This window comes from Ottowia beijingensis (assembly GCF_042680925.1).
Taxonomy (GTDB): domain Bacteria; phylum Pseudomonadota; class Gammaproteobacteria; order Burkholderiales; family Burkholderiaceae_C; genus Ottowia; species Ottowia beijingensis.
In genome coordinates, this window is the sequence record NZ_JBHUEP010000006.1 from 221,054 (window position 1) to 274,261 (window position 53,208).

The window sequence follows — 53,208 nt, forward strand, 5'->3', positions numbered from 1 at the left end:
CAAATCACCTTGGAGAACCTGCAATGAAAAAATCCCTCATCGCCCTGGCCGCTCTGGCCGCTTCCGGCGTCGCTTTCGCCCAATCCTCCGTCACGCTGTACGGCGTGGCCGACGCCGGTATCGGCAAGATCGAATACAAGTCGCCCGGTGGCAACGACGCTTCCGACAAGACCGAGTTCATCAGCGGCAGCACCATGAACAACGGCACCAGCCGTCTGGGCGTGCGTGGCGTTGAAGACCTGGGTGGTGGCCTGAAGGCTGGCTTCCAGTTCGAGTCGCAGCTGGATCTGGACAATGGCGCCGCCGCTTCCAACTTCTGGGCTCGCCAAGCCAACGTGTGGCTGGGTGGCAACTGGGGTACCGTCAAGCTGGGCCGCCAGTTCACGCCGAGCTACCTGGCTGGTTCGACCTATGAACTGACTGGCGCCGCCAACTACTCGGTGCTGTCCAACACCTACAACTGGGCCGGCATCGGCTCGCGCGCCAACAGCGCCTTCGCCTACGTGACCCCGAACTTCGGCGGTTTCAGCGCCGCTCTGGCCTATGTGACCAAGACCGATCTGGGTGCTGACAAGGCTGCCTGGGACCTGGGCCTGATGTACAAGAACGGCCCGATCGGCGTCGGCGTGTCGGCCAACAAGTTCAGCACCAGCAAGACCAACTACCAAGTCGGTGCCAAGTACAACCTGGGCAACTTCGCCCTGGCTGCTTCCTACACGCAGGCTTCTGACGTTGCCAAGAACGTCCGCCGCGGCTTCGGTCTGGGCGGCTCGGCCAACTTCGGCGCTTTTACCGCCACGCTGGATCTGACCCGCGACACCAAGAACGAGTGGACCGGCAAGAAGTACACCAACGGCGTGGCCGAGTTGAAGTACGCCCTGTCGAAGCGCACCTTCGTTTACGGCGCCTTCCTGCGCTTGGACGACACCAACAACTACGGTATCGGCGTCCGTCACAACTTCTGATGACGACGGACTCAGGAATCGCGCACGCTGGCGCGCGATTCCTGAGCAGTCAGATATCGGACCTCAGGGTCCGATATCTGTTTCAGGCACAAAAAAACCTGATCAGCCCAGCAGCCTCCACCGCCGGCAGGCGGATTCCGGGGCAGAAGATGGTGTCTCAGCGTGGCTGGCGTCGCTGTCTCTTATTTCCAACAACGAAGAGTGTCCTGTTGCCCTGTTGCAACGGATTGGCTGTGGGGTGTCGGTTCGTGCACTGAATTCTTTGCAAGTTGATGACGGGTCTGGTGCAATAACAACAACTTCCCGGTAGGGGAGGTTGGCCCGGGGAACCGGCGGGAATCGCAGACGGACCCTTCGCACCGGAGCCCTATGTTTAACCTTGGAGAACTTGCAATGAAAAAATCTCTGATCGCCCTGGCCGTGCTGGGTGCCTCCGGCTTCGCGATGGCTCAATCTTCCGTGACCCTGTACGGCGTGGCCGACGCTGGCGTGGGCAAGATCGAAGCTGGCTCGCCCGCCGGCAACGACGCTTCCGACAAGACCGAATTCATCAGCGGCAGCCTGATGAACAACGGCAACAGCCGTATCGGCGTGCGCGGTGTCGAAGACCTGGGTGGTGGCCTGAAGGCTGGCTTCAACTTCGAGTCGGGCCTGGACCTGGACAACGGTAACAACCTGGGTTCCGGTGGTGGCTTCTGGGGCCGTGCCGCCAACCTGTGGCTGGGTGGCAACTGGGGTACCTTCAAGATGGGCCGTACCCTGAACCCGTCGTTCTACGGCACCACTGCCTGGGAACTGACCGGCGCGGCCAACTACTCGGTGGTCGGCAATACCTACAACTTCGCTGGCAGCGGCCCGCGTAACAACAGCCAGTTCAGCTACAAGACGCCCGACTTCGGCGGCCTGAGCGCTGAGATCGGCTACATCCTGAAGCCCGACAATGGCGACCGCGCCAAGTGGGACATGAACGTGATTTACGCCAACGGCCCGATCGGTGCCGGCCTGGCCGTGAACAAGGTCAAGGATGGCAAGACCAACTACGGTCTGGGCGGCAAGTACAACTTCGGCAACTTCGTGGTCGCCGCGTCGTACAGCCAGGCTTCCGTCGGCGATCTGCGCCGCCGCGGCTTCAGCCTGGGTGGCACCGCCACCTTCGGCGCCTTCGCTCTGACGCTGGACCTGACCCGCGACACCAAGAACGAGCTGACCGGCGACAAGTACACCAACGGCCTGGTCGAAGCCAAGTACGCCCTGTCCAAGCGCACCTTCGTCTACGGCGCGTTCCTGCGCTTCGACGACACCAACAACTACGGTATCGGTGTTCGCCACAACTTCTGATCATGACGCTGCCTGAATGGGCAGCCGATGATCGAAGCCAAAAAAGCCGCCTTCGGGCGGCTTTTTTCATGGCTGAATGATCAAAGCGCCGCCGCGGTTGATCCGTGGCGCTGCGACGACTCTTTTCCGCGCCGGATGTAATCGTATTACCTATGCCGCACCGCCCCATGCCTCTGATAGCATCGCCCGATCGCTACATTTTTTGACGCATGGGTGCCTTCATTCTCCGCCGCCTGATCCAGGCCATCATCGTGATGGTGTCGGTGGCCTTCATTGCCTTCCTGCTGTTCCAGTACGTGGGTGACCCGGTGGTGTTCCTGCTGGGGCAGGACGCGACGCCGGAGCAGATTCGCCAGTTGCGCGCCGACCTCGGGCTCGACCAGCCCTTCTTCGTGCAGTTCTGGCATTTCCTGGTGAACGCGGCGCAGGGCGAGTTCGGCCTCAGCCTGCGCCAGGGTGCCAAGGTGTCGCGCCTGCTGGGCGAGCGTTTTCCCGCCACGTTCGAGCTGGCCATGATCGCCGCCCTGCTGGCCTTGTTGATCGGCATTCCGATGGGTGTCTACGCCGCGCTGAAGCGCGGCACCTTCCTGAGCCAGGTGTTCATGACGGCATCGCTGCTCGGCGTGTCGCTGCCCACCTTCCTGATCGGCATCCTGCTGATCCTGATCTTCTCCGTCTGGCTTGGCTGGCTGCCCAGCTTCGGGCGCGGCGAGACGGTGCAGTTCGGCTGGTGGAGTTCCGGCCTGTTCACCATGAATGGCTGGCTGCACCTGATCCTGCCGGCCATCACACTGGCCATCTTCCAGCTCACGCTGATCATGCGCCTGGTGCGCGCCGAGATGCTGGAAGTGCTGCGCACCGACTACATCAAGTTCGCGCGTGCCCGTGGTTTGACCGATCGCGCCATCTATTTCGGCCATGCCCTGAAGAACACGCTGGTGCCGGTGATGACGATCACCGGCCTGCAACTCGGCGGCCTGATCGCCTTCGCCATCATCACCGAGACGGTGTTCCAGTGGCCCGGCATGGGCCTGCTGTTCATCCAGGCGGTCACCTTTGCCGATGTGCCGGTGATGGCGGCCTACCTGTGCCTGATCGCGCTGATCTTCGTCGTCATCAACCTGGTCGTCGACATGCTGTACGCCGTGGTCGATCCGCGCCTGCGCGTGGCCAAGGCCGGTGGCCACTGATTTCTTGCCTGCCAACCCTGTCGGAGGAGACATTCATGAGTTTCAAGAAAAAAATGCCTTTTGCCCTTGCCGCCACTGCGCTGCTAGCTATTTCTTCAATAGCATCGGCGCAGACGGTGCGCATTGCCAACCAGGGTGATGCGCTGTCGCTCGATCCGCACTCGCTCAACGAATCGCTGCAGCTGTCGATCGACGGCAACGCCTACGAGCCGCTGGTCGATCTGGACAAGAAGCTGAACGTGGTACCCGGCCTGGCCACAGCCTGGAAGCAGACCTCGCCCACGGTGTGGCGCTTCGATCTGCGCAAGAACGTCAAGTTCTACGACGGCACGCCGTTCACGGCCGATGACGTGGTGTTCACCATGGGCCGCGTGGCCGGCGACGGCTCGGACATGAAGGCCTACGTCAACGACTTCAAGGAAGTGCGCAAGATCGACAGCCACACCATCGAGATCGAGACCAAGACCCCGCTGGCCATCCTGCCGCAGATCCTCACGCAGGTGATGATCATGAGCAAGAAATGGTGCGAGGACAACAACGCCACGCGCCCGGTCGACCGCCGCAAGGGCGTGGAGAACACGGCCTCGTTCAAGACCAACGGCACCGGCCCCTTCCACGTGCGCGAGCGCCAGCCCAACGTGCGCACCGTGTTCGTGCGCAACCCCAATTACTGGGGCAAGGTCGAAGGCAACGTGCAGGAAGTCATCTTCACGCCCATCGCCAGCCCGGCCACACGCGTCGCGGCCCTGCTGTCGGGCCAGGTCGACGTGATGGAACCGGTGCCGGTGCAGGACATCGCACGCGTCAACAACAACGCTGCCACGCGCGTGCTGACCGGCCCCGAGCTGCGCACCATCTTCCTGGGCATGGACCAGAAGCGCGACGAGCTGCAGTTCTCCAACGTGAAGGGCAAGAACCCGTTCAAGGACAAGCGCGTGCGCCAGGCCTTCTTCCAGGCCATCGACATCGAGGGCATCAAGAAGACGGTGATGCGCGATGCCGCGCGCCCGACGGCGCTGATGATCGGCCCCGGCATCAACGGCTGGAGCGAGGCGCAGGACAAGCGCCTGCCCTACGACGTGGAAACCGCCAAGAAGCTGATGGCCGAGGCCGGCTACCCCAACGGCTTCGAAGTGGCCATGAACTGCCCGAACGACCGCTACGTCAACGACGCGCAGATCTGCCAGGCCGTGGCCGCCAATCTGGCGCGCATCAACGTCAAGATCAACCTGCAGGCCGAGACCAAAGGCACCTATTTCCCCAAGATCCTGCGCCGCGACACCAGCTTCTACATGCTGGGCTGGACGCCCTCGACCTACGACGCGCACAACCCGCTGAATGCGCTGATGCGCTGCCCCGATGACAAGACCGGTGCAGGCCAGTTCAACCTGGGCAGCTACTGCAACGCCAGGCTGGACGAGCTGACGGTGAAGATCGGCGCCGAGGCCGACAAGACCGCGCGCGACGCCATGATCCGCGAGGCGTTCAAGATCCACACCGACGACGTGGGCCACCTGCCGTTGCACCAGCAGGCGCTGGCCTGGGGCGTGAACAAGAAGGTGGAGCTGACGCAGCGCGCCGACAACTACATGCCGTTCAAGTGGATCACCGTCCGGAAGTGACGGCTTTCATCATTCAGGGATGGGCGTCGAATGCATGCCTGGCGCCCATCCAGCCTGCGCTAACAGCTATCAATACATGAGCACCGTACTCGCCCGTTGGTGGGACAGCGATGTCGGCCACAGTTTTCGCACCTCGCCCACGGCCATCGTGGCGGCGGCCATTGCCTTCGTCTGCGTCTTCTGCGCCCTGTTCGCCCACTGGGTGGCGCCGCACAACCCGCTGGACCTGACCACGCTGGAGTTGTCCGACGCGCGCCTGCCGCCCGCCTGGATGGAAAACGGCAGCGCCAGGTACCTGCTGGGCACCGACGACCAGGGGCGAGACATCCTGTCGGCGCTGATGTACGGCGCGCGCATCTCGCTGGTGGTCGGCATCGTGTCGGTGCTGATCTCGGTGGTGGTGGGCGTGCTGCTGGGCCTCATCGCGGGCTTCAAGGGCGGCTGGATCGATGCCTTCCTGATGAGGCTGTGCGACGTGATGCTGTCGTTCCCGGCCATCCTGGTGGCGCTGCTCATTGCCGGCGTGGGGCGCGCGATGTTCCCCAACGCCAACGAGTCGCTGGCCTTCGGCGTGCTGATCGTCGCCATCTCGCTCACCGGCTGGGTTCAGTACGCCCGCACGGTGCGCGGCTCCACCATGGTCGAGCGCGGCAAGGAATACGTGCAGGCCGCCCGCGTGACCGGCGTGGCGCCGTGGCGCATCATGCTCAAGCACGTGCTGCCCAACGTGACCGGGCCGGTGCTGGTGCTGGCCACCATCCACGTGGCCACGGCCATCATCACCGAGGCGACGCTGTCCTTCCTCGGTGTGGGCGTGCCGCCCACCTCGCCGTCGCTCGGCACGCTGATCCGCGTCGGCAACGACTACCTGTTTTCGGGCGAGTGGTGGATCACCATTTTCCCCGGTGTCATGCTGGTGCTGATTGCGCTGTCGGTGAACCTGCTGGGCGACTGGCTGCGCGATGCTCTCAACCCCAGGCTGCGGTGACCGCCTCATGAAGACCAACAACCGAACGCAGAGGACGCAAAGATTTCGCAGAGAACGCAGAAAAAGCCATCAAAGTTTCTTTGAATCTTTTGCGTCCTCTGCGTAGTTTCTGCGTGCTCTGCGCCCGGTATTCATGTGTTCTTGCACCTGATGCCCGATCCATCCAGCGCAGGCAGCTATCAACCTTGTAGCCTCAACCGCCTCATGTCGCTTCTGCAAGTCAAGAACCTCATTGTCGAATTCCCACACCGCCGCGGCACGCTGCGGGCGCTGGACGACATCTCCTTCGACATCGCGCCCGGTGAAATCCTCGGCGTGGTGGGCGAATCGGGCGCGGGCAAGTCGCTCACCGGCGCGTCCATCATCGGCCTGCTGGAGCCACCGGGCCGCGTGGCGGGTGGCGAGATCATTCTGGAAGGCCGCCGCATCGACAACCTGCCGCACGAGCAGATGCGCCACGTGCGCGGCCGGCACATCGGTGCCATCTTCCAGGATCCGCTCACCTCTCTCAACCCGCTCTACAGCGTGGGCCGGCAACTGGTTGAAACGATCCAGACGCATCTGCCGATGAACGCCGCCGAAGCGCGCCAGCGCGCCATCGACCTGCTGAAGGACACCGGCATCCCCGCCGCCGAGCAGCGCATCGACCACTACCCGCACCAGTTCAGCGGCGGCATGCGCCAGCGCGTGGTGATTGCGCTGGCCCTGGCGGCCGAGCCCAAGCTGATCGTGGCCGACGAGCCGACCACCGCGCTCGACGTGTCGATCCAGGCTCAGATCATCCAGCTCCTGAAGAAGGTGTGCCAGGAGCGCGGCGCGGCGGTGATGCTGATCACGCACGACATGGGCGTGATCGCCGAGACCTGCGACCGCGTGGCCGTGATGTACGCCGGCCGCATTGCCGAGATCGGCCCGGTGCACGAGGTCATCAACCACCCGGCGCACCCGTACACGGCGGGCCTGATGGCCGCCATTCCCGACATGGAAGTCGACCGCGAGCAGCTCAACCAGATCGACGGCGCCATGCCGCGCCTGAACGCCATCCCGCGCGGCTGCGCTTTCAATCCGCGCTGCCCGAAGGTGTTCGACCGTTGCCGCGTCGAGCGGCCCGAGTTGATGGACGCCGGCCCGACGCGTGCTGCCTGTTGGTTGCATGTACAGCAGGAGGTGATGGCATGAACAGCGAGCGTCGTGGCATTTTCTCCTTCCCCCGCTGGGGGAAGGCCGGGATGGGGGCTTCGCTGATCGAGCAGGGCGCGGCCGGCCCCCACCCCAGCCCTCCCCCAGCGGGGGAGAGGGCCAATGCCGGGCGCCCTGCGGCGGGTGAGCCGCTGGTGCGCGCCGCCGGCCTGGCCAAGACCTTCGACGTATCGCCGCCGCTGCTCAACCGCATTCTGGAGCGCAAGCCGCGCCAGCTGCTGCACGCGGTGGACGATGCCACCTTCACCATCCAGAAGGGCCAGACGCTGGCGCTGGTGGGCGAGTCGGGCTGTGGCAAGAGCACCGCCGCGCGCCTGCTGGTGGGCCTGTACGAGCCCACGCGCGGCAGCTTCCACTTCGACGGGCAGGACGCGCACGCCGTCTTCAAGGCCGGCGGCCAGCGCGCGCTGAAGCTGCGCGAGCGCATCCAGATGATCTTTCAGGACCCGTACGCCAGCCTCAACCCGCGCTGGAAGGTGGGCGACATCATTGCCGAGCCGATGCGCGAGCACCGCACGGTGCAGGGCCGCGCGGCGCAGGAGCAGCGCGTGGGCGAACTGCTGCAGTCGGTGGGCCTGTCGGCGGCAGACATGGTGAAGTACCCGCACCAGTTCTCGGGCGGGCAGCGCCAGCGCATCTCGATTGCGCGCGCACTGGCCACCAGCCCCGAGTTTCTGGTGTGCGACGAACCGACCAGCGCGCTTGACGTCTCGGTGCAGGCGCAAGTGCTCAACATCATGAAGAACCTGCAGCGCGAGCAGGGCCTGACCTACCTGTTCATCAGCCACAACCTGGCCGTGGTGCGCCACGTGAGCGACCACGTGGGCGTGATGTACCTGGGTCGCATCGTCGAGCTGGCGCCCAAGTCGCTGCTCTTCAGCACGCCGCGCCACCCGTATACGCGCATGCTGCTCGATGCGATCCCCAAGATGCACGACACCGGCCGTGCCCGCACGCCTGTGCAGGGGGAGGTGCCCAACCCGCTGAACCCGCCCGCGGGCTGCACCTTCCACCCGCGCTGCCCGCATGCCAACGCACGCTGCAAGACCGAGCGTCCGGCCATGCTGCGCCTGCACGGCATCGAAGTGGCCTGCCATGCGGTGGAAGAAGGCCGTATCTGAATTACTATTGTTTCAATAGCTGCTTGCGCCTTCCAGACGGGCGCTGCAGGCCATTTTGACCATGAACGATCGTCGCTTTCTTTTCCTGGTGGCTTCCACGCGCGAGCCCGGCCACACCGGCAACACCGAATGGCTGGCCCGGCAGGCCGCCGCCACGCTGGCGCCCGAGGTGCAGCAGCAATGGCTGCACCTGGCCGGCATGGCGCTGCCGTCCTTTGTGGACCGCCGTCACACCACCGGTACCTATGCGCCGCCCGAGGGCGATCTGAAAGCCCTGCTGGACGCCACACTGGCCTGCACCGACCTGGTGTTCGTCTCGCCGGTGTACTGGTACAGCATCCCCAGCCAGTTGAAGACCTACATCGACCACTGGAGCGGCTGGATGCGCACGCCCGGCGTGCCGTTCAAGGAGCAGATGGCGGCCAAGCGCCTGCACCTCATCACCACCAGCGGCGACCGCGCCAAGGCGCAGCCCATGATCGACTCGGTGCGCCTGTGCGCCGAGTTCCTGTCGATGGGCTGGGGCGGCGTGCTGTGGGGCAAGGGCGGCCCGCCCGGCGCCGTGCAGGCCGACGACGAGGCGGTGGCCGTGGCCAGCGGCTTTCTCATGCGCCGCTGAAGGCGCTGCGGGGGCGGGGATAATCGCCCCTCATGAACCAGCTCGAAGCGCTCAAGGCATTCACCACCGTCGTCGCCGACACCGGCGACTTCAAGCAGTTGGCGGCGTTCCAGCCACAGGACGCCACCACCAACCCCTCGCTCATCCTCAAGGCGGTGCAGAAGCCCGAGTACGCGCCGCTGCTGAAGGAGACCGTGGCGGCGCACCGCGGCAAGCCGCTGGACGAGGTGGTCGACCGCCTGCTGGTGCGCTTCGGCACCGAGATCCTGTCGATCATTCCCGGCCGCGTGTCGACCGAGGTGGACGCGCGCCTGTCCTTCGACGAAGACGCCACCTACACCCGCGCCGAACGCCTGATCGAGCTGTACCAGGCCGCTGGCGTGCCCACCGACCGCGTGCTGATCAAGATTGCCAGCACCTGGGAAGGCATCCGCGCCGCCGAGCGCCTGCAGCAGCGCGGCATCAACTGCAACCTCACGCTGCTGTTCAGCTTCTGCCAGGCGGTGGCCTGCGGGCAGGCCAGGGTGCAGCTCATCTCGCCGTTCGTGGGCCGCATCTACGACTGGTACAAGAAGCAGGCCGGCGCGGGCTGGGACGAGGCCGCCATGGCCGGTGCCAACGACCCTGGCGTGCAGTCCGTCACCCGCATCTTCAACCACTACAAGCGCCACGGCATCGCCACCGAGGTGATGGGCGCGAGCTTCCGCAACGCGGGCCAGATCACCGCGCTGGCCGGCTGCGACCTGCTCACCATCAGCCCCGAACTGCTGGCGCAACTGGCCGCCACCGAGGCCCCGCTGCCGCGCGCGCTGGATGCGGCCGCGGCCAGGGCGCTCGACCTGCCCGCCGTGCAGTACGACGAGCCGGCCTTCCGCCTGGCCCTGAACCAGGACGCCATGGCCACCGAGAAGCTGGCCGAGGGCATCCGCGCCTTCATCGCCGACGCCGAAAAGCTCGAAGCCCTGATGCAGGCGGCCTGAGCCGCGCCAGCCGATGGATTGGCGCCACCGACCGCGCTGCGACGAAACGCCCGCCTGGGCGGCGTTGCAGCAGCACTTCACGCAGCAATTCAGCGGCACCGCTGCGTTCGACCTGCGCCAGGCTTTCGCGCAGGACGCAGACCGCGCCGCGCGCTTCAGTTTCGATGCCGCCGAGGTGCACTCCGACCTGTCGAAGAACCTGATCGACGACGAAGCGCAACGCTTGCTGACCCAACTGGCGCGCGAGTGCGGCGTGGAATCGCTGCGCGACGCCATGCTGGCCGGCGAGCGCATCAACACCAGCGAACAGCGCGCCGTCACGCACGTGCACTGGCGTTCTGAATCAAAAGACGCTACAGAGCCCGACAGGCAAGCGCCAGCAGCTCCTGAAAACATAGTCAATCTGCGGCGCGAAATCACCGCCACGCAGTCGGCCATGCTGGCCTACGCCGACGCCGTGCGCGCTGACAGCGCCTTCACCGACGTCGTCAACCTGGGCGTCGGCGGCTCCGACCTGGGGCCGCGCCTGGTGGTGCAGGCGCTGCGCGCCAGCGGCGTGGCCAATGGCCCGCGCGTGCACTTCGTGGCCAACATGGACGGCCACGAACTGGCCGAACTGCTGCCGGAACTGCGGGTCGACAGCACGCTGTTCATCGTCGCCTCCAAGAGCTTCGGCACGGCCGAGACGATGCAAAACGCTGCCTCAGCGCGCGCCTGGTTCGCCGCGCAGGGCGGCACCGACGTGGCGCGACACTTCGTCGCTGTCAGCTCGAACACCGCCGCCGCCGAAGCCTTTGGCGCCGGGCGCTGCTTCGCCTTCGACGGAGGCGTGGGCGGGCGCTATTCGCTGTGGTCGCCCATCGGCCTGCCCATCGCCATCGCCATCGGGTCAGCGGCGTTCCGTGATCTGCTGGCGGGTGCGCGTGCCATGGATGCGCACTTTGCCCAGACGCCGTTGGCGCGCAACCTGCCGGTGCAGCTGGCGCTGCTCGACCTTTGGTGCCGCCACTTCCACGGCTTCGGCAGCCGCTGCGTGGCGCCCTACCACCATGGCCTGCGCCGGCTGCCGGCCTATCTGCAGCAACTGGAGATGGAAAGCAACGGCAAGCGCGTCGACACGCGCGGCCGTGCCTTGTCGCTGCACACCGCGCCCGTCACCTGGGGCGAGGTCGGCAGCAACGGCCAGCACGCCTTCTTCCAGATGCTGCACCAGGGCACGCAGCCGGTGCCGGTCGAATTCGTGCTGGTGCGCAACCCCGCGCACGCCTTGCCCGGCCACCACACCAAGCTGCTCGCCAACGCTCTGGCCCAGGCCCGCGCGCTGATGATGGGGCAGGCGGGCGATGCGCCCGAGCGCCACTTCCCCGGCAACCGCCCCTCCACCGTGCTGCTGCTGCCCGATTTGTCGCCGCACAGCCTGGGGGCGCTGCTATCGCTCTATGAGCATCGCACGATTGTCCTGGGTGCGTTGTGGGGCATCAACCCCTTCGACCAGTGGGGGGTGGAGCTGGGCAAACAGCATGCGGGCGAGATCGAGGCCGCCTTGCACTCGGGTGACGTGACGGCCCTGGATGTCTCCACAGCCGGTCTGCTCAAGCAGTTGCGATGAGCGTCGCGCGCTTTGTCGGCGCGGACAAAAAAAGAGCCGCTGTCTCCAGCGGCTCTTTTGCTTCAGCGGTCGGCTGACCAGCAGCGCGGGATTACATCATCCCGTCCATGCCACCCATGCCGCCCATGCCCGCGGGCATGCCGGCCGGGGCGTCGTCCTTCGGTGCCTCGGCGACCATCACTTCGGTCGTCAGCATCAGGCTGGCGACGGAAGCGGCGTTCTGCAGCGCGGTGCGCGTGACCTTGGTCGGGTCCAGAATGCCCATCTCGATCATGTCGCCGTACTCGCCGTTGGCGGCGTTGAAGCCGAAGTTGCCCTTGCCTTCCAGCACCTTGTTCACCACCACGCTGGCTTCGTCGCCGGCGTTGATGACGATCTCGCGCAGGGGCTGCTCGACGGCACGCAGCACGATCTTGATGCCGGCGTCCTGGTCGTGGTTGTCGCCCTTGATGTCGCCCACGGCCTGGCGCGCGCGCAGCAGCGCCACGCCACCGCCGGCCACGATGCCTTCTTCCACCGCAGCGCGCGTGGCGTGCAGGGCGTCTTCCACGCGGGCCTTCTTCTCCTTCATTTCCACTTCAGTCGCGGCACCGACCTTGATGACGGCCACGCCGCCGGCCAGCTTGGCCACGCGCTCCTGCAGCTTCTCGCGGTCGTAGTCGCTGGTGGCTTCCTCGATCTGTACGCGGATCTGCTTGACGCGCGCCTCGATGTCCTCGGCCTTGCCGGCGCCGTCGATGATGGTGGTGTTTTCCTTGCCCACTTCGATGGTCTTGGCCTGGCCCAGGTCGGCCAGGGTGACTTTCTCCAGGCTCAGGCCCACTTCTTCAGCGATCACCTTGCCGCCGGTCAGGATGGCGATGTCTTCCAGCATGGCCTTGCGGCGGTCGCCGAAGCCCGGCGCCTTGACGGCCACCACTTTCAGGATGCCGCGGATGGTGTTGACCACCAGCGTGGCCAGGGCTTCGCCCTCGACCTCTTCGGCAATGATCAGCAGCGGACGGCCAGCCTTGGCCACGGCTTCCAGCGTGGGCAGCAGTTCGCGGATGTTGCTGATCTTCTTGTCGAACAGCAGCACGTAGGGGTTGTCCAGCAGCGCGGCCTGCTTCTCGGGGTTGTTGATGAAGTAGGGCGACAGGTAGCCGCGGTCGAACTGCATGCCTTCGACCACGTCCAGCTCGTTGTCCAGGCTCTTGCCGTCTTCGACGGTGATCACGCCTTCCTTGCCCACCTTGTCCATGGCGTCGGCAATGATCTTGCCGATCGACTCATCGGAGTTGGCGGAGATGGAGCCGACCTGGGCGATTTCCTTGCTGGTGGTGGTGGCCTTGCTGGCCTTCTTCAGCTGCTCGACCAGCTGCGCCACGGCCTTGTCGATGCCGCGCTTCAGATCCATCGGGTTCATGCCGGCGGCCACGTACTTCATGCCTTCGCGCACGATGGCCTGGGCCAGCACGGTGGCGGTGGTGGTGCCGTCACCGGCGTTGTCGCTGGTCTTGGAAGCGACTTCCTTGACCATCTGCGCGCCCATGTTCTGCAGCTTGTCCTTCAGCTCGATTTCCTTGGCGACCGACACGCCGTCCTTGGTCACCGTGGGGGCGCCGAAGCTGCGCTCCAGCACCACGTTGCGGCCCTTGGGGCCCAGGGTGGTCTTGACCGCGTTGGCCAGGATGTTCACGCCCTCGACCATGCGGTGACGGGCGTCAGAACCGAAAACAACGTCTTTTGCTGCCATTTGGGTGGCTCCTGAAAATATGAATGAAAAATGGCTCTAGCGCAGGTGTAGCAAGCGCGAGAAGCTATAAAAATAAGAGTATGCGGGAAACTGGCGAGAACTTACTGCTCGACCACGGCGAACAGGTCGTCTTCCTTCATCACCAGCAGTTCGTCGCCATCGACCTTGACGGTCTGGCCGCTGTACTTGCCGAACAGCACGCGGTCGCCCACCTTCACGTTCATGGCGGAGACTTCGCCCTTGTCGTTCTTCTTGCCGGGGCCGACGGCCAGCACTTCACCCTGGTCGGGCTTTTCGGCGGCGTTGTCGGGAATCACGATGCCGGAGGCGGTCTTGGTTTCGTTCTCCAGGCGCTTGACGATCACGCGATCGGCGAGAGGGCGCAGTTTCATGGGTTCTCCTAAGTTCAAGGTATGCAACGGTTTTTTGGCTGCTCACCAGACATCCGCAGGGATCGTCGAGCAACCGGAAGGCGATGGAGCAGGTGCTGTTAGCACTCAACCCCAGCGAGTGCTAATGATAAAGGCGTTTTGAGCGATTTCAAGCGGTCAGCACCCGCCCCCGCAGCGAATGCGGCAGCGCCTCGGTGATGGTCACGTCGATCATCTGGCCCACCAAGCGCGCGCGGTGCGGGCCGCCGTCGAAGTTGACGATGCGGTTGCAGAAGGTGCGGCCCATCAGCTCGGCCGGGTTCTTGCGCGACGGCCCTTCGACCAGGATGCGCTGCACCGTGCCCACGCGGCTGGCGCCGATGGCGCGCACGTTCTGCTCGATGGTGGCCTGCAGGTGCTGCAGGCGCTTCAGCTTCACCGCGTGCGGCGTGTCGTCGTGCAGGTTGGCGGCCGGCGTGCCGGGGCGGGGGCTGAAGATGAAGCTGAAGCTGGCGTCGTAACCCACGTCGTCGATCAGCTTCATCATCTTGCCGAAGTCGTCCTCGGTCTCGCCCGGAAAGCCGACGATGAAGTCGCTCGACAGGCTCAAATCGGGCCGCACCGCGCGCAGCTTGCGGATGATGCTCTTGTATTCCATGGCGGTGTAGCCGCGCTTCATCGCCATCAGGATGCGGTCTGAGCCGTGCTGCACCGGCAGGTGCAGGTGGCTGACCAGCTGCGGCACCCTGGCGTAGACGTCGATCAGCCGCTGCGTGAATTCGTTCGGGTGGCTGGTGGTGTAGCGGATGCGCTCGATGCCGGGGATCTCGGCCACGTACTCGATCAGCAGGGCGAAGTCAGCAATCTCGTCCGTGTCGCCCATCTTGCCGCGGTAGGCGTTCACGTTCTGGCCCAGCAGCGTCACCTCCTTCACGCCCTGGTCGGCCAGGCCGGCGACTTCGGTCAGCACGTCGTCGAACGGGCGGCTGAACTCTTCGCCGCGCGTGTACGGCACCACGCAGTAGCTACAGTATTTGGAGCAACCTTCCATGATCGAGACGAAGGCGCTGGCGCCCTCCACGCGCGCCGGGGGCAGGTGGTCGAACTTCTCGATCTCGGGAAAGCGGATGTCCACCTGCGGTTGCTGCTGCTGCGCGCGTTGCGACAGCAGCTCGGGCAGGCGGTGCAGGGTCTGCGGGCCGAACACCACGTCGACGTAGGGCGCGCGGGCGATGATGGCTTCACCCTCCTGGCTGGCCACGCAGCCGCCGACGCCGATCAGCACGCCTTTCTGCTTGAGGTGCTTCACGCGGCCCAGGTCGCTGAACACCTTCTCCTGCGCCTTCTCGCGCACCGAACAGGTGTTGAACAGGATCAGGTCGGCCTCGTCGACGTTGTCGGTGGGCTCGTAGCCCTGGGCAGCGCCCAGCACGTCGGCCATCTTGTCCGAGTCGTACTCGTTCATCTGGCAGCCGAAGGTTTTGATGAAGACTTTGCGAGACATGGACGTCTCCTGGAAATACGGAAAAGGGATGCCGGCCGGCGCCGGCAGGGCGTGGCCGTGGCGGCGAGTGACCGCCGCGCGGCGCGGGCCGTCAGTTGGCGTAGACGGTCGGGTCCGCTTCGGCGGGCACAGCCGGCTGACCGCGGTAGGCGGGGCGCACCGGGCGCTCGGCCTCGGCGGGCGACAGGATCCAGACCTCGCGCACCAGGCCCATCGGGTCGCGCAGGTAATTGACGGTGTACGAGTTGCCGCGCAGGCTGCCGGTGAGGGCGATGGTGTTGCGCTCGTTGCGCACCACCACGCCGGGCGCCAGGCGCTCGGGGCGGTCGTTCAGCATCACCTCGCGTGTATTGACGAAAGTGATCTTGCCGCGCTGCACCTTCTGCGGGAACAGGCGCTGGGCTTGCGCTTCTGAAGGAAAGACGGCCAAAGCGACCGTCATCAGGGCGCTGACAGCTATGAATAAAGAAGCAATGAGGGGTTTTGTGCAGCGGTTCATGGTGTCTGTCCAGAGGCTGGTGAAAACGGTGGGCGAAGGGGCGATTCTACGAGGCCTGACGCCGCGGCGAAGTCAAGGCCCCAGCGTGCGGACGGTGGGCAGCGGAGCGCGTACATGTCGTTTCATGGGGGTTCAAAAGTGCATCGGGAACCCATGTTTAAAGCGCTGCACGCTTCTGGTTCGATAGCAGCCGCAGGCAGCTATCACACCAACATCCCGCATGCCGAAGTCGCCAGGTGCAAGAATGAGGGGCTTGGCTGCCCGGTGCACGATCACGCGCCGGCAGGCCGTGTATCGACCCCGGAGAGACAACATGAAACGCGATTCCCTGCCCGCCACCGAGCACCAGCTGGACGTGCAGCCCATCAGCCGCGACGTGCTGGCCGAGAAGTACTTCAAGCCCGGCGAAACCAGCCTGGACCAGCTCTACGGCCGCGTGGCGCGCGCGCTGGCCAGCGTCGAGAAGCCCGAGCTGCGCGCCGAGTGGGAGCGCAAGTTCCTCGCCAACCTGTATGCCGGCGCCATCGGCGCCGGCCGCATCATGAGCGCGGCGGGCACCGACATCCAGGCCACGCTGATCAACTGTTTCGTGCAGCCGGTGGGCGACGCCATCCAGGGCCACGACGACGAGGGCTATCCGGGCATCTACGAGGCGCTGCGCGAGGCCGCCGAGACCATGCGCCGCGGCGGCGGCGTGGGCTACGACTTCAGCCGCATCCGCCCCAAGGGCGCGTATGTGAAAGGCACCGCCAGCATGGCCAGCGGGCCGTGCAGCTACATGAACGTGTTCGACCAGAGCTGCTCCACGGTGGAAAGCGCCGGCGCACGCCGCGGCGCGCAGATGGGCGTGCTGCGCATCGACCACCCGGACGTGCTGGAGTTCATCACCGCCAAGCGCACGCCGGGGCGCTGGAACAACTTCAACGTCTCGGTCGGCGTCAGCGATGCCTTCATGCAGGCCGTGGCCGACGGCAGCGACTGGGAACTGGTGCACAAGGCCATGCCCGGCCCCAAGGTGATGGACAAGGGCGCCTACCAGCGCGCCGACGGCCAGTGGGTGTACCGCAAGCTGCCCGCGCGCGAGCTGTGGGACACCATCATGAAGTCGACCTACGACTTCGCCGAGCCGGGCATCCTGTTCCTCGACCAGATCGGCCGCGACAACAACCTCAACTACACCGAGAAGATCGAAGCCACCAACCCTTGCGTGACGGCCGACACCTGGGTGATGACATCGGAAGGGCCGGCCCAGGTCGCGCAACTGATTGGCAAAACCTTCGAGGCCGTCGTGGACGGGGCCGCCTATCCGGTGCTGAGCCGAGGCTTCTTCCGCACGGGTCACAGGCCTGTGCTGGAACTGCGCACGGTCGAAGGCCATGCCATGCGCCTGACCTGCGACCACAAGGTTCGCCGCGTAGCCACGCGCACGCGCTACATCATGCGCACCGAGTGGGTGCAGGCGCAGGATCTTCAGCCTGGTGACGAAGTGGCGCTCCACAACCATCGAACGATGGATGGCTGGGACGGCGAAGGCACAGAGGCCGAAGGTTACCTGCTGGGCCTGCTGGTCGGCGACGGCGTTCTGAAGGCTGACAGGGCGGTTCTGTCCGTATGGGACGAACGCTTTAAGTCCGTCGCCAATGGCGCCTCGTCACCGACGCCCACGGGCGTGATGGTTGCTGCCCTGGCCGCTGCCCAGACCTTGCCGCACCGGGTGGACTTCGCCGGATGGCAGCGCCCGTTGGCCGACCGTGGCGAAGTGCGCATGGCATCGGCGCCCCTGCGCGATTTGGCAGTGCGCTACGGCATGGCGCCGGGCGCGAAAGGGCTGACGCCGGCGCTGGAGTGCACCAGCAGCGCGTTTCATGCCGGATTGCTGCGTGGCCTGTTCGACAGCGACGGTTCGGTGCAGGGCACGCAGAGCAAGGGCGTCAGCGTGCGTCTGGCGCAGAGCGACCTGGCCAATTTGCAAGCGGTTCAACGGATGCTGCTGCGCATGGGCATCGCCAGCAAGCTCCATGACCAGCGTCGCCCGAGTGGCACCCGCATGCTTCCCAACGGGCAAGGCAGCCAGGGGCTCTACGTCGTGGCGGCGCAGCATGAGCTGGTCATCAGCGGTGACAACCTGGCGGAGTTTGCTGAGCGCGTCGGCTTTTCCGACGAGGCGAAAGCCGATGCCCTTGAGCGCGCGCTGCGCGGATACCAGCGCCGGCTGAATCGTGAACGGTTCGTCGCCACTGTCGAAGGGCTGACACCCGATGGCTACGAAGACGTATACGACGTGACCGTGGCCGAAGTCCATGCTTTCGATGCCAATGGTCTGTACGTCCACAACTGCGGCGAGCAGCCGCTGCCGCCCTACGGCTGCTGCGATCTGGGGCCCATCATCCTGACCAACTTCGTGCGCCACCCGTTCGGTGCCGGCGGGGATGCAACGTTCGATTTCGACGCCTTCGAGCAGGTCGTCGCCACCCAGGTGCGCGCGCTCGACAACGTGCTCGACGTCACCTTCTGGCCGCTGGAGCAGCAGCGCGCTGAAAGCGCGGCCAAGCGCCGCATCGGCGTCGGCTTCACCGGCCTGGGCAACGCGCTGACCATGCTCAAGCTGCGCTACGACCGCGCCGAGGGCCGCGACATGGCAACGCAGATCGCGCGCCGCATGCGCGACGCCGCCTACCGCGCCTCGGTGGAACTGGCCAAGGAAAAGGGCGCCTTCCCGAAGTTCAAGGCCGACGGTTACCTGGCCAAGGGCACCTTCGCCAGCCGCCTGCCAGCCGACATCCAGGCCGACATCCGCCAGCACGGCATCCGTAACAGCCACCTGCTGTCGATCGCGCCCACGGGCACCGTCAGCCTGGCCTTTGCCGACAACGCCAGCAATGGCATCGAGCCGGCGTTCAGCTGGGGCTACCAGCGCAACAAGCGCGAGGCCGACGGCAGCAAGAGCGCCTACACGGTGGAAGACCACGCCTTCCGTCTGTACCGCTCGCTGATCGACAGCCAGGTGACGCCGGACAACGCGGCGTCGCTGCCCGAGTATTTCGTCAACGCGCTGGAGATGACCGCGCAGGAGCACGTGGCCATGATGCAGGCCGTGCAGCCCTACGTGGACACCAGCATCAGCAAGACGGTCAACATCCCCGAAGACTACCCCTACGAGGATTTCAAGAACCTGTATCGCCAGGCCTGGGAAGCCGGCCTGAAGGGCCTGGCCACCTACCGCCCCAACAGCATCCTGGGTGCCGTGCTGGAAACCACGCCGGCCAAGAAGGAAGAGCCGGCACCGCAGCCGCCGGCGGGTGCCCCCATGATGCCGCCCGTGGCCTACGACCCGATGCGCACGGTGATCGAGAAGCGCCCCTCGGGCGGCCTGCCTTCCGTCACCGAGAAGATTGAGTACTGGACGCACGAAGGCCAGCAGCGCCTGTACCTGATCGTCTCCTTTCTGGCCGTGCCCACGGCCGACGGCAAGGGCGAAGTCGAGCGCGCCATCGAGTTCTTCATGCCCGTGGGCCAGAGCGGCGAGTCGCAGCAGTGGATCACCGCCACCATGCGCATGCTCAGCCTGGCGGCGCGCGGCGGCTTCCTCGATCGCGCGCTGTCCGACATGCGCAAGGTCACCTGGGACCGCGGCCCGGTGCGCCTGGGCACTTACGAGAAGGCCGACGGCACGCACGTGCCCCGCTGGCACGACAGCGAAGTGGCGGCGATCGGCTACGCCATCGAGAACCTGATCGCCCAGCGCGCGCTGGCGGCGCAGGGCTCGCTGTTCGACCCGGACGAACTGCCCGCCGTGGAGCCCCGGGTGGAGCCCGCCGCCATGGTGTCCACCACGGTCATGGCCGGCAAGAAATGCCCCGAGTGCGGCGCCCACGCCATGATTCGCAAGGATGGGTGCGACTATTGCACGCAGTGCGGGTACATGGGGAGCTGCGGCTAAAATCGCTGGCCCTTCCTTCGAGGAGGGTAATTCTTGGTCAGGTGGGAAATGAACATGCGGCCGAATGAAAGCACAGCCACCGCGCGTGGCGCACTGCGCACATGCCTTGCGCTGATGCACGCCCTCGGCCTGGCCGCGCTGGCGGCCCCGGCGCTGGCCCAGACGCCGCCGGCCAACCTGCTGGTCAACGGCGGTTTCGAGGTGCTTGCCGCCACGCCGCCGACCACGTGCGGCAACAACTACACGGTGCCGCCATGGCCTGCGGGCGGCTATCCGATCTCGCCGTGGGTGATGACCAGCGGCAACTCCACCAACCTCGTGGCGGTGGACGGCAACGTCACCTGCAATTACGGCAACAGCGGCCCCGCCACCGACGCCGAGGGCACGCCCGCCGGCACGCGGCAGCATTACCTGGATCTGCTGGCCGATGGCGTGGTCTACCAGGGTTTCACCGTCGCTGCCTGTCCGGGCAGCACGGTGCCGCGCACCGCGCAATACTCCGGCGCCTTCTCGGGCCGCGACGGTGGCGCCGCCGGCACCGGCACGATCCAGATCGTGCAGGGTACTGGCGTGGGTGGTGCCGTCATGGCCAGCCAGTCCGCCACCGGTGCCAGCTACCAGGGGTGGACCACTCTCAGCGGCACGGTGGCCCTGGCGCCGGGCGACTACAGCTACGTCAGCACCTTCACCAACCCGACCAACTTCGACAACGCCGTGGTCAGCCTGACCCCGTGCCCGGCAGTGCCTCCGGCGCCGGTCGCGGTGCCGGCCAATGCGCCCTGGGCACTGCTGCTGGCGGCGTTGGGCGTGGGCTGGCTGGCGCGTCGCCGCTTCTCGCGCGGCTGAAGCACGCGCCGCCAGTCGGCTTCAGCTGCCGCCCTTTAGCCACTGCCGCACGCCGCGCCCGGCGCGCACGCCACTGGCGAGGCACGCCGTGAGCAGGTAGCCCCCGGTCGGGGCTTCCCAGTCCAGCATCTCGCCGGCGCAGAACACGCCGGGCAGACGGCGCAGTTGCAGGTCGTCGTCCAGCTCGTCAAGGCGCACGCCGCCGGCGCTGCTGATGGCTTCGGCCACCGGGCGGGTGCGATGCAAATCGAGCGGCAGCGCTTTCAGGATCGGCGCAAGCAGCTCAGGATTTTGTAGCGTTTCGCGCGGCAGCAGTTCGTTCAGCAAGGCCGTCTTGATGCCGTCCAGCCCCAGCTGGCGGCGCAGGTGGTTCGACAGGCTTTGCGTGCCGCGGGGCGCCTTCAGCGCCACCAGCACCTGCTGCGGTGAGCGCGCCGGCAGCAGGTCGAGCCAGACGGTGGTGCGGCCCTGTGCGGCGATCTGCTCGCGCAGCAGGGCGCTGGCGGCGTAGACCAGGCTGCCTTCGATGCCGGTGTCGGTGGCGACGAATTCGCCGGGGCGCTGGAACAGCGTAGCGCCGCATGCATCGCGCACGGTGAGGGCGACCGACTTGAAGGGCTGGCCGGCAAAGCGCTGGCGGAAGAAGTCGGACCAGCCCGCGCCGCCGCGCCCCACCACGTCGAAGCCGCTGTTGGCGGCCACCAGCGGCGCCACCTGAACGCCGCGTGCCGCCAGCCAGGCCTGCCAGGCGCCGTCCGAACCCAGGCGCGGCCAGCTGGCACCGCCCAGCGCCAGCACGGCGGCACGTACCTGTACCGTCACAGCGCCAGTGGGCGATTCAAAGCCAAAAAGGCCTTCAGCGCTTGTGGGGCGGGCGCTGGCAGCTATGTTTTCAGTAGTATCCGGCGGCGGGGCCCAGCCCACCCACCGATGCCGCATGTGAAAGCACACCGGCGCGCCGCCCGCAGCCGGGTGGCGCAGGCGCTGCAGCCAGGCGCGCAGCAGCGGCGCGGCCTTCATCCCGGCCGGGAACACGCGCTGCGAGGTGCCGACGAAGGTGTCGATGCCCAGCCCGGCCGCCCAGTCGCGCACCTGCTGCGGGCCCCAGTCGCGCAGCCAGGGCTCGACGCGGCCCTGCGCCGCGCCGTAGCGGGTGACGAAGCGGTCGAAGGGTTCGGCGTGCGTCAGGTTCAGCCCGCCCTTGCCGGCCAGCAGGAACTTGCGGCCGACCGAGGGCATGGCGTCGAACACGTGCACGGCCACGCCGGCGGCCGACAGCACCTCGGCCGCCATCAGGCCCGCCGGGCCGGCGCCGATGATGGCCACGTCGACCGCCAGGACGGGGTTGATTGGCACGGCAGGGGGCAGGGGTTCAGGCGCTGGGGACACGGATCAATCCAGGGGCAGGGGCGGCGGCGGGCCATGGTAACCGCCCGTGCCGGCGGGCTGACCAGGCGCAAGCGGCGCGCGATGGGCGCCGCGCAGAATGACCGGATGACCCTGTCGAAAATGATGCGTTCGTGGCCGTCGCCAAGCCTGCCCCGCGTGGCGAAGATCCTTGCCCTGGGCCTGGCGGGCCTCGCGCTGGCCGGCTGCCAGACCTGGCCCGGCCAGCCGCCGTTGACGTTGACGCAGAAGGCCGGCCAGATGGTGATGATGGGCATCGACGGCACCGATGCGGCGTCGCCCGCCGTGCAGCAGGCGCTGGCGCAGATCCGCGCCGGGCAACTGGGTGGCGTGATCCTGTTTCGCAACAACATCACCAGCCCCGGGCAGGTGCAGGCGCTGAACGCGGCGCTGCAGGCGGCCAACCCGCTGCCGTCGCTGCCGCTGCTGATCGCGCTCGACCAGGAGGGCGGCCTGGTGCAGCGGCTGCGCGCCAGCAACGGCTTCGAGGACACGCCGGCGCCCGAACAGGTGGCGGCCAGCCAGACGCCCGAGCAGGCCTATGCCACCTACCGGCACATGGCGTCGATGGTGAAGGACGCGGGTTTCAACTTCAACCTGGGCCCGGTGGTCGACCTGCGCTGCGATCCGCACGACGAGACGCACCAGCCGGCGTCGGCGGTCATCGGTGTGCTGGGACGCAGTTTTGCCGACGAGCCCGCGGTGGCCGAGCGCTACGCCACCGCCTTCATCCGCGCGCACCACGACGAAGGGCTGCTCACGGCGCTTAAGCACTACCCCGGCCACGGCCTGGCGCACGACGACAGCCACCTGGGCCTGGTCGACGTGACCGGCACCGCGCAGTCGATGGAGCTGCGCCCGTTCCGCCACCTCATCCGCGCCGGGCTGGCCGACGCGGTGCTGACGGCGCACCTGGTCAACCGCCGGATCGACCCCGACTGGCCGATCACGCTGTCGCAGAAGATGATCGGCCCGCACCTGCGCGAGCGATTGCATTTCGGCGGCGTGGTGGTGACGGACGATATGCACATGGGCGCGATCCAGAAGTACCACGGCGAGCGCGAGGCGCTGGTGCGCGCCATCCAGGCTGGCAACGATTTGCTGGTGTATTCCAACAGCGCGGTGGCCGCGCGCGAGGTGCCGGGCTTCGCGCCGCGCTACGACATGGGCACCCACGTGGCGGCGCTGGTGCAGGATGCGATTGCGCGCGGTGAACTCACGCCGCAGCAGATCGAGGCTTCGTGGCAGCGCCTGGCGCGGCTGCGCGCGCGCCTGCACCCGGCGCCGCCGCTGGCCGGCAACCTGCCAGGGGGCGATTAGGGGTACAGCGCACGCGGTGCGCGGTGTCGCCAGGGGGCGGACAAGGCGGGGCAGCCCGCCCACAATGGCGCGACCTGAACCCGACTGGAGACATCGATGAGCCCGCACTTGCCTGCCCCCAACCTGAACCGCCGCCGCCTCAACCTGGCCCTGGCCGCCGGCGCGGCCACGCTTGCGGCACCGGCCTGGGCCCAGGCCGCCTGGCCGTCCAAGCCGATCCGCATCATCGTGCCCTACACGCCGGGCGGCTTCACCGACCAGATGGCGCGGCTGGTGCAGCCGGGCCTGCAGAAGGCGCTGGGCCAGACCATCGTGATCGAGAACAAACCGGGTGCCAACAGCATCATGGGGGTCGACCAGCTGGCCAAGTCGGCGCCCGACGGCTACACCTTCGGCGTCGTCATCGCGGCCTACGCGGCCAACACCACGCTGTATCCCAAGCTGCCCTACCACCCCGCCAAGGACCTGACCGGCGTGGCACTGCTGGGCGTGTCGCCGCTGGTGGCGGCGGTGGCCAACAACGCGCCCTACAAGACGGCCAAGGAGGTGATCGAGTACGCGCGCGCCAACCCGGGCAAGATCAGCTTCGGCTCATCGGGCAACGGCTCGTCGGCGCACCTGACGACCGAGCTGTGGAAGCTGCAGACCAAGACGCACATGGTGCACATCCCGTACCGCGGCGCGGCACCGGCGCTGAACGACCTGATGGGCGGCCAGATCCCGCTGTTCTTCGATGCCGCCACCGGCCTCATCCAGCCCGGCAAAGCCGGGCGCGTGCGCCTGATCGGCGTGGCCGGCGACAAGCGCCTGGCGGCGCTGCCCGACACGCCCACCTTCATCGAGCAGGGCTTCAAGGATTTCACCGGCAGCACCTGGGCCGGCGTGCTGGCGCCCGCCGGCACGCCGCGCGAGATCGTGCAGCGCCTGAACGCCGAGCTGAACAAGCTGGTGGCCAGCGACGAGATCAAGGCCCGGCTGGATGCCATGGGCACCGTTCCCGGCGGCGGCACGCCGGAGGATTTCAACCGCTTCATCGACGCCGAAACCGCCAAGTGGGCCAAGGTGATCAAGGCCGCGGGCGTGACGGCCGACGGCTGACGCCACCCTGGCGCGCGGCTGCCGCCCCCGGTTCTCTTGACCCCGGTCATGGCCAGGGGTTTGCCTTGCGGCGTACAAGGGGTGCCATGACCGACCCGACGCCGCCCCAGCCTGCCCGCACCATTCCCGTTCGCACCGCGCCACCGGTGCCCCCGGCGCGCAGCGGCAAGCCGGCGCCGGTGACTGGGCCGTGGCGGCCGTGGATGCTGATGGTGGCGCCGCACCGGCTGGCGTTCTGGCTGGCCATGCTGATCCTGGTGGTGGCCAGCGGCTGGTGGCTGCTGGTGCAGGAAGACCGCGTGCACGGCTGGTTCGGCCTGGGCTACGCCGTGTCGCCCACGCTGACGCACGCGGCGGCCATGGTGTTCGGCTTCATGCCGCTGTTCTTTGCCGGCTTTCTGTTCACCGCCGGGCCCAACTGGCTGCGGGTGGAGCCGCTGCCGGTGCCGCGCCTGCAGTGGCCGCTGTTCCTGCAGGCGGGCGGCTGGCTGCTGTGGCTGGCGGGCGCGCATCTGCAGGCGGGTGTGGCCCTGGCCGGGCTGGCGCTGGCCTGGCTGGGGCTGGCGTGGATGTTCATGCTGTATTGGCAGCTGGTGCGCGCCAGCCGGGCGGAAGACCGCATGCACGCCAAGTCGGTGGGCGTGGGCGGCATCGTCGGCGTGCTCAGCCTGGCCGGCACCGGGCTGGCCATGCTGGCCGGCCACGACGCGCTGGCCCTGGTGCTGGTGCGCACGGCGCTGTGGGGCTTCATCGTGGTGGTGTACGTCAGCGTGGCGCACCGCATGATTCCGTTCTTCACCTCCAACGTGCTGCCGCTGATCGAGCTGTGGCGGCCGTTCTGGGTGCTGCGGCTGATGCTGGGCGTGGCGGCGTTCGAGGTGTTGGCGCTGTGGGTCGACTTCTTCGCGCCCTCGCAGCAGGCCTGGCCGGCGTGGACGGTGCTCGCCATCGCCGTCGAGCTGGCTGCCGGCGGCGTGCTGCTGTGGCTGGCGGTGGTGTGGGGCCTGGTGCAGAGCCTGAAGATCCGCCTGCTGGCGATGCTGCACGTGGGCTTCGTGTGGCTGGGGCTGGCGCTGTTGTACAGCGCGGCATCGCAGGCGCTGTGGCTGGCCACGGGGCAGCCGGTGCTGGGGCTGGGCGCGCTGCATGCGCTGTCGATGGGCTTCCTGGGCTCGATCATGGTGGCCATGGTCACACGCGTGTCGTGCGGCCACAGCGGGCGCGCGCTGGTGGCCGACAACCCGGTGTGGGCCATGTTCTGGCTGCTGCAGGTGGCCGTCGGCGTGCGCCTGCTGGCGGCGGTGCAGGGCATGCCCATGTGGCTGACGGCGCTGGCCGCACTGCTGTGGACCGCGATTCTCACCGCGTGGGCGCTGCGTTACGCTAACTGGTATGGAAGACCCCGCATCGACGGCAAAGCCGGCTGACAACCCCCCCGCCCTGGGCCACCCCCGTCCGCCCGAGGTGGTGGAACTGGCCCACGCCCTGATCCACACGCGCCAGACCATCTTGCCCAAGCGGCTGGCCGAGCCCGGCCCCGATGCCGCGCAGCTGCAGGCCATCCTGGGCGCGGCGGCCAGCGCGCCCGATCACCACGAGCTGCTGCCCTGGCGCTTCGTGCTGGTGCCGGCCGGGGCGCGCGATCGCCTGGCCGAGGTGTTCGCCACGGCGCTGCTCGAACGCGACGCCAGCGCCACGCCGCAGCAGGTGGCGCAGGCGCGCGAGAAGGCCTACCGCTCGCCCCTGCTGCTGCTGGCGGTGGTGCGCCTGCGCGACGACGATGCCGAGATCGAACCGCACGAGCGCATCGTCTCGGCCGGCTGCGCGGTGCAGAACATGCTGCTGATGGCACACGCGCAGGGCTTTGGCGGTGCGCTGACCAGCGGCAAGGCGCTGCAGTCGGCGCCGCTGCGCACGCTGTTCGGCCTGCAGCCCGACGAGCAGGCGCTGTGCTTCGTCAACATCGGCACGGTGGTCAAGGCCAGGCCGGTGCGCCTGCGGCCCCAGGCGGCGCAGTACGTCAGCACGTTGCCGGATCGTTGATTGCTATCATTAAAGTAGCTTTCAGCGCCCGTCAGACAAGCGCTGAAGCCTGTTTTTGTTCATAAAACCATCGTGCATCCATGACACACCCCAGCGCCCTCGTGCTGTTCTCTGGCGGGCAGGATTCGACCACCTGCCTGGCCCACGCGCTGACGCGCTACCAGCGCGTCGAGACCATCGGCTTCGACTACGGCCAGCGCCACCACGTCGAGCTGCAGCAGCGCCAGGTGGTGCTGCGCGCACTGCGGGCGCGCTTTCCGGCCTGGCGCCAGCGCCTGGGCGAGGACCACGTGATCGACATGGCTGTGCTGGGCCAGGTCAGCGAGACCTCGCTCACGCGCGACATGGCGATCGAGCTGGAGCGCAGCGGCCTGCCCAACACCTTCGTGCCGGGCCGCAACCTGGTGTTCCTGACCTTCGCTGGCGCGCTGGCCTATCGGCGCGGCCTGCAGGCGCTGGTCACCGGCGTGTGCGAGACCGACTATTCCGGCTACCCCGACTGCCGCGACGACACCATGAAGGCCATGCAGATCGCGCTGTCGCTGGGCATGGACCGGCGCTTCCTGGTCGACACCCCACTGATGTGGATCGACAAGGCCGCCACCTGGCAGCTGGCGCACGACCTGGGCCAGCAGGGCGATGCGGCTGGCGGCGGCGATGCGCTGGTCGAGCTGATCGTGGAGCACTCGCACACCTGCTACACCGGCGACCGCAGCCGGCGCCACGCCTGGGGCTACGGCTGCGGCACCTGCCCCGCGTGCCAGCTGCGCGCGCAGGGCTGGGCGCGCTGGCGGCCATCGCGCGCGGCGCCGTCATCCGATTGAAATCACGCTGTCTCGGCGGCGCGCTATGCTGGCCGTTTTGACCGAAAGGAGAACACCCATGCGACTGCAAGGCAAGACCATGATCGTCACCGGCGGTGCCAGCGGCATCGGCCTGGCCACGGTGGAGCGCTGCCTGAAGGAGGGCGCCAAGGTGGTGCTGTCCGACCTGGCCGGCAGCGATGGCGCCGCGCGCGCCCAGGCGCTCGACGCCATGGGCGCACGCTGCCTGTTCATGCCCTGCGACGTGACCTCGACCGAGCAGGTCGATGCGCTGGTGGCGAACACGGTCGAACAGTGGGGCAGCGTGGACATCGTGTTCGCCAACGCCGGCATCGGCGGCACGGGCGATGCCGCCGACACCACCGACGCTGATTACCTGCGCACCATCGACATCAACCTGAACGGCGTGTTCCGCACCGCGCGCGCGGCGCTGCGACAGATGTACCGCCAGGGCTCGGGCAGCATCATCAACTGCGCGTCGATCCTGGGCGCGCTGGGGCAGAGCGGCACCGTGGCCTATTCGGCGGCCAAGGGCGGCGTGGTTAACATGACGCGCACGCTGGCCATCGAGGCGGCGCCGCGCGGCGTGCGTGTCAACTCCATCGGCCCCGGCTACATCGACACGCCGCTGCTCAAGGATTTTCCGGACGAGATGCGCCAGGCCCTGATCCGGCTGCACCCCATCGGTCGCCTGGGCCGCGACGAAGAAGTGGCCAACGCCGTGCTGTTCCTGGGCAGCGACGAGGCCAGCTTCGTCACCGGGGCCTACCTGCTGGTGGATGGCGGATACGCGGCCGGCAAGTCCTGATCGCCCTGCGGCGCCGGCCGGGCTGCGCACGTGCGTGGCCAATGCTGCGCGCGCATGTGGTCATTGCCCGACAGACGCGGCGGGTGAAAAATGCCATCATGCTGGCCGTGCACCGGGCAAGGCTTCATTGGTCGGGGCACAAGGCGGCGAGGGAGCCGCCGGCCGACGATCCACCACTACAACGCAAACACAATATGCGCTCTTATTCGCACCGCGCGCCTGGTCATGGCCCGCGCTTCCGTTCTTCCGTACCGGTCGCGTTGCCGGCGAGCAGGCACTTTGTCCAAGTGGCCCTGGCCCTGGCCCTGGGGGCTGGCGCCGTCGGCGGCGCCGCGGCCCAAGGCGTCGACTGGACGCTGACCGGCGGCGAGGCGAAGAAGGGCGACGTCAAGAAGCTGGGCGTCATCGCCGGCTGGACGCGGGCCGAGCCGCTGTGGCAGGGCCAGCAGTGGCGCCTGAAGCTGCGGCACGAGGTCGAACTGTCCGCCTGGGACGTGCCCAAGGCCAGCGACCTGATCGAATTCGGCTATTCCCCCGTGTTCCGGATCGAGCGTCCGTTCTCGGGCGGCACCATCGCCTTCTTTGTCGAAGCCTCGATCGGCGTGCGCCTGCTGTCGCACACCCGCATTTCGCCCACCCGCACGCTCAGCACCGCCTTCCAGTTCAGCGACCAGCTGGGGCTGGGCGTGCAGTGGGGGCGCGACGCGCGTTCGACGCTGGGCGTGCGCTACCAGCACATCTCCAACGCCGGCATCAAGAAGCCGAACCCGGGCATGGATTTCGTGCTGCTGTACTACACGCACCGCTTCTGAAGTGAAACACCCCCCTGAGCCGCCTGCGGCGTCTTCCCCCCTCTCCTGCGGGAGGGGGGACACAGCCAGTGCCCGGCGCAGGTCCGGGCACGGCTGTCGCTGGCCCGGCCTGCTCCGCGGCCTCTCGGCTCTTTCGTTTCATGCGCCGCGGGTGGTGCGGCAGCGCCATGGATAGCTGATTGCGCAGTGTCCGCACGCGACTGCACCGTTTTCCTCTGATTCAAGCTGGCGTGGCCAGCGACCCGGTGCTGAAGCGATAGCGCGCGGCGCCGTCGGGCGCAGCGGGCTCCAGCTGCCAGCGCTGCGCATGAAAGGCCGCCACGCTGGGCCGGTGGGCGATCGACAGCAGGGCGCCGCCGGCGCGCTCGGTCATGGCCTTCAGCCGCGTGTACAGGGCTTGCTCGGCCGGCACGTCGAGCGCGCTGGTGGCTTCGTCGGCCAGCACCCAGGCCGGTTGCTTCAGCAGCACGCGCGCGATCGCCAGGCGTTGCTGCTCGCCGCCGCTCAGCTTCTGCGTCCAGTTGTCGCGCTCATTCAGCCGTTTGGCCAGATCGGGCAGCAGCGCGTCCTGCAGCGCGGTCCTCAGCTGCTCGTCGGTGTAGTCGCTGGCCGGCTCGGGGTAGGCCAGGGCGTCGCGCAGCGCGCCGTCCGGAAAGTACGGACGCTGGGGGATGAACATGCTGCGCTGCGGCAGCGCCACCTGGCCTTGCGCCCAGGGCCAGATGCCGGCCAGCGCGCGGAACAGCGTGCTCTTGCCGCTGCCCGACGGCCCCTGCACCAGCGTGTGCTGGCCCGGCGCGGCGCGCAGCGTGGCACCTTGCACCAGCGTGGCGCCGGTGGGCAGTTGCAGCGTCAGGCCCTGCGTCTCGATTGCTTCTGAATTGATAGCTGCTGGCGCTTGCTGGACGGGCGCTGAAGCCTGATTTTGCTTGTAAAGCGCGGCTTCGAAGCTGGTCAGGCGTTCGGTGGTGGCGCGCCAGGCGGCCAGGCTGTCGTAGTTGTCGACGAACCAGGACAGGGCGCCCTGCACGCGGTCGAAGGCGCTCGAAATCTGCATCAGCTGGCCCAGCTGGATGGCGCCGCTGAAAAAGCGCGGCGCCGCGATGATGAAGGGAAACACCGCCGCCGCCTGCCCGAACAGGTTGGTGAAGCCGACCAGCTGCTTCTGCTTGGCAATCAGCCGCAGGTAGTTGGACAGCACGGCCGTGAAGCGCGTGTCCAGGTTGCGCTCCTCGACCTGCTCGCCGCGGTCGAGCGCGATCGATTCGCTGTATTCGCGCACCCGCACCAGGTGGTGGCGAAAGTCGGCCTCGCGCTTCTGCTGCTCGAAGTTCAGGCCGATCAGGGGGCGGCCGATGTAGTGCGTGAGCACGCTGCCCACGGTGCAGTACAGCACCGCCATCCACACCATGAAGCCGGGGATGGTGGTGGTGGTGCTGCCGTTGAAATTGAACGAGAAGCTGCCCGACAGCGCCCACAGCACGCCGACGAAGCTGACCAGCGTGACCACGGCGTTCAGAAAGCCCATCGACAGGCCGATGGTCTGGCTGGTGAACAGGTTCACGTCTTCCTGCAGGCGCTGGTCGGGGTTGTCGGGCACGCGCTGGCCGGGGTGGGGCAGGCCGGCTTCGGTGGTGGTGGGCTCGGGCGCGCCGGCGTAGCGCGCCAGCTCCATGCGGTAGAAGGCATGGCCGCTGAGCCAGCGGTGCATCAGGTCGCGCGTCATCCAGGCGCGCCAGCGCACCTGCAGCAGCTGCGTGAGGTAGAAGCGGTAGACGGCGATGACGATGAAGATCATCGCCAGGTACGTGAAGCGGCCCAGCTGGGTCCAGAACACGTCCTGGTTCTTGTTCTGCAGCGCGTCGAAGAACACGCGGTTCCACTCGTTGATCTGCACCAGCATGTACACCGCGCCCAGGTTGAGCGCGACGATGGCCGCCAGCAGGCCGCGTGCCTTCCAGCGCTCGTCGGACGAGCGGAAGTAGGGCGCGGACAGGTGCCAGACCTGGCGCAGGAAATTCCCGAAACGGGCGAGCTTGTCGGACCAGGCCATGACTGGACTTTCTTGTGGGGCGAAGAAGGCCGCATGCTAGCGGCCCGGGCGGGGCGGGGGCGTGGGGGCGGCACGCCGGGTGGGGTGATCAGGGGCGTGGCCACGCCATGCCAACGCCCTGTTTCATATACTCCCCTGCATGCGCCGCGAAAGCGCCCGCCAGATAGGCGCTGGAGATGCATACTCCCCTGTTGCAGGCAATCCGGCGGGCCATGTGCGGCGGCAGTCCTGCTGCGGCGCGAAGCGTGCCGCGGGCGGTGGCGGCGCTTCAGCGCTGCGCGTCGGGCGCCGCTGTGGCGCTGTCGCGCCCGAGCGCGGCCGCCTGCGCCTGCTGCTTCTGCAGGGCCTCGCGCTTGCGCCGCTCCTGCCGTTCGGCGCGGCGGCGGTCGGCCACAGTGCGGATTTCCTGCTGCGTCAGGTAGCCGTCGCCGTTCAGGTCGGCGTTGCGGAAATACTCGGCCAGCGACGGGCTGAGCCGGAACGCCACCTTGGCCTCGTCGCGCGAGATGCGGCCGTCCTGGTTGGCATCCAGCATGCTGAACCACTTCAGCGCCTGCTGTTCGCCCTTGCTGGGTTTCTTGGGGCTGGTGGCGGGCACATCGGCAGGCTGCGCCACGGCGGGTGCCATGCCGAAGGGCAGGGCGATGACAACGAACGACAGAAGCAGGCGCGAAACACTCATGCCCGGTTGGAGTCCGCTCGGCGCCGCGGGGTTTCGCGCGCCGCCGCCAAATTTGTAACACCAGCGGCCACGTGGCCGGCCGGCACGTGCTGCGCGGCGTGCTCGATGTGGCCGGTCTGGTCGTCGAAGAAGAAGTCGGGCTCGAACTCGCGCAGGAACTCGCCCTTGGGCAGGCCGCCGAGGAACAGGGCCTCGTCCACGCTCACGCCCCAGTGCATCAGGGTGCGGATCGGGCGCTCGTGCGCCGGCGCGCTGCGCGCCGTGACCAGCGCCGTGCGGATGCGCATGCGCGCGGCGCCACCGTGCTGCAGCCGGTGCAGCGCCGCCAGAAAGGGCTGGAAGGGGCCGGGCGGCAGCGGCAGGTTGGCCTTCTCGATCTCGTGCGACTGGAAGGCGTCCAGCCCGCCGCTCTGGAACACGCGCTCGGCCTCGTCGGAGAACAGCACGGCGTCGCCGTCGAAGGCGATGCGCACTTCGTCGGGGTGGCGGTCGCCGGCGCGCGCCGACTGCGTGGCCACCTGCGCCGCCGGGTAGCCCAGCGCCAGCGCCTCGCGCACGTCGGCGCCGTTGGCCGACAGGAACAGGTGTGCGCCCAGCGGCCGCACGTAGCGGAACGGGTCGGCCCCCTGCGTGAACACGCCGCGCTGAATCTGCCGCAGCCCGTGCGCCGCCGCCGAGCGGAACACCCGCATGCCGCTCACCGGATCATTGCGCGACAGCACCACCACCTCCACGCGCTGCTGCCCTGGCTCGTTGAAGGCCAGCAGCTTCTTCACCAGCGAGAACGCCACGCCCGGCTTGGCCGGCACGTCGATGCGCTCGAACTGCAGGCGCATGTAGGCCTCGGCATCGCCGGCCTCGAACAGCTGGTTTTCCTCCTCGAAATCGAACAGCGCGCGCGAGGAAATGGCGACGACGAGCTGGTTGTGCAAGGTGGTGGCCATGGTGGAGGTCAGTGCGTGGATGCTTGAGGAACCCATGGCCGCGCAGCAGGCCAAGCCAGAACGCCGTGCGCGGGGTCCCCCCGCGCACCAGCGTTGTCCCCCTGGGGGGAAGGCGCCGAAGGCGACTCAGGGGGGATCACTTCACCCACTGGTTGAGCTGGATGATCGGCAGCATCACCGCCAGCACGATCAGCATCACGATCACGCCCATGGCGACGATGAGCAGCGGCTCCAGCACGGTGGCCAGCTGCATGGCGCGGCGCTGCACCTCGGCGCTGAGCTGGTTGGCCGCGCGCTGCAGCATCAGCGGCAGCTGGCCGGTCTGCTCGCCCAAGCGGGCGAACATGGCCAGCAGGCCGGGAAAGCGCTTCTTCTGCGCCAGCGCGCTGGCCAGCGGCGCGCCTTCGCGCACCATCACCAGGGCGTCCTCGGCGTCGGCGCGCATGGCGGTGTTGTGCAGGGTTTCGGCCGCGGCCTGCAGCGCGCGCAGGATTGGCACGCCAGCCCCGGCCAGCATGGCCAGCGTGCTGCCGAAGCGCGCCGCGTTGTAGCCGCGCGCCAGCCGGCCCACCAGCGGCAGGCGCAGCCAGAAGGCATCGAACTTCTGGCGAAAAGCGGGGTTTTTCAGCGCCAGGCGGGCGCCGACAGCTATCAGTACCATAGCGCCCAGCAGCCACCAGCCATAGCCGCGCACGAAGTCGCTCAAGGACAGCATGGCGATCGTGATCCACGGCAGGCTGCGCTGCGTGCCGGCGAACACCGTGGCCACCTGCGGCACCACGTAGCTGACCAGGAAGATCACGATCACGATGGCCACCAGGGTGACGATGGCCGGGTACAGCGCAGCGCCGATCAGCTTGGCCTTCAGCGCCTGGCGCTCTTCCAGGTCGTCGGCCAGGCGCTCCAGCACGGTGCCCAGGTGGCCGCCCTGCTCGCCGGCGGCGATGACGGCGGTGTAGACGGGGCTGAACTCGCGCGGCTGCTGCGCCATGGCCTTGGCCAGCGGCGAGCCGGCGTTGACCTCCGAGCGCAGGCTGGCGATCAGGTTGCGCTGGCGTTCGTCCTCGGCCTCGTCGGTCAGGGCAGTGAGCGAGCGCTCCAGCGGCAGGCCCGATGCGACCAGGCCGGCCAGCTGCCGCGTCCAGATCGCCAGCTGCGTGCTGTTGAAGGCGCGGCCGCCGCCGATGGGGCGCGACAGCACCGAGCCGCCGGCGCCACCCGCCACCGGCTCCACCGCCAGCGGCACCAGCGCCTGCCCGCGCAGCAGCGCGCGCGCAGCCTTGGCGGTGTCGGCCTCGATCACGCCCTTGCGGGACTTGCCGTCGGCTTGCAGGGCTTCGAAGGTGTAGGCGGGCACGTCGCGGTGGTGCAGAGCGCCGATGCTGGCGCGAAGCCGCCAATGGTAGCGGCTGGCTGCCCGCGCCCTCAGTCTGCGCTCAGCATTTGCACCTGCGTGGCGTACTGGCTCTCGATGCGCGCCAGCCGGGCCTGGCGCGCCGCATCGTTGATCCAGGTGGCGGAGTGCGCGCTGTCCAGGTCGAGCTGGCGCGTGAGGCGGGCCACCGGCAGCAGCGCGCGGTTGTCGGCGGGCAGGAAGCCGGCGAAGTCGTGCAGGCCTTTCAGCGCCGCGCGCTGCTGCTCGGCCTGTGCGCCGCTGCCGCGCCCGTATTGCGCCAGAAAGCGCTGGGCGCGGCCGCGCATGGCGTCGCCGTGGGCGTTGCGCAGCACGATGAAGCCGTGCGGCACCAGCTCGGACTGCCACAGCACCCGCAGGCGCGCCGTCTCGGCCGGGAACTGCGTGCGGAAGCGCTCGAAGTCGGCGCTGTTGTTGGTGGCCAGGTCGGCCTCGCCATTGGCCACAGCCAGTGCGGTGCGCTGGTGCGTGCCGACGATGTCGCCCTGAAAGCGGGTCTCGATGTCGATCTGGCGCGGCAGGAACAGCTGCAGCTTGGGCACGATGAAGCCCGACATCGAGCGCTTTTCGCCGCGCGCCAGCCGCCAGCGGCCGGGCTCCACCAGCACCGCCTCCAGGTCGCGCACCGGGCCGCCTTCGCGCGCCAGCAGCAGCGCGCGGTAGCCGGGCAGGCCGTCGTGTCGCGTCACCTGGGCGATGGCGCGCATGTCGTGCTGGGTCACGGCGTCCAGCGCCATCTTGCCGGAGAGGAAGGCCAGATCCACCTCGCCGCGGCGCACGGCCTCGCCCAGTCCTTCGTAGGACGTGGCCGAGAACATGTGGATGGGGCGGCCGAGCGCCTGCATCAGCTCGTCCAGCAGCGGCTCCCAGCCGGTGCGTGAATCCACCATGCCACCGATCGGCAGGATGCCGAAGCGCAGCGGGGCACGGGCGTCCTCGCCGGCCCGCAGCGCCAGCGGCCAGCAGGCCACCGCGGCGGCGGCCAGCACCGCCTGGCGGCGCGTGGGCCCAGCGTCCCGGGCGGTGTGCGGCAACGGTGTACCGCCGGTGATGTGGACATTCTTCATGGTTTGTGGCACGGTCCAATGCATTGATTCTCACGCATTTCGCATTGGGTTACATGCCATGAACGGGGTATCGACACCATCGCATCGGCGGGCAGGGCTGTCGCTGGTGTGGCAGCTGGTGCTGCTGGCGGTGGTGCCGGCGGTGCTGGCGGTGGGGGCGCTGCTGGTGCTGACCACGCGGCAGTACCTGCAGGGCATCGAGCACCACATCCGCCAGCAGGGGGAAACGCTGGCGCAGCAGCTGTCGGCCTCGGCGCAGGCGCCGCTGGCGCGCGAGGACCGGCGCGCGCTGCTGCGGCTGGCCGAGGCCACCATGTCGCAACCGCATGTGCAGCAGGTGCAGGTGTGGTCGCCCGAAGGGGAACTGCTGGCCAACGTCAACACCGCCGACCTGCGGCGCTAGGAGGGCCTGCTGGTGCGCGCGCCGGTGGCCAGCGCGGGCGGCGGCGTGCCGGGGCAGGTCGGCATCGACATCGGCCTGGACGAGTTGCGCGCCGCCGAGGCGCGCGCCTGGACCGGCGTGCTGCTGGCGGTGGCGGCGTGCCTGGCGGCCGTGCTGCTGGCCGGCGTGTGGGCGGCGCGTCGCATCAGCGCGCCGGTGCTCAAGCTGGCCAGCGCCGTCGACCGGCTGGCCGCCGGCGAGCCGGTGCAGGTGACGCTGGAGGGCACCGCGGAAGTGCGCCATCTGCAGCAAGGCTTCAACGCCGCCGCCACCGCCCTGCACGACGGCCGGCAGCTGCTGGAGCAGCGCGTGCGCGAGGCCACGGCCGAGCTGGCCGAGAAGAACCGCGCCATCGAGCAGGCCAGCCAGGCCAAGACGCGCCTGCTGGCCGCCGCCAGCCATGACCTGCGCCAGCCGCTGCACGCGCTGACGCTGTTCTCGGAAGGACTGGCCAGGGACGAGCCCGACCCGGCGCGGCAGCAGCGTATCCGCCATGTGCGCGAATGCGTGGCCTCGCTGGACCATCTGTTCGCCGAGCTGCTGAACATCTCGCAGATCGACGCCGGCGTGCTGCAGCCGCGGCATTCGGACTTCGCGCTGGACCGCCTGTTCGACGACGTCAGCCGCAACTTCCGCCCGGTGGCCGAGGCGCAGCATCTGCGCCTGGTGGTGCGGCACACCGACCTGTGGGTGCGGTCGGACTACTTCATGCTGTCGCGCATCGTCGGCAACCTGGTGGCCAACGCCGTGCGCTACACGCCGCGCGGGGGCGTGCTGGTGGCGGCGCGCCGCCGCGGGCCGCAGGTGCGCATCGACGTGATCGACACCGGCATCGGCATCGCGCCCGAGCACCAGCAGCGCATCTTCGACGAGTTCTATCAGGCCCCGTCGAGCCCGGACCTGGCCGCGCGCGGCACGGGTCTGGGCCTGGCCACCGTGCAGCGGCTGGCCGGGCTGCTCGGCCTGCAGATCGGCCTGACATCGGCGCCCGGCCGGGGCGCGCGCTTTCATTTCGAGGTGCCCATGGCCGCACCCGAGCCGGCCTGGGCGCCGGCGGCCGACGAGGCCGCGGCGCTGCCCATGCCCTGCGATGCCCTGGCGCCGCCGGCGCAGGACGGGCGTGCGGTGCCAGCGGCGCCGCTGCCGGCGCTGGTGCCGCCCGGCGCGCAGGCGCCGCTGGCCGTGGCGTGAGGCACTGGCCTACGCCTTTTGGCCGGTGCCCGGCGCCTTGATCCGCGCGTGCAACCCGTTTATCGTCAAAGTGGTCCCGCGACCGCCTGAAGGCCGCATCAACCTTGCAGTCACGCCATGAAAATCCTCATCGCCGACGACCACCGCCTCATCCTGGAAGCCGTGGCTGAGAAACTGGCCGAGCTGGCGCCGCAGGTCAGCTTCGTGCAGGCGCTGAGCGTGCAGGAGTTGCTCGACAGCGTGTCGGCCGATCTGGACCTGGCCGTCATCGACCTCGGCATGCCCGGCGCACACGGCGTGGGCCACATCGCGCAGGTGCATCAGCGGCAACCGGGGCTTCGCATGGTGGTGCTGTCGGGCCAGGAAGACCCGGCCATCATGCATGCCGCGCTCGACGCCGGGGCATCGGGCTTCATCCCCAAGGCCTACTCGCCCGACGTCATGCTGTCGGCGATACGGCTGGTGCTGCAAGGCGGTGTGTACGTGCCGCCCCTGATGATGTCGCACCCTGGCCTAGACGACGGGCACCGCACGCCGGGCCCGGCCGCCAGCCCGCGGGGCGCGCATGCGGCGGCGGCGCACCTGCGCCATGTGCTGACGGATCGTCAACTCGAAGTGCTGAGCCTGCTGTCCGAAGGGCAGCAGAACAAGCAGATCGGCCGCAACCTGGGCATCAGCGAAGGCACGGTGAAGATTCACCTGGCCGCGATCTTTCGCGCGCTGAAGGTGCGCAACCGCACCGAGGCCGTGGTGGCGGCGCGGGCCGTCACCGCTGGGTGAGGTGAGAATTTATAAGAAAATTGGCTGCAGCGCCCGCCAGGTAAGCGCAAAAAGCTATATATGTGATAGCTAACGAGTCACTCGCAGACGAAAGTCAACGCGGTCTCCGCGCGCGGTGCCAGCAGGCCCGACGGGCTTTCCTTCAGGTCGACCTGCCTGAAGCGCTTGCCCTGCACGGCGCAATGCGCGGTGGCCTCCTGCGTGGCGGCGCGCGTCAGCGCCTCGGGCTGGGTGGCCACCACGCCGCGCTTGCTGATGGTCCACGAACCGTCGAACCCGGCCACCGGCCCGGTGCTGGTGGCGGCGCAGCTGGCCATCAACAGGGCAGGCGCCAAAGCAACCATGAATCCACGCATGCGGGCCTCCAGCCAGAGAAATGTGATCGGGATGATCGCACGATAGCCGCGCGCCGCCGGGGCTGCTGACGGCGCAGCACCTGCCACCGCCGGGCGAAGGCGCTGTTCTGCGTGTCGGCCAAGTGCCCGCGCCGCCAGCCGCGGTGTCGCACCCTCGACGAGGGTATTCAGTGGCCGCGCGGCCTGCTCGCAGTACCATGCGGCGGACGGCTCGTCCCTGCGGGCGATGCACCTTCCCGGCGATGCAGGCGTTCATGACCATCAGTGCTCTCGACCTCTTCAAGATCGGCGTCGGGCCCTCCAGCTCGCACACCGTGGGGCCCATGCGGGCGGCCTGGACCTTTGCCGAGCAGCTGCGCGCCGCGGGCTGGCTCGGCGCCGTGCAGCGCGTGCAGGTGCGGCTGTACGGCTCGCTGTCGGCCACCGGCATCGGGCACGGCACCGACCGCGCCACCGTGGCCGGATTGCTGGGCGAGCAGCCCGACCGGGTCGATCCCGATGCCATGGCGCAGGCGGTGGACGCCGTGCGGCTCGACGGCCGGCTGCGCCTGGCGGGCGAGCGCGAGATCGCGTTCGACTGGTCGCGCGACCTGCAACTGCTGCCCGTCAACCTGCCGCGCCACCCCAACGCCCTGCGGCTGACGGCGCACGGCGACGATGGCGCGGTGCTGTACGAGAACACCTATTACTCCGTCGGGGGCGGCTTCATCGTGGACGAGGCCCAGGCCGCCGCCGGCGGCAGCGGCGCGGACGACGTGGCCGTGGCGCTGCCCTACGCCAGCGGCGAACAGTTGCTGGCCCTGTGCCGGCAGCACGGCCTGCGCGTGGCCGACCTGGTGCTGCGCAACGAGCGCGCCTGGCGCCCCGACGCCGAAACGCGCAGCGCCCTGCTGGCGATCTGGCAGGTGATGAAAGGCTGCGTGGCGCGCGGCCTGAAGTGCGAGGGTGTGCTGCCCGGCGGGCTGGAGGTGCCGCGCCGGGCGCAGGCCATGCACGCCCGGCTGAACGCGCGCGACAGCCGCCCGAACCTCATCACGCAAACCTTCTCGGCCATGGACTGGGTGAACCTGTACGCCCTGGCGGTCAACGAGGAGAACGCCGCGGGCGGCCGCGTGGTGACGGCGCCCACCAACGGCGCGGCCGGCATCATTCCCGCGGTGCTGCACTACTTCATGGACTTCCAGCGTGGCGCCGGCGACGACGACGTGGTCGACTTCCTGCTGGCGGCCACCGCCATCGGCGTGCTGATCAAGACCAACGCCAGCATCTCGGGCGCCGAAGTCGGCTGCCAGGGCGAGGTCGGCTCGGCCTGTGCCATGGCCGCGGCCGGGCTGGCGCAGGTGCTGGGCGGCACGCCCGAGCAGATCGAGAACGCCGCCGAGATCGGCCTGGAACACAACCTGGGCCTGACCTGCGACCCCATTGGCGGCCTGGTGCAGGTACCCTGCATCGAGCGCAACGCCATGGCGGCCGTGAAGGCCATCAACGCCGCGCAGCTGGCGCTGTCGGGCGACGGCACGCACAAGGTCAGCCTCGACGCGGCCATCCTCACGCTGCGCGACACCGGGCGCGACATGCTCGACAAGTACAAGGAAACCTCGCGCGGCGGGCTGGCGGTGGCGTTCACCGAATGCTGAGGCGCGGGCAGGGCGCGATGCGCGCCAGAAGCCTGGCACCACCGACAGGAATCGAACCTGTATCTAGCGCTTAGGAGGCGCTCGTTCTATCCATTGAACTACGGCGGCAGGGCCCGGCGATTGTATCGGCCGGCCTGCTCGGCTTCAGTCGAAGGTCAGTCGGTAGATCAGGTCCACGGCCGAGTTCTCGCCGGCCTGGCCGCGCAGCGTCCAGCGGCGCGACAGCTCGAGGAAGATCATCAGCGTGCCGCCCGTGCCGGCCAGGCTGTGCTCGTAGGCGGCGTACAGGCGGTCGGACAGGCGCTTGCCCAGGGTGACGCTGGCGCTGCTCAGCTCGCCGTCGCCGCCGCCCGAAAAGCTCAGCTCGTCCAGGCCGAAGTTGGCCGCCAGCCCGCGCCCTTCGCGCCCGCCCAGCAGGGCCAGCGCGGCCGACTGCAGCATGGCCGCCTCGGCGCCGCTGTTGGGCGCCGGGCGGCCCAGCAGCAGCCAGGCCAGCGTCTGGTTGTCGGGCAGGGCGGGCTCGGAATACAGCCGCACGCGCGGCAGCAGCGCCGTGCCCATGACCTGCACACCCACGCGCTGGTCGCTGGTGTAGTTGGGGCGCAGGGCCACGATGTCGAGCGTGGGGTTGCTGATCTGTCCGCTGAAGTTGATGAAGCCGCGCTGGATGATGAGCTGCTGCCCGTAGGCGCGGAAGGTGCCGCCCTCGGTGCGCACCCGGCCGACCAAGCTGGGCATCTCGGTCAGCGGGCCCTTGGCGGTGAGCGTCAGCACGCCGGCCAGGCGCGTGTCGATGCCCATGCCTTGCAGGCGGAAGTCCTCACCCAGGTCGACCTGCACGTTGACGTTGGCCAGCAGCGGCCCGGCCTCGCTGGCGCGGGCCTGGGCGTCGGCCTTGGCGCGCGCGGCGTCGCTGCGGGCCTGCTGCTGCGCGGCCTGCTGGCCGGCGGCGCTGGTGGGCCGGGCCACGGCGCCGGGGCCTTCCTTGCCGTACATGATCTTGCCGTCGGGCCCGCGCACGATCACGTCGTCGCCCAGCGTGGGCCGGTTCTCGTCGGGCAGCAGGATCAGCGCGCGGTCCACACGCAGGCGGCCGTCGGCACTGAGGGTGCGGCCCTCCAGCGCGGCCTGCACGTTGCCCGAGACGGTGACCTGCCGGTCGTCGCGGATGCTGGCGCGCAGCCGCTCCAGCGTGGCGTTCAGGCGTGCCTGCGCGCGGCCGTCCACCAGCCCGGCTTCGCCGGTGGCGCGCAGCCGGCCGCCGCTGCCTTTCTCGCCCGCGCCCTGCAGCGTGAACTCGTCGATCAGCAGGCGCGTGCCGTCCAGCCGGGCGCGCAGGCGCCCGCCCTCGAACTGCACGCCGTCGACGATGGAGCGCAGCGCCACGTCGTCGGCCGTCACGGTGCCGCTGACCAGGGGCTCGCCGCGCGTGCCGGCCACGCGTGCGTCGGCCGCCAGCGCGCCACGCAGGCGCCAGCCGGGCGGCGCCAGCACCGACCAGGCGGCAATCTGCGGCAGCCGCGCCTGCACCTGGCCCTGCAGCGGCGCGCTGTCGGGCCACGACCAACTGGTGTTGCCGTCGTCGTCGCGCGCAGCCGCCAACTCGGTGCGCAGCTGGCCGTTGATGGTGCCGGCGCGCTCGCTGTCCCACACCAGGTTGAGGTTGAGCGCGTTGCCCTCGCTGCGCAGCGTCAGGCGCGCATCGCGCAGGCCGGCGGCCACGCGCGACTGCACGCCGGTCTGTGCGTCGGTGGTCAGCACCGTGATGTCGCCGCTGGCGCGCACCAGGTTGGCGGTGACGCGCAACTGCTGGCCCAGCGCGGCGTCCCAGTCGCCGTTGAAGACGATGTTGCCGGTCAGACCGGCGTCCTGCAATTGCGACCCGGCCACGCGCTCCACCCACTGCAGCGGCAGGCCGGTGATGCGGCCGGTGGTGGTGAGCGCACCCTGGCGCCAGCGCACCGGCCCCCAGGCCACCTGGGCCTGCGACGTGGGTGCGGACGAGGTGATGGTCAGATCGCCGGCACCCACCTCCAGCTGACCGCCCTGTGCCGGCGACCAGCTGAGCGGCACGGCGCCGCGGCTGGCCAGCTGCCACACGCCTTCGCCCAGCGCCGGGTCGCGCACGCCGGCCCGCAGGGCGCCCAGGTCGAAGCGCCAGGCCGACGCCGCCAACGAGGCATTGGGCGTGGTGCGCCCGCCGCTGGCGGTCAGGCGCAGGTCGAGCTGGCGTTCGCCCTGCAGCACGCGGCCGCTGGCGGCGATCCGGGCCTGGGCCAGGCGGCCATTGATCGTGGCCTCCAGCCCGCGCGCCTGCAGCGGCGTGGCGGCCGCGCCGGGCGGCGTCCAGTCGAACGAGGGCGCGTGGAGGCGCGCCTGCACGCTCGGGTCGCGCCAGCCGCCGCGCCAGCTGCCGTCCAGCGTGGCGCTGCCGCGTGCCTGCGCGCCGGCCAGCGCGTCGCCGGCGCCGGGCAGCTTCTGCGCCCAGGCCAGCAGGCGCGCGGCGTCCTGCACGCTGGCGCGCAGGGTGCCGGCGCCGGTCGTGGGTTGCAGCTCGCCCTTGACCACGGCGCTGGCGCCGGGGGCGCTGAGCGTCAGGTCGGCCCGGCCGCCGGGTGCGTCGGGGCGGACCTGGGCGTTGCCGGCCAGTTGCGCATCGTCGGTGCGCACGCGCAGCGCGCTCAGGCTGAGCAGGCCGTCGGCCCAGCGGCCGGTGGCGGCGGCGTCGCGCAGGCGCAGCGCGCGCAGATCGCGCGCCAGCGCCTCGCTGGCCGATTCGCCGCGCCGCGCGGGGGGGCTGGCGCGCGTGGGCCGCGCCTGCAGTGCCACGTCGAAACCGATGCCGGCGCCTTCGCCCGTCACCTGGGCCGTGCCGTCGAGCGGAAAGGCGGCCAGCTGCGTGTGCACGCGCGCCGGGTTGACGCCGGTGATGCGGGTGTCGATCTGCCAGGTGCCGGCCGTGCTGGCTGGCGCCGCGGCCGCACCGTCGCCCGTAATGGGGGCCGAGCCCGCGGGCGTCGGCGCGGTGGCCGGCTGCGTGGCGGGCGGGCTGACCCAGCGGCCGGTGGATTCGACGCTGCCTCCGCCCACCTGCGCCTTGAGCGCGCGCACCGTGGCCACGCCGCCCTGCCAGGTGACATCGGCCAGCAACTGCTCGACCGGCAGCTGGCGCTGGTCCCACGGCCCGGCGGCGCGGTTGGCCAGGTCGGCGTCGACGGCCCAGCCGGGCGCGCCGCCGTCGGGCAGCGGCGTCACGTCGAGCCGGCCCGTCAGTTGGGTGCGCGGCGCCTCGGCCCAGATGGCGCCGACGTCGAGTGCCCGCACGCGGGCATGCGCCTCGGGCAGCGGCTGTGCCGCCCAGGGGGTGATGCGGGCGGTGACATGGGCTTCCGGGATGTCACTGGCGGCGGCCGGGGTGGCGGGCACGGCGGTGGCGCCGGCGGTTGGCGTGGTCGGGGGCGGTGCTGCTGGAGGCGTTGCTGCGGAAGCGCGTGGGGTCGGCCCCGGCGCAAAGCCTGCCAGCGGCGGCAGCGCCGGAACGGCGGGCGCTGACGTACTGGGCGCCGTCGGCGCGGCCTGCAGATCTGCCTGCGCCTGCAGCTCGGTCAGCGGGCCGCGCAGCGTGGCCTGCAGGGTCAGCGGCACCGGCGCCTGGGCACCGGGCACGGGGGCGGCCAGCGCGCCCGCCATGGCGACGTCGACGCGGATCGGTGCGTGCGCCGTGGCGGCGGCGCGCAGGCGGTAACTGCCGCCTTCGATGCGCGCGCTGTCCAGCTCCAGCAGGTGGCGGCCGCCGTCGTAATCAAAGCGGCCGGCCACATCGCTCAGCGTGTAGGGAGGTGGGCCGGCCCATTGCAGCTCGCCCGCGCGCAGCGCCTTCACCTGGATGTGCAGCGGCAGCGCGAAGGATTCGGGTGGGCCGGCGGCGGGCTCGTCGCCTTTCGGCCGCTGGTCGTCCACCACGATGCGGCGGGCGCTCAGCGTGTCGATCTGCAGCGTACGCGCCAGCAGGGCGGCGGGCGTCCACTGGAGCTCGGCGTCGTGCACTTCCACGCGCAGGCCGTCCTTGTCCCACACCAGGCGGCGCACCTTGCCGCCGCTGCGCACGCTGCCGGTGACTTCGTCGGACACCAGCGGCTGCTGCGCGCCGGCCCAGCGCAGCGCGGTGGCCAGCGAGCCCTCGCTGCCCGTCCACCACCACAGGCCGCCGAGCGCCAGCAGCAGCAAGGCCAGCAAGGCCGCCAACAGCCCGCCCAGCCAGCGCCAGATGCAGCGGCGCCGCACCGGTGGCGTCGTTGCGGTTTCAGAGTCAAATTGGCCTTCAGCGCCCGCCGGTCGGGCGCTGGCAGCTATTATTTCAGGAGTTTTGTCGTCCGCAGGGCGCGGCTCTGGCGCGGTCATCAGAACACGAAGCCCACGTTCATGTGCAGCCGGATGTCCTTCGACTTCAGGCCGTACGCAATGTCCAGCTGCATCGGGCCCACCGGCGTGATCAGGCGCACGCCGGTGCCCACGCCCCAGTGCGCGCGCAGCTGGTTGACCTCGTTCGCCACGCCGCCGACGTCGATGAACAGCGTGTGCTCCAGCAGGCCGGGAAAGCGCTCGCGCATGATCGGGCGCTGCCATTCCATGCTGCCCACGGCCATGTAGCGGCCGGGGCCCACCAGGTCGTCGAACGGGATGCCGATGCGGCGATAGCCGTAGCCGCGCACCGTGTTGTCGCCGCCGGTGCGGAACATGTAGGTGGCCGGCAGCCGCGCCTGCTTGTCGGCCAGGATGGCGCCGGCCTCGGTGCGCAGCGCCAGCCGGCTGCCGCTGCTGCCCACGGGCACGATGCCCAGCGCGCGGCCGTGCAGGCGCAGGAAGGGTTTGCGCTCACCCACCGTGGTCATGCCGATGCCGATGTCGGTGCCGAGCCCATAGCCGCGCGACGGGATGGGCAGGCTGTCGAAGTAGCGCCCGGTCCAGGCGTAGTTGGCGCTGACGGCGGCGCCGTCGCCCAGCAGCGCGTCGGGCACGTTGCGCGTGCCCGAGCCGGTGACGCTGGCGTGGTCGTACTGCAGGTAGAAGTTGCGGTCGTACTTCTCATCGGTGCGCAGCGTGCCCAGGCGCAGCGTTTTGGAGGTGGTGGTCAGCGCGCCGTCGTCCTGCCGCATGTAGCGCGCCAGCGCCGCCCAGCGCCAGCCGCTGGCGCGCGGCAGCGAGGTCCATTCGGTCTGCAACAGCGGCGCCTTCTGGTCGAAGTGCAGCTTGGTGTCGGCGCGCCAGCTGGTGCCCAGGGCGGTGTTGTCGCGGTGCTCCAGCGTCAGGCGCGGGCCGCCGTCGGTGCTGTAGCCCACGCCCAGCTGCACCTTGTGGCGCTTGGCCTCGGTGACGGTGTAGGTCACGGGCGTGGCAGCGGGGTCGCCCTCGGGGTCGATGCTGATGTAGGCCGAGTCGTAATAGCCGCTGCCGGCCAGGCGCTGCTGGGCATCCACCAGCTTCTTCTGGTCGTAGATGTCACCGGGCTTGAGCCACGACAGCCGCTCGGCCAGCTCGGGCGGGTAGCGGCTGGCGCCCTTGACGGTGGCCGCGCCCAGGCGGAACAGCGGGCCGGAATCCAGCCGCAGGCCCAGCTTGACCCGCGCCTCGGCCGCGCTCACGTCGGCCAGGCTGTAGGCGATGCGGCCCTGTGGGTAACGGCGCTCCACCAGGCTGCGCAGGGCGCCGGTCTTGGCGCTCGACCAGCGGTCCTGCGTGAAGCGGCGGCCTTCATCCAGGCTCCAGTCGGCCACGATGCCTTCGCGCTGGCCGATGGCGTCCGCATCGGCCGAGGCGGCGATGTCGCCCTCGAAGCCGATGTCCACCCCGGCGATGGTGGCGGGCTCGCCGGGCGTGATGGCGATCACCACCGTGGGCCGCGCACTGGGCGCGCCTTCGCGACGCACACGCACGTCGGGGTTGAAGTAGCCCTCGGTGCCCAGCAGGTTGCGCACGTCGCGCTCGGTCACGGCCATCAGGCGGGCGAATTCGGATTCGTCCAGGTCGGTGAGGGCGCGGTAGCGCTGCAGTTCGCTGTGGCGCTCGACCAGCCCGCGCAGGTCCTCGTCCTCGCACTCCACACGGATGTCGAAGGCGGTGACGGCCGGCGCGTCACCCGTGCGCGCGCCCACCTGGCCGGCGGCGGTGGTGTCGGCGCGTGGCGTGGTCGCCGTGGCAGGCTCGGCGTTGTCGTTGAGCCCCAGCCAGGCGCAACCCGGCAGCACCAGCAGCAGCGCCAGCAGGGCGGCGGCGCAGGGCAGTGTGCGGCGGGCAGGACCGGCCGCAGGCGAATCGGGGCGCGTGCAGGTCACCCGCTCGAGTTTAGTGGCCCCCCTTGTCGGACAAGGCCGCGTTTTGCCTCTGAACATGCGGGTTGGAGCCATTCCAGCGCGCGGGGTTCTTGATCTGCGTGCAGGCGAAGGGCGGTCGTCGGCAGGACAATGCCCCGCATGGCCCAGTCTTCCGTCAGCCTGCCCGGCTTCGCATCGCCCGGCGTGGGCTTTGAACAGCCCTTCGAGATGCTCGAAGCTTGCCACGAGCGCGTGCAGCGCAGCCTGGCGCTGCTGCAGCGCCTGGTCGACCACGTGGACCGCAACGGCCACGACGCCGATTCGCGCAGTGCCGCGCGCGACGTGCTGCGCTACTTCGACATCGCCGGCCCGCACCACCACGAGGACGAGGAGCGCCACGTGTTCCCGCCGTTGCAGCAGCATGCCGACGCCCTGGTGCGCGATGCCGTGGTGCAGCTGCAGGCCGACCACGTGCAAATGCACGACCAATGGCAGCGCCTGCGCGCGGTGCTGCTGGCCTGGCGCGACGCCGAGCCGGCGCCCGCCATCACCGATGCGGATCGCACCCTGGTGCGCGACTTCGTGGCCGCGTACCAGCGCCACATTCCGCTCGAAGAGTCGGTGGTGTATCCGGCGGCGCGGCCCCTGTTCAGCCCGGCCGAGCTGGAGCGCATCGGCACCGAGATGGCGCAGCGCCGGCGCGGCTGAGGCGGCGCGGCCCATCGCCCTTCGGCCGCTAACATCTCCGGATGGCGTCCAGCGAATCACTGAACCCGGCCAGGCCGCGGGCCAGGCTCCGCCGCATGCGGGTGATCGGCGGGCGCTGGCTGGCCGTCACCGCCTGCGCGGCGCTGCTGACGGCGTGCTCGTCGGTGCGCCCCTGGCTCAACACCGCCATGCAGGCCGATCAGCTGCGGTCGATGCACGTGAACGAGACGCGCGACCCGAGCCTGGTGATGGCGGTCACCATCTCGGGCGGCGGCGCGCGGGCCGCGGCGTTCGGCTACGGTGTGCTGCGCGAGCTGGAAGACCACGAGTTCGACTGGCGTGGCCGGCGCCTGACGCTGCTGGAAGCCACGGATCTGATCAGTGCGGTATCGGGCGGGTCGATCGTGGCGGCGTATTACGCGGCGTTCGGCCGCACCGGCCTGCCGCGCTTCGAGCACGACTTCCTGCGGCAGGATTTCCAGCAAAGCCTGCTGGGGATGATGGCGCGCCCGGGCAACCTGCGCGACCTCAGCTCGCCCTGGTTCGGCCGCGCGCACCTGCTGGCGCGGCGCCTGGACACGCTGTACGAGGGCAAGACCTTCGCCGACCTGGAGCGCAACCCGCGCCACCCGCAGCTGATCGTCACCGCCACCGACCTGGCGCGCGGCACGGGCTTCGAGTTCACCTGGGACCAGTTCACGCTGATCTGTTCCGACCTGGGCCGGGTGCCCCTGTCGTTTGCCGTCGCCGCCTCGTCGGCCGTGCCCCTGCTGCTGAGCCCGGTCACGCTGCGCAACTACGCCGACCGCTGCCCGGCCGAGGTGACCCGCCGCATCCAGGGCGATGGCGCCGTGGCCCGCGCCGGCCCGGCCGACTTCCGCCGTCGCTTGTACCGCGCGCAGGCCGATGCCTACCTGAACGCCGCGCAGCGCCCCTACATCCACCTGGTCGACGGCGGCCTGTCGGACAACCTGGGCGTGCAGCGGCTGCTGGACCGCGCGCTGATGGAAGGCGGGCTGCGGCAGACCTTCCGCGAGGTGGTGATCCCGCCCGGCAGCGTGCACAAGGTGGTGCTGGTGGTGGTGAACGCCGAGCGCGAGCCAACGCACGACATCGACGCCAGCGACACCGTGCCCGGCATGTTTGACGTGGCCGAGACCCTGCTGTTCGGCGCCGGTGCCCGCAAGACGCGCGAGACGCAGGAATACCTGCAGGACGTGATCCGCGAGTGGAGCAGCGAGCTGGAGGCCCACGCCGCGGCGGGCGCCAGCGTGTTCGCGGCCGATGCCGACATCCACGTGATCATGGTGAACCTGCGCGACGCGGCGCTGCACAGCGACCGCCGCCAGCTGCTGCGCGTGCCCACCGCCTTCACCGTGTCCGACAGCGAGGTGACCGAGCTGATCACCGCCGGGCGCGAGGTGCTGCGCTATTCGCCCGACTTCCAGGCGCTGGTGCGGGCGCTGGGCGCGCGCGGGGTGTTTCCCAGCACGCGTTCAGTGAATATGAAGGAAAAGTGACTGCAGGCGCCGCCAGTCAAGCGCAGGCAGCTATTATTTAGAGAGCATTCGCATCGCATCCTCCAGCCCCTTGAGGGTGAGCGGAAACATGCGCTGGCCCATCAGCTGCTGGATGATGGCGATGCTCTGGCGGTACTGCCACACGCCCTGCGGTTCGGGGTTGATCCAGGCGAACTTGGGGAAGGCGTGCGTCAGGCGCTGCAGCCATTCGGCGCCGGCTTCCTCGTTGTTGTATTCCACGCTGCCGCCGGGCTGCAGGATCTCGTAGGGGCTCATGGTGGCATCGCCCACAAAGATGAGTTTGTAGTCCTTGTTGTACTTGCGGATGATGTCCCAGGTCGGGAACTTCTCGGCAAAGCGGCGGCGGTTGTTCTTCCACATGAAGTCGTAGACGCAGTTGTGGAAGTAATAGAACTCCAGGTGCTTGAACTCGGCCTTGACGGCCGAGAACAGTTCTTCCACGCGCTGGATGTGCTCGTCCATGGTGCCGCCCACGTCCATCAGCAGCAGCACCTTCACGTTGTTGTGGCGCTCGGGCACCATCTTGATGTCGAGCCAGCCGGCGTTGGCGGCGGTGCTGCGGATGGTGTCGGGCAGGTCCAGCTCCAGCTCGTTGCCCTCGCGCGCGAACTTGCGCAGGCGGCGCAGCGCGACCTTGATGTTGCGCGTGCCCAGTTCCTGGCTGTCGTCGTAGTCCTTGTAGGCGCGCTGGTCCCACACCTTCACGGCGCTCTTGTTGCCGCCCTTGCCGCCGATGCGGATGCCCTGCGGGTTGTAGCCGCCGTGGCCGAACGGGCTGGTGCCGCCGGTGCCGATCCACTTGCTGCCGCCCTGGTGGCGTTCCTTCTGCTCTTCGAGACGCTTTTTCAGCGTCTCCATCAGCTCGTCCCAGCCCATCTTCTCGATGGCGGCCTTCTCTTCGGGCGTCAGTTCCTTCTCGAGGATCTTGCGCAGCCAGTCGGCCGGGATTTCCTTGCGGAAGTCGGCGATCTGCTCCACACCCTTGAAGTAGGCGGCGAACGCGCGGTCGAACTTGTCGAAGTGCTTCTCGTCCTTGACCAGCGCGGTGCGCGACAGGTAGTAGAAGTCGTCGATGCTGCACGCATCGGGCTGGCGCGGCCCCACCACGTCGGCCTGCAGGGCCTCCAGCAGGGTCAGGAATTCCTTGACCGACACCGGCAGCTTGGCGGCGCGCAGGGTGTAGAAGAAGTCGATCAGCATGGGATGCCCTCCCGTGGTCGGGACAACCGGAAGTCCAGATGGGCCCGCACGGCCGGCCATTCGCTGGCGACGATGCTGTAGACGCAGGTGTCGCGCAGGCTGCCGCGGGCATCGGGGTGCGGGTTGATCTGGTGGCTGCGCAGCACGCCGTCGAGCCTGGCGCCCAGGCGCTCGATGCCGCGGCGGCTGGCGTGGTTGAAGAAGTGCGTGCGGAACTCGACCGCGATGCAATCCAGCGTTTCGAACGCGTGCGCCAGCAACAGGCGCTTGGCCTGGGTGTTGAGGGCGCTGCGCTGCACGGCGCGGCGATACCAGGTGGAGCCGATCTCGAGCCGGCGGTTGGGCGCGTCGATGTTCATGTAGGTGGTCATGCCCACCGCTCGACCGGCCAGGTCGCCGGCCTGCGCAATCACCGCGAACGGCAGCATGCTGCCGCGCGCCTGCAGGCCCAGGCGGCGCTCGATCTCGGCCGCCAGGCCCTCGGGCGTGGGCACGCTGGTGTACCAGAGCTTCCACAGCTCGCCATCGCGCACGGCCTCCACCAGGTCGTCGTGGTGATCGGCGCGCAGCGGCTCGAGCCGCACGTCACGGTCGCGCATCACGCAGGGCTGGATGAACTCGTCGGCAGTGGGCATGGTGGGGCGATGGTTTCTTGGGCAGGCCGCGCAGCAGGCCTGATCGAACGGTCGCGGAGCAGACCCTTCGGGAACGCCGTGGCCGGGGTCTCCCCGGCCACCAGCGTTGTCCCCCTTGGGGGAAGGCGCCGCAGGCGACTCAGGGGGTTATCTATTTCTTTGGTTCATGAACACCAGCTTCTCGAACAGCGTCACGTCCTGCTCGTTCTTCAGCAGCGCGCCCACCAGCGGCGGCACGGCGATCTTGCTGTCGGCGCTTTGCAGGGCTTCGAGCGGAATGTCCTCGGCCACCAGCAGCTTGAGCCAGTCGATCAGTTCGCTGGTGGAGGGCTTCTTCTTCAAGCCGGGCAGGCCGCGCACGTCGTAGAACACCTTCATCGCGGCCGACAGCAGCTCTTTCTTCAGGTTCGGGAAGTGCACGTCCACGATCTGCTTCATCGTCTCCGGCTCGGGGAACTTGATGTAGTGGAAGAAGCAGCGGCGCAGGAAGGCGTCGGGCAGTTCCTTCTCGTTGTTGGAGGTGATGAAGACCACCGGCCGATGCTTGGCGCGGATGGTCTCGCGCGTCTCGTAGCAGTGGAACTCCATGCGGTCCAATTCGCGCAGCAGGTCGTTCGGGAATTCGATGTCGGCCTTGTCGATCTCGTCGATCAGCAGCGCCACCGGCTCGTCGGCCGTGAAGGCCTGCCACAGCACGCCCTTGACGATGTAGTTCTGGATGTCCTTCACCCGGTCGTCGCCCAGCTGGCTGTCGCGCAGGCGGCTCACGGCGTCGTACTCGTACAGGCCCTGCTGCGCCTTGGTGGTGCTCTTGATGTGCCACTGCAGCAGCGGCAGCTTCAGCGCCTCGGCCACCTCTTCGGCCAGCATGGTCTTGCCCGTGCCGGGCTCGCCCTTGACCAGCAGCGGGCGCTTGAGCGTGATGGACGCGTTGACGGCCAGCATCAGGTCCTGCGTGGCGACGTAGTTCTCGGAGCCTTGGAATTTCATGGTGAAAAAGCAGCGCTGTGGCGGGGTTAATCAGGGTACTGCCGGCATTGCAAGCGTGATTACAATCCGCCCTGACCTGGATCAAACAAACTTGGATTGTGCGCGCAAAATGAAAACGACCCTGTCCCCCATGTTCGCTGCGCTGGCCCTGACCGTGGCAGCCGCCCTGCCCGTGCAAGCCCAGGTCACCGGCGACGCCGCGGCCGGTGCGGGCAAGGTCGCCATGTGCATCGGCTGCCATGGCATCGTGGGCTACAAGTCCAGCTTCCCGGAGGTGTACCGGGTGCCCAGGATCTCGGGCCAGAACGCCAAGTACATCGAGGTCGTGCTCGACAGCTACAAGAAGGGCGACCGCAAGCACCCCAGCATGCGCGGCATCGCCACCTCGATGACCGAGCAGGACATCGCCGACGTGGCCGCCTACTACGCCGCGCAGGGCAAGGTGGAGGGCGCCGCCGCGCTGCCGGCCCCGCGCGAGCCCAGTGCCCAGGTGGGCCAGCTGCTGCAAAAGGGCGCCTGCGTGTCGTGCCACGGCGCCAACTTCTCCGAGTCCATCGACCCGAGCTACCCCAAGATCGCCGGCCAGCACCCCGACTACCTGTACGTGGCGCTGAAGGCCTACCGCGACAACACCAACGCCACCTGGGGCCGCGGCAACCCCATCATGGCCGGCATGGCCAAGCAGTTTTCGAACGCCGAGCTGAAGGCCATGGCCCAGTACATCGGCAACCTGCCGGGCGAGCTGAAGACGATTCCGCAGTCCAAGTTCCGCTGATCGCGCCGCCGCCTGCCGGCGCGCGCGTCCAGACAAGAAGCCCGCCGCATGCGGGCTTTTTCATTGTGCGGTGAATTTGAGTGTTTCAGGCCTGCGGCGCCCGTGTATCAAGCGCTGGCAGCTATATTTTAAGTAGCAAATCAACCTGCATCGCGCGTGGCCCGCCGCTGCACGGCGGCGATGTAGGCGTCGCCATCCGGCGGGCGGCCGCTGGCTTGCGCATCGGCCAGCATCTGGCCCAGGCATTCCATCACCTCGTGGTGCGCGGCGTGCAGGTCGCCGCGGCGGGCGGCCAGCAGTTCCACCGCCTGGCGTATGCCGCGCGGCTGGTCGATGCTGCATTGCTCGCTGATCGACAGGTGCATCGACAGGTGCAGAAACGGGTTGCCGCCCACCGCACCGTCGCCATAGTCGCGCGCCACGGCGGCCTCGGCGTCGCCGAAGTCGGCGTGCCACTCGGGGTGCTCGGCGATCCAGCCGGCGGCCAGCTGCTCGATGGCTTCCATCGGCTGGCCGGCTTGTTGCCTGGCCCAGGCGCTACAAAAAAAGCGTCGGACTTGTTCCTGTGAGGGTGCGAACATGGGGCCAAGCGTATCATCCGGCGGCAGGGCCGTGCGTGGCGCCGACAGCCCATCGAAGACTCCATGAACACCATCCAGACTCCGGTTTCCACCCGCATCGCCATCGTCGGCGCCGGCTCCATGGGCAGCGGGCTGGCGGCGCTGTTTGCGCGCCAGGGTTTTGCGGTGGCGCTGATCGACCCCGTCGACGGCGCGCTGGCGCGGGCCGATGCAGCGATAACGCGGCAGCTGACCGCCGTGGGCGCCGAGGTGGCGGCGGTGCGCGCGCGCATCGCGCCGTCGCCCGAGCTGGCTGCGGCGGCCAGCGCCGATCTGGTGATCGAGGCCGCGCCCGAGCGGCTGGAGCTGAAACAGCGCCTGTTTGCCGAGCTGGACGCGCTGTGCCCGCCGCACACCGTGTTCGCCACCAACACCTCCGGCCTGTCGATCAACGCCATCGCGCAGGCCGTGGCGCGGCGCGACCGCTTCGTTGGTGCGCACTTCTTCACGCCGGCCGATGTGATTCCGCTGGTGGAGGTGGTGCGGGGCGACGCCACGTCCGACGCCACCATCGACTTCGTCATGACCACGCTGCGCGCCGCCGGCAAGCGGCCTGTGCTGGTGCGGCGCGACATTCCCGGCTTCATCGCCAACCGCATCCAGCATGCGCTGGCGCGCGAGGCCATCGCGCTGCTGGAGCAGGGCGTGGCCAGCGCCGCCGACATCGACGAGGTGGTGCGCTGGAGTCTGGGCATCCGCCTGGCGCTGACGGGGCCGCTGGAGCAGCGCGACCTGAACGGCATCGACGTGCACCACGCGATCGCCAGTTACCTGTATGCCGACCTGGAGAACCGCAGCACGCCGGCGCCGCTGATGGCGGCGATGGTCGAGCGCGGCGACATCGGCGCCAAGTCGGGCCGCGGCTTCTACGACTGGCCGCCCGAGCGGCGCGAGCGCGTGCAGGCCGACAAGGCGCGCGCGCTGGCCGAACTGGCGGCGTGGCTGCAGCGGCGCGAGCAGGACGCTGCGTGATGCAAAAAAGCGCTTGATGCGCAACCAGCCTCAGACGGTGTTGTGGGAGCG

44 protein-coding genes and 1 tRNA gene are annotated in these 53,208 nt (G+C 68.9%); 27 read left to right on the top strand and 18 right to left on the bottom strand.

All coding sequences use genetic code 11. The features are described 5' to 3' along the window. Positions 1–23 precede the first annotated feature (23 nt). The 10 genes from ACFSCU_RS08225 to pgi all read left to right on the top strand — a co-directional run bounded on the left by ACFSCU_RS08225 (position 24) and on the right by pgi (position 11,632). Positions 24–965: a porin gene (locus tag ACFSCU_RS08225; protein WP_180549815.1), complete on the top strand. Its 942-nt coding sequence runs from the start codon at positions 24–26 to the stop codon at positions 963–965. Positions 966–1,358: 393 nt separating this feature from the next. Then, on the top strand, positions 1,359–2,303 hold the full coding sequence (locus tag ACFSCU_RS08230) for a porin (RefSeq protein WP_180549814.1): 945 nt from the start codon (positions 1,359–1,361) through the stop codon (positions 2,301–2,303). Between the two features lie 209 nt (positions 2,304–2,512). Beyond that, positions 2,513–3,493 (top strand): ABC transporter permease, encoded by a 981-nt coding sequence (locus tag ACFSCU_RS08235; protein WP_180549813.1) that lies wholly within the window; start codon positions 2,513–2,515, stop codon positions 3,491–3,493. A gap of 35 nt (positions 3,494–3,528) precedes the next feature. Beyond that, positions 3,529–5,115 (top strand): ABC transporter substrate-binding protein, encoded by a 1,587-nt coding sequence (locus ACFSCU_RS08240; RefSeq protein WP_377560393.1) that lies wholly within the window; start codon positions 3,529–3,531, stop codon positions 5,113–5,115. Between the two features lie 76 nt (positions 5,116–5,191). Next, the gene (locus ACFSCU_RS08245; RefSeq protein ID WP_180549811.1) at positions 5,192–6,103 is read left to right on the top strand and encodes an ABC transporter permease; all 912 of its coding nucleotides are present in this window, start codon (positions 5,192–5,194) and stop codon (positions 6,101–6,103) included. Between the two features lie 204 nt (positions 6,104–6,307). Beyond that, entirely contained in the window at positions 6,308–7,282 is a 975-nt protein-coding gene (locus tag ACFSCU_RS08250; protein ID WP_180549810.1) for an ABC transporter ATP-binding protein, read from the top strand. Further along, positions 7,279–8,424: an ABC transporter ATP-binding protein gene (locus tag ACFSCU_RS08255; RefSeq protein ID WP_377560396.1), complete on the top strand. Its 1,146-nt coding sequence runs from the start codon at positions 7,279–7,281 to the stop codon at positions 8,422–8,424. Before ACFSCU_RS08250 ends, ACFSCU_RS08255 begins: the two co-directional genes overlap by 4 nt. A gap of 61 nt (positions 8,425–8,485) precedes the next feature. Continuing rightward, positions 8,486–9,043: a flavodoxin family protein gene (locus ACFSCU_RS08260; protein ID WP_180549809.1), complete on the top strand. Its 558-nt coding sequence runs from the start codon at positions 8,486–8,488 to the stop codon at positions 9,041–9,043. Between the two features lie 32 nt (positions 9,044–9,075). Next, entirely contained in the window at positions 9,076–10,023 is a 948-nt protein-coding gene (gene tal / locus ACFSCU_RS08265; RefSeq protein ID WP_377560397.1) for a transaldolase, read from the top strand. 13 nt (positions 10,024–10,036) lie between these two features. After that, a complete protein-coding gene (pgi, locus tag ACFSCU_RS08270; protein ID WP_377560398.1) occupies positions 10,037–11,632 on the top strand; it encodes a glucose-6-phosphate isomerase in 1,596 nt (531 codons plus the stop codon). A 91-nt stretch (positions 11,633–11,723) separates the two neighbouring features. On the opposite strand, the gene groL is transcribed toward pgi, so the two are convergent. The 4 genes from groL to ACFSCU_RS08290 form a co-directional block, all read right to left on the bottom strand. Further along, positions 11,724–13,367, bottom strand: a complete 1,644-nt coding sequence (gene groL, locus ACFSCU_RS08275; protein ID WP_180549808.1) for a chaperonin GroEL — start codon at positions 13,365–13,367, stop codon at positions 11,724–11,726. A gap of 101 nt (positions 13,368–13,468) precedes the next feature. Continuing rightward, complete coding sequence (gene groES, locus ACFSCU_RS08280) at positions 13,469–13,759, bottom strand: co-chaperone GroES (RefSeq protein ID WP_180549807.1); 291 nt, start codon at positions 13,757–13,759, stop codon at positions 13,469–13,471. A 148-nt stretch (positions 13,760–13,907) separates the two neighbouring features. Next, a complete protein-coding gene (gene miaB, locus ACFSCU_RS08285) occupies positions 13,908–15,242 on the bottom strand; it encodes a tRNA (N6-isopentenyl adenosine(37)-C2)-methylthiotransferase MiaB (RefSeq protein ID WP_180549806.1) in 1,335 nt (444 codons plus the stop codon). 91 nt (positions 15,243–15,333) lie between these two features. Then, positions 15,334–15,684 carry a hypothetical protein gene (locus tag ACFSCU_RS08290; RefSeq protein WP_180549805.1) on the bottom strand — a complete coding sequence of 117 codons (351 nt, stop codon included), beginning with the start codon at positions 15,682–15,684 and terminating at the stop codon, positions 15,334–15,336. A 370-nt stretch (positions 15,685–16,054) separates the two neighbouring features. Between ACFSCU_RS08290 and ACFSCU_RS08295 the strand changes: the two genes are divergently transcribed. After that, on the top strand, positions 16,055–19,681 hold the full coding sequence (locus ACFSCU_RS08295; protein WP_377560399.1) for an LAGLIDADG family homing endonuclease: 3,627 nt from the start codon (positions 16,055–16,057) through the stop codon (positions 19,679–19,681). 114 nt (positions 19,682–19,795) lie between these two features. Continuing rightward, positions 19,796–20,527: a hypothetical protein gene (locus ACFSCU_RS08300; RefSeq protein ID WP_180549803.1), complete on the top strand. Its 732-nt coding sequence runs from the start codon at positions 19,796–19,798 to the stop codon at positions 20,525–20,527. A gap of 21 nt (positions 20,528–20,548) precedes the next feature. On the opposite strand, the gene ACFSCU_RS08305 is transcribed toward ACFSCU_RS08300, so the two are convergent. Then, positions 20,549–21,883: a TIGR03862 family flavoprotein gene (locus ACFSCU_RS08305; protein WP_377560401.1), complete on the bottom strand. Its 1,335-nt coding sequence runs from the start codon at positions 21,881–21,883 to the stop codon at positions 20,549–20,551. Between the two features lie 189 nt (positions 21,884–22,072). Between ACFSCU_RS08305 and ACFSCU_RS08310 the strand changes: the two genes are divergently transcribed. The 7 genes from ACFSCU_RS08310 (at position 22,073) to ACFSCU_RS08340 (ending at position 28,839) form a co-directional block, all read left to right on the top strand. Beyond that, a complete protein-coding gene (locus tag ACFSCU_RS08310; protein ID WP_377560402.1) occupies positions 22,073–23,254 on the top strand; it encodes a glycoside hydrolase family 3 N-terminal domain-containing protein in 1,182 nt (393 codons plus the stop codon). A 96-nt stretch (positions 23,255–23,350) separates the two neighbouring features. Further along, positions 23,351–24,352, top strand: coding sequence for a tripartite tricarboxylate transporter substrate binding protein (locus ACFSCU_RS08315; RefSeq protein WP_377560403.1), 1,002 nt, complete (start codon positions 23,351–23,353; stop codon positions 24,350–24,352). 86 nt (positions 24,353–24,438) lie between these two features. Continuing rightward, positions 24,439–25,779: an NnrS family protein gene (locus ACFSCU_RS08320; RefSeq protein ID WP_377560404.1), complete on the top strand. Its 1,341-nt coding sequence runs from the start codon at positions 24,439–24,441 to the stop codon at positions 25,777–25,779. Next, positions 25,745–26,395: a nitroreductase family protein gene (locus tag ACFSCU_RS08325; RefSeq protein ID WP_377560405.1), complete on the top strand. Its 651-nt coding sequence runs from the start codon at positions 25,745–25,747 to the stop codon at positions 26,393–26,395. The genes ACFSCU_RS08320 and ACFSCU_RS08325 overlap by 35 nt, the downstream gene beginning before the upstream one ends. 80 nt (positions 26,396–26,475) lie before the next feature. Next, positions 26,476–27,219: a 7-cyano-7-deazaguanine synthase QueC gene (gene queC / locus ACFSCU_RS08330; RefSeq protein ID WP_180549801.1), complete on the top strand. Its 744-nt coding sequence runs from the start codon at positions 26,476–26,478 to the stop codon at positions 27,217–27,219. A 58-nt stretch (positions 27,220–27,277) separates the two neighbouring features. After that, positions 27,278–28,027, top strand: a complete 750-nt coding sequence (locus tag ACFSCU_RS08335; RefSeq protein ID WP_377560406.1) for an SDR family NAD(P)-dependent oxidoreductase — start codon at positions 27,278–27,280, stop codon at positions 28,025–28,027. Between the two features lie 287 nt (positions 28,028–28,314). Beyond that, positions 28,315–28,839 (top strand): acyloxyacyl hydrolase, encoded by a 525-nt coding sequence (locus ACFSCU_RS08340; protein WP_377560408.1) that lies wholly within the window; start codon positions 28,315–28,317, stop codon positions 28,837–28,839. Positions 28,840–29,059: 220 nt separating this feature from the next. Here ACFSCU_RS08340 and ACFSCU_RS08345 read toward each other — a convergent pair whose 3' ends face one another. The 5 genes from ACFSCU_RS08345 to phnD all read right to left on the bottom strand — a co-directional run bounded on the left by ACFSCU_RS08345 (position 29,060) and on the right by phnD (position 34,999). Next, positions 29,060–30,892 carry an ABC transporter ATP-binding protein/permease gene (locus ACFSCU_RS08345; RefSeq protein ID WP_377560409.1) on the bottom strand — a complete coding sequence of 611 codons (1,833 nt, stop codon included), beginning with the start codon at positions 30,890–30,892 and terminating at the stop codon, positions 29,060–29,062. 268 nt (positions 30,893–31,160) lie between these two features. Then, the gene (locus ACFSCU_RS08350) at positions 31,161–31,574 is read right to left on the bottom strand and encodes an EF-hand domain-containing protein (protein WP_180549799.1); all 414 of its coding nucleotides are present in this window, start codon (positions 31,572–31,574) and stop codon (positions 31,161–31,163) included. Then, positions 31,571–32,518: a 5'-nucleotidase gene (locus ACFSCU_RS08355; RefSeq protein ID WP_377560410.1), complete on the bottom strand. Its 948-nt coding sequence runs from the start codon at positions 32,516–32,518 to the stop codon at positions 31,571–31,573. The genes ACFSCU_RS08350 and ACFSCU_RS08355 overlap by 4 nt, the downstream gene beginning before the upstream one ends. A 136-nt stretch (positions 32,519–32,654) precedes the next feature. After that, positions 32,655–33,875, bottom strand: a complete 1,221-nt coding sequence (gspF, locus tag ACFSCU_RS08360; protein ID WP_377560411.1) for a type II secretion system inner membrane protein GspF — start codon at positions 33,873–33,875, stop codon at positions 32,655–32,657. A gap of 68 nt (positions 33,876–33,943) precedes the next feature. Next, positions 33,944–34,999 (bottom strand): phosphate/phosphite/phosphonate ABC transporter substrate-binding protein, encoded by a 1,056-nt coding sequence (gene phnD, locus ACFSCU_RS08365; RefSeq protein WP_180549798.1) that lies wholly within the window; start codon positions 34,997–34,999, stop codon positions 33,944–33,946. Positions 35,000–35,057: 58 nt separating this feature from the next. Between phnD and ACFSCU_RS08370 the strand changes: the two genes are divergently transcribed. From ACFSCU_RS08370 to ACFSCU_RS08380, 3 genes are all read left to right on the top strand, one after another. Further along, positions 35,058–35,402 (top strand): hypothetical protein, encoded by a 345-nt coding sequence (locus ACFSCU_RS08370; protein WP_377560413.1) that lies wholly within the window; start codon positions 35,058–35,060, stop codon positions 35,400–35,402. A 12-nt stretch (positions 35,403–35,414) separates the two neighbouring features. Further along, on the top strand, positions 35,415–36,632 hold the full coding sequence (locus ACFSCU_RS08375) for a sensor histidine kinase (RefSeq protein WP_377560414.1): 1,218 nt from the start codon (positions 35,415–35,417) through the stop codon (positions 36,630–36,632). A gap of 117 nt (positions 36,633–36,749) precedes the next feature. Next, the gene (locus ACFSCU_RS08380) at positions 36,750–37,412 is read left to right on the top strand and encodes a response regulator transcription factor (protein ID WP_333706995.1); all 663 of its coding nucleotides are present in this window, start codon (positions 36,750–36,752) and stop codon (positions 37,410–37,412) included. A 77-nt stretch (positions 37,413–37,489) separates the two neighbouring features. On the opposite strand, the gene ACFSCU_RS08385 is transcribed toward ACFSCU_RS08380, so the two are convergent. Beyond that, a complete protein-coding gene (locus ACFSCU_RS08385; RefSeq protein WP_377560415.1) occupies positions 37,490–37,768 on the bottom strand; it encodes a hypothetical protein in 279 nt (92 codons plus the stop codon). Between the two features lie 254 nt (positions 37,769–38,022). Between ACFSCU_RS08385 and ACFSCU_RS08390 the strand changes: the two genes are divergently transcribed. Beyond that, positions 38,023–39,405, top strand: a complete 1,383-nt coding sequence (locus ACFSCU_RS08390; protein ID WP_377560416.1) for an L-serine ammonia-lyase — start codon at positions 38,023–38,025, stop codon at positions 39,403–39,405. 33 nt (positions 39,406–39,438) lie between these two features. Here the strand turns inward: ACFSCU_RS08390 and ACFSCU_RS08395 are convergent. The 3 genes from ACFSCU_RS08395 to ACFSCU_RS08405 form a co-directional block, all read right to left on the bottom strand. Then, positions 39,439–39,513 (bottom strand) — tRNA-Arg (locus tag ACFSCU_RS08395). 36 nt (positions 39,514–39,549) lie between these two features. After that, on the bottom strand, positions 39,550–43,806 hold the full coding sequence (locus tag ACFSCU_RS08400) for a translocation/assembly module TamB domain-containing protein (protein WP_377560418.1): 4,257 nt from the start codon (positions 43,804–43,806) through the stop codon (positions 39,550–39,552). After that, a complete protein-coding gene (locus ACFSCU_RS08405; RefSeq protein ID WP_180549791.1) occupies positions 43,806–45,737 on the bottom strand; it encodes an autotransporter assembly complex protein TamA in 1,932 nt (643 codons plus the stop codon). Before ACFSCU_RS08405 ends, ACFSCU_RS08400 begins: the two co-directional genes overlap by 1 nt. Positions 45,738–45,875: 138 nt before the next feature. On the opposite strand from ACFSCU_RS08405, the gene ACFSCU_RS08410 reads away from it, so the two are divergent. Then, a complete protein-coding gene (locus ACFSCU_RS08410; protein WP_257645633.1) occupies positions 45,876–46,424 on the top strand; it encodes a hemerythrin domain-containing protein in 549 nt (182 codons plus the stop codon). A 95-nt stretch (positions 46,425–46,519) separates the two neighbouring features. Beyond that, the gene (locus ACFSCU_RS08415; RefSeq protein ID WP_180549789.1) at positions 46,520–47,944 is read left to right on the top strand and encodes a patatin-like phospholipase family protein; all 1,425 of its coding nucleotides are present in this window, start codon (positions 46,520–46,522) and stop codon (positions 47,942–47,944) included. Between the two features lie 33 nt (positions 47,945–47,977). Here ACFSCU_RS08415 and ACFSCU_RS08420 read toward each other — a convergent pair whose 3' ends face one another. From ACFSCU_RS08420 to ACFSCU_RS08430, 3 genes are all read right to left on the bottom strand, one after another. Further along, a complete protein-coding gene (locus tag ACFSCU_RS08420; protein ID WP_180549788.1) occupies positions 47,978–49,165 on the bottom strand; it encodes a vWA domain-containing protein in 1,188 nt (395 codons plus the stop codon). Beyond that, positions 49,159–49,800 (bottom strand): GNAT family N-acetyltransferase, encoded by a 642-nt coding sequence (locus ACFSCU_RS08425; protein WP_180549787.1) that lies wholly within the window; start codon positions 49,798–49,800, stop codon positions 49,159–49,161. Before ACFSCU_RS08425 ends, ACFSCU_RS08420 begins: the two co-directional genes overlap by 7 nt. Positions 49,801–49,947: 147 nt before the next feature. After that, a complete protein-coding gene (locus ACFSCU_RS08430) occupies positions 49,948–50,790 on the bottom strand; it encodes an AAA family ATPase (RefSeq protein ID WP_180549786.1) in 843 nt (280 codons plus the stop codon). Between the two features lie 109 nt (positions 50,791–50,899). On the opposite strand from ACFSCU_RS08430, the gene ACFSCU_RS08435 reads away from it, so the two are divergent. Further along, positions 50,900–51,565, top strand: coding sequence for a c-type cytochrome (locus tag ACFSCU_RS08435; RefSeq protein ID WP_333705303.1), 666 nt, complete (start codon positions 50,900–50,902; stop codon positions 51,563–51,565). Positions 51,566–51,705: 140 nt separating this feature from the next. On the opposite strand, the gene ACFSCU_RS08440 is transcribed toward ACFSCU_RS08435, so the two are convergent. Beyond that, complete coding sequence (locus ACFSCU_RS08440; protein WP_377560421.1) at positions 51,706–52,146, bottom strand: DUF1841 family protein; 441 nt, start codon at positions 52,144–52,146, stop codon at positions 51,706–51,708. 63 nt (positions 52,147–52,209) lie between these two features. Between ACFSCU_RS08440 and ACFSCU_RS08445 the strand changes: the two genes are divergently transcribed. Further along, positions 52,210–53,157 (top strand): 3-hydroxyacyl-CoA dehydrogenase NAD-binding domain-containing protein, encoded by a 948-nt coding sequence (locus ACFSCU_RS08445; protein WP_180549784.1) that lies wholly within the window; start codon positions 52,210–52,212, stop codon positions 53,155–53,157. Positions 53,158–53,208: the final 51 nt, after the last annotated feature.

Coding starts and splice junctions, on each gene's coding strand:
- ACFSCU_RS08225 (WP_180549815.1), top strand. CDS start 24: ATGAAAAAATCCCTCATCGCCCTGGCCGCTCTGGCCGCTTCCGGCGTC.
- ACFSCU_RS08230 (WP_180549814.1), top strand. CDS start 1,359: ATGAAAAAATCTCTGATCGCCCTGGCCGTGCTGGGTGCCTCCGGCTTC.
- ACFSCU_RS08235 (WP_180549813.1), top strand. CDS start 2,513: ATGGGTGCCTTCATTCTCCGCCGCCTGATCCAGGCCATCATCGTGATG.
- ACFSCU_RS08240 (WP_377560393.1), top strand. CDS start 3,529: ATGAGTTTCAAGAAAAAAATGCCTTTTGCCCTTGCCGCCACTGCGCTG.
- ACFSCU_RS08245 (WP_180549811.1), top strand. CDS start 5,192: ATGAGCACCGTACTCGCCCGTTGGTGGGACAGCGATGTCGGCCACAGT.
- ACFSCU_RS08250 (WP_180549810.1), top strand. CDS start 6,308: ATGTCGCTTCTGCAAGTCAAGAACCTCATTGTCGAATTCCCACACCGC.
- ACFSCU_RS08255 (WP_377560396.1), top strand. CDS start 7,279: ATGAACAGCGAGCGTCGTGGCATTTTCTCCTTCCCCCGCTGGGGGAAG.
- ACFSCU_RS08260 (WP_180549809.1), top strand. CDS start 8,486: ATGAACGATCGTCGCTTTCTTTTCCTGGTGGCTTCCACGCGCGAGCCC.
- tal (WP_377560397.1), top strand. CDS start 9,076: ATGAACCAGCTCGAAGCGCTCAAGGCATTCACCACCGTCGTCGCCGAC.
- pgi (WP_377560398.1), top strand. CDS start 10,037: ATGGATTGGCGCCACCGACCGCGCTGCGACGAAACGCCCGCCTGGGCG.
- groL (WP_180549808.1), bottom strand. CDS start 13,367: ATGGCAGCAAAAGACGTTGTTTTCGGTTCTGACGCCCGTCACCGCATG.
- groES (WP_180549807.1), bottom strand. CDS start 13,759: ATGAAACTGCGCCCTCTCGCCGATCGCGTGATCGTCAAGCGCCTGGAG.
- miaB (WP_180549806.1), bottom strand. CDS start 15,242: ATGTCTCGCAAAGTCTTCATCAAAACCTTCGGCTGCCAGATGAACGAG.
- ACFSCU_RS08290 (WP_180549805.1), bottom strand. CDS start 15,684: ATGACGGTCGCTTTGGCCGTCTTTCCTTCAGAAGCGCAAGCCCAGCGC.
- ACFSCU_RS08295 (WP_377560399.1), top strand. CDS start 16,055: ATGAAACGCGATTCCCTGCCCGCCACCGAGCACCAGCTGGACGTGCAG.
- ACFSCU_RS08300 (WP_180549803.1), top strand. CDS start 19,796: ATGCACGCCCTCGGCCTGGCCGCGCTGGCGGCCCCGGCGCTGGCCCAG.
- ACFSCU_RS08315 (WP_377560403.1), top strand. CDS start 23,351: ATGAGCCCGCACTTGCCTGCCCCCAACCTGAACCGCCGCCGCCTCAAC.
- ACFSCU_RS08320 (WP_377560404.1), top strand. CDS start 24,439: ATGACCGACCCGACGCCGCCCCAGCCTGCCCGCACCATTCCCGTTCGC.
- ACFSCU_RS08325 (WP_377560405.1), top strand. CDS start 25,745: ATGGAAGACCCCGCATCGACGGCAAAGCCGGCTGACAACCCCCCCGCC.
- queC (WP_180549801.1), top strand. CDS start 26,476: ATGACACACCCCAGCGCCCTCGTGCTGTTCTCTGGCGGGCAGGATTCG.
- ACFSCU_RS08335 (WP_377560406.1), top strand. CDS start 27,278: ATGCGACTGCAAGGCAAGACCATGATCGTCACCGGCGGTGCCAGCGGC.
- ACFSCU_RS08345 (WP_377560409.1), bottom strand. CDS start 30,892: ATGGCCTGGTCCGACAAGCTCGCCCGTTTCGGGAATTTCCTGCGCCAG.
- ACFSCU_RS08350 (WP_180549799.1), bottom strand. CDS start 31,574: ATGAGTGTTTCGCGCCTGCTTCTGTCGTTCGTTGTCATCGCCCTGCCC.
- ACFSCU_RS08355 (WP_377560410.1), bottom strand. CDS start 32,518: ATGGCCACCACCTTGCACAACCAGCTCGTCGTCGCCATTTCCTCGCGC.
- phnD (WP_180549798.1), bottom strand. CDS start 34,999: ATGAAGAATGTCCACATCACCGGCGGTACACCGTTGCCGCACACCGCC.
- ACFSCU_RS08370 (WP_377560413.1), top strand. CDS start 35,058: ATGAACGGGGTATCGACACCATCGCATCGGCGGGCAGGGCTGTCGCTG.
- ACFSCU_RS08380 (WP_333706995.1), top strand. CDS start 36,750: ATGAAAATCCTCATCGCCGACGACCACCGCCTCATCCTGGAAGCCGTG.
- ACFSCU_RS08385 (WP_377560415.1), bottom strand. CDS start 37,768: ATGCGTGGATTCATGGTTGCTTTGGCGCCTGCCCTGTTGATGGCCAGC.
- ACFSCU_RS08390 (WP_377560416.1), top strand. CDS start 38,023: ATGACCATCAGTGCTCTCGACCTCTTCAAGATCGGCGTCGGGCCCTCC.
- ACFSCU_RS08400 (WP_377560418.1), bottom strand. CDS start 43,806: ATGACCGCGCCAGAGCCGCGCCCTGCGGACGACAAAACTCCTGAAATA.
- ACFSCU_RS08410 (WP_257645633.1), top strand. CDS start 45,876: ATGGCCCAGTCTTCCGTCAGCCTGCCCGGCTTCGCATCGCCCGGCGTG.
- ACFSCU_RS08415 (WP_180549789.1), top strand. CDS start 46,520: ATGCGGGTGATCGGCGGGCGCTGGCTGGCCGTCACCGCCTGCGCGGCG.
- ACFSCU_RS08420 (WP_180549788.1), bottom strand. CDS start 49,165: ATGCTGATCGACTTCTTCTACACCCTGCGCGCCGCCAAGCTGCCGGTG.
- ACFSCU_RS08425 (WP_180549787.1), bottom strand. CDS start 49,800: ATGCCCACTGCCGACGAGTTCATCCAGCCCTGCGTGATGCGCGACCGT.
- ACFSCU_RS08430 (WP_180549786.1), bottom strand. CDS start 50,790: ATGAAATTCCAAGGCTCCGAGAACTACGTCGCCACGCAGGACCTGATG.
- ACFSCU_RS08435 (WP_333705303.1), top strand. CDS start 50,900: ATGAAAACGACCCTGTCCCCCATGTTCGCTGCGCTGGCCCTGACCGTG.
- ACFSCU_RS08440 (WP_377560421.1), bottom strand. CDS start 52,146: ATGTTCGCACCCTCACAGGAACAAGTCCGACGCTTTTTTTGTAGCGCC.
- ACFSCU_RS08445 (WP_180549784.1), top strand. CDS start 52,210: ATGAACACCATCCAGACTCCGGTTTCCACCCGCATCGCCATCGTCGGC.